This is a genomic window from Facklamia sp. P12945 (assembly GCF_050409485.1).
Lineage (GTDB): Bacteria > Bacillota > Bacilli > Lactobacillales > Aerococcaceae > Facklamia.
Map to the genome: position 1 here is coordinate 57,672 of NZ_JBNUPJ010000004.1, position 44,187 is coordinate 101,858.

General features: G+C 35.2%; 35 protein-coding genes (1 of these 35 cut by a window edge). 4 read left to right on the top strand and 31 right to left on the bottom strand.

Going from position 1 to position 44,187, the window contains the following annotated elements; translation table 11 throughout:
* The 19 genes from malQ to ACQV2X_RS02355 form a co-directional block, all read right to left on the bottom strand.
* Positions 1-1,079 carry the 5' portion of a 4-alpha-glucanotransferase gene (gene malQ, locus ACQV2X_RS02265; protein WP_428894201.1) on the bottom strand. The gene continues 403 nt to the left of window position 1, outside the view, so the window shows 1,079 of its 1,482 coding nt (coding positions 1-1,079); its start codon is at positions 1,077-1,079; its stop codon lies off the left edge, out of view.
* A gap of 192 nt (positions 1,080-1,271) precedes the next feature.
* Positions 1,272-1,790, bottom strand: coding sequence for a DNA-deoxyinosine glycosylase (locus tag ACQV2X_RS02270; RefSeq protein ID WP_428873487.1), 519 nt, complete (start codon positions 1,788-1,790; stop codon positions 1,272-1,274).
* Positions 1,791-2,189: 399 nt separating this feature from the next.
* On the bottom strand, positions 2,190-3,875 hold the full coding sequence (locus tag ACQV2X_RS02275; protein WP_428882298.1) for a cache domain-containing sensor histidine kinase: 1,686 nt from the start codon (positions 3,873-3,875) through the stop codon (positions 2,190-2,192).
* On the bottom strand, positions 3,872-4,618 hold the full coding sequence (locus ACQV2X_RS02280; RefSeq protein WP_428875019.1) for a response regulator transcription factor: 747 nt from the start codon (positions 4,616-4,618) through the stop codon (positions 3,872-3,874). The genes ACQV2X_RS02275 and ACQV2X_RS02280 overlap by 4 nt, the downstream gene beginning before the upstream one ends.
* A 6-nt stretch (positions 4,619-4,624) precedes the next feature.
* On the bottom strand, positions 4,625-5,740 hold the full coding sequence (msrB, locus tag ACQV2X_RS02285) for a peptide-methionine (R)-S-oxide reductase MsrB (RefSeq protein WP_428894202.1): 1,116 nt from the start codon (positions 5,738-5,740) through the stop codon (positions 4,625-4,627).
* 1 nt (position 5,741) lies between these two features.
* Positions 5,742-6,326, bottom strand: a complete 585-nt coding sequence (locus ACQV2X_RS02290) for a TlpA family protein disulfide reductase (protein WP_428875018.1) — start codon at positions 6,324-6,326, stop codon at positions 5,742-5,744.
* An 11-nt stretch (positions 6,327-6,337) separates the two neighbouring features.
* Entirely contained in the window at positions 6,338-7,054 is a 717-nt protein-coding gene (locus tag ACQV2X_RS02295; protein ID WP_428873480.1) for a cytochrome c biogenesis CcdA family protein, read from the bottom strand.
* Positions 7,055-7,265: 211 nt separating this feature from the next.
* Positions 7,266-8,948: a recombinase family protein gene (locus ACQV2X_RS02300; protein WP_428873478.1), complete on the bottom strand. Its 1,683-nt coding sequence runs from the start codon at positions 8,946-8,948 to the stop codon at positions 7,266-7,268.
* 54 nt (positions 8,949-9,002) lie between these two features.
* On the bottom strand, positions 9,003-9,176 hold the full coding sequence (locus ACQV2X_RS02305) for a hypothetical protein (protein ID WP_428873476.1): 174 nt from the start codon (positions 9,174-9,176) through the stop codon (positions 9,003-9,005).
* Between the two features lie 524 nt (positions 9,177-9,700).
* Positions 9,701-10,543, bottom strand: a complete 843-nt coding sequence (locus ACQV2X_RS02310) for an ATP-binding protein (protein WP_428884997.1) — start codon at positions 10,541-10,543, stop codon at positions 9,701-9,703.
* 215 nt (positions 10,544-10,758) lie between these two features.
* Positions 10,759-11,469 carry a phage replisome organizer N-terminal domain-containing protein gene (locus ACQV2X_RS02315; protein ID WP_428894203.1) on the bottom strand — a complete coding sequence of 237 codons (711 nt, stop codon included), beginning with the start codon at positions 11,467-11,469 and terminating at the stop codon, positions 10,759-10,761.
* A gap of 112 nt (positions 11,470-11,581) precedes the next feature.
* Positions 11,582-13,219 carry a MobQ family relaxase gene (gene mobQ / locus ACQV2X_RS02320; protein WP_428873471.1) on the bottom strand — a complete coding sequence of 546 codons (1,638 nt, stop codon included), beginning with the start codon at positions 13,217-13,219 and terminating at the stop codon, positions 11,582-11,584.
* A 408-nt stretch (positions 13,220-13,627) separates the two neighbouring features.
* Positions 13,628-13,894: a DUF3847 domain-containing protein gene (locus tag ACQV2X_RS02325; RefSeq protein WP_428873470.1), complete on the bottom strand. Its 267-nt coding sequence runs from the start codon at positions 13,892-13,894 to the stop codon at positions 13,628-13,630.
* Positions 13,895-13,963: 69 nt separating this feature from the next.
* Positions 13,964-16,363, bottom strand: a complete 2,400-nt coding sequence (locus ACQV2X_RS02330; protein WP_428894204.1) for an N-6 DNA methylase — start codon at positions 16,361-16,363, stop codon at positions 13,964-13,966.
* A gap of 80 nt (positions 16,364-16,443) precedes the next feature.
* Positions 16,444-17,028 (bottom strand): GNAT family N-acetyltransferase, encoded by a 585-nt coding sequence (locus ACQV2X_RS02335; protein WP_428873467.1) that lies wholly within the window; start codon positions 17,026-17,028, stop codon positions 16,444-16,446.
* A 68-nt stretch (positions 17,029-17,096) separates the two neighbouring features.
* Positions 17,097-18,560, bottom strand: coding sequence for an N-6 DNA methylase (locus ACQV2X_RS02340; protein ID WP_428873466.1), 1,464 nt, complete (start codon positions 18,558-18,560; stop codon positions 17,097-17,099).
* Complete coding sequence (locus ACQV2X_RS02345) at positions 18,550-18,801, bottom strand: helix-turn-helix domain-containing protein (RefSeq protein WP_428894211.1); 252 nt, start codon at positions 18,799-18,801, stop codon at positions 18,550-18,552. The genes ACQV2X_RS02340 and ACQV2X_RS02345 overlap by 11 nt, the downstream gene beginning before the upstream one ends.
* A gap of 90 nt (positions 18,802-18,891) precedes the next feature.
* Entirely contained in the window at positions 18,892-20,532 is a 1,641-nt protein-coding gene (gene rlmD / locus ACQV2X_RS02350; protein WP_428894205.1) for a 23S rRNA (uracil(1939)-C(5))-methyltransferase RlmD, read from the bottom strand.
* 76 nt (positions 20,533-20,608) lie between these two features.
* Positions 20,609-21,406, bottom strand: a complete 798-nt coding sequence (locus tag ACQV2X_RS02355) for a hypothetical protein (RefSeq protein WP_428873461.1) — start codon at positions 21,404-21,406, stop codon at positions 20,609-20,611.
* A 187-nt stretch (positions 21,407-21,593) separates the two neighbouring features.
* Between ACQV2X_RS02355 and ACQV2X_RS02360 the strand changes: the two genes are divergently transcribed.
* Positions 21,594-22,607 (top strand): glycosyltransferase, encoded by a 1,014-nt coding sequence (locus ACQV2X_RS02360; RefSeq protein WP_428875015.1) that lies wholly within the window; start codon positions 21,594-21,596, stop codon positions 22,605-22,607.
* A 19-nt stretch (positions 22,608-22,626) separates the two neighbouring features.
* On the opposite strand, the gene ACQV2X_RS02365 is transcribed toward ACQV2X_RS02360, so the two are convergent.
* From ACQV2X_RS02365 to ACQV2X_RS02380, 4 genes are all read right to left on the bottom strand, one after another.
* The gene (locus tag ACQV2X_RS02365) at positions 22,627-22,983 is read right to left on the bottom strand and encodes a hypothetical protein (RefSeq protein ID WP_428873458.1); all 357 of its coding nucleotides are present in this window, start codon (positions 22,981-22,983) and stop codon (positions 22,627-22,629) included.
* Positions 22,984-22,995: 12 nt separating this feature from the next.
* A complete protein-coding gene (locus ACQV2X_RS02370) occupies positions 22,996-23,844 on the bottom strand; it encodes an HAD-IIB family hydrolase (protein ID WP_428875014.1) in 849 nt (282 codons plus the stop codon).
* 119 nt (positions 23,845-23,963) lie between these two features.
* The gene (locus ACQV2X_RS02375; protein WP_428873456.1) at positions 23,964-25,478 is read right to left on the bottom strand and encodes a helicase HerA-like domain-containing protein; all 1,515 of its coding nucleotides are present in this window, start codon (positions 25,476-25,478) and stop codon (positions 23,964-23,966) included.
* 136 nt (positions 25,479-25,614) lie between these two features.
* Positions 25,615-28,374 (bottom strand): SpaA isopeptide-forming pilin-related protein, encoded by a 2,760-nt coding sequence (locus ACQV2X_RS02380; protein WP_428875013.1) that lies wholly within the window; start codon positions 28,372-28,374, stop codon positions 25,615-25,617.
* 415 nt (positions 28,375-28,789) lie between these two features.
* Here ACQV2X_RS02380 and ACQV2X_RS02385 point away from each other — a divergent pair, with 415 nt between their 5' ends.
* Positions 28,790-31,495 (top strand): cation-translocating P-type ATPase, encoded by a 2,706-nt coding sequence (locus tag ACQV2X_RS02385; RefSeq protein WP_428873454.1) that lies wholly within the window; start codon positions 28,790-28,792, stop codon positions 31,493-31,495.
* A gap of 615 nt (positions 31,496-32,110) precedes the next feature.
* Here ACQV2X_RS02385 and ACQV2X_RS02390 read toward each other — a convergent pair.
* The 3 genes from ACQV2X_RS02390 to ACQV2X_RS02400 form a co-directional block, all read right to left on the bottom strand.
* Positions 32,111-33,367 carry a glutamate-5-semialdehyde dehydrogenase gene (locus tag ACQV2X_RS02390; protein ID WP_428885001.1) on the bottom strand — a complete coding sequence of 419 codons (1,257 nt, stop codon included), beginning with the start codon at positions 33,365-33,367 and terminating at the stop codon, positions 32,111-32,113.
* A 1-nt stretch (position 33,368) separates the two neighbouring features.
* Positions 33,369-34,178 carry a glutamate 5-kinase gene (proB, locus tag ACQV2X_RS02395; protein WP_428885002.1) on the bottom strand — a complete coding sequence of 270 codons (810 nt, stop codon included), beginning with the start codon at positions 34,176-34,178 and terminating at the stop codon, positions 33,369-33,371.
* A 105-nt stretch (positions 34,179-34,283) separates the two neighbouring features.
* Positions 34,284-35,342 carry a DUF308 domain-containing protein gene (locus ACQV2X_RS02400; protein ID WP_428894206.1) on the bottom strand — a complete coding sequence of 353 codons (1,059 nt, stop codon included), beginning with the start codon at positions 35,340-35,342 and terminating at the stop codon, positions 34,284-34,286.
* Positions 35,343-35,780: 438 nt separating this feature from the next.
* Between ACQV2X_RS02400 and gdhA the strand changes: the two genes are divergently transcribed.
* Positions 35,781-37,127, top strand: a complete 1,347-nt coding sequence (gdhA, locus tag ACQV2X_RS02405) for an NADP-specific glutamate dehydrogenase (protein ID WP_428894207.1) — start codon at positions 35,781-35,783, stop codon at positions 37,125-37,127.
* A gap of 64 nt (positions 37,128-37,191) precedes the next feature.
* Here gdhA and ACQV2X_RS02410 read toward each other — a convergent pair whose 3' ends face one another.
* From ACQV2X_RS02410 to ACQV2X_RS02425, 4 genes are all read right to left on the bottom strand, one after another.
* Entirely contained in the window at positions 37,192-38,586 is a 1,395-nt protein-coding gene (locus tag ACQV2X_RS02410) for an MATE family efflux transporter (RefSeq protein WP_428875008.1), read from the bottom strand.
* 75 nt (positions 38,587-38,661) lie between these two features.
* Positions 38,662-39,831 carry an NAD(P)-dependent malic enzyme gene (locus ACQV2X_RS02415; protein ID WP_428874473.1) on the bottom strand — a complete coding sequence of 390 codons (1,170 nt, stop codon included), beginning with the start codon at positions 39,829-39,831 and terminating at the stop codon, positions 38,662-38,664.
* Between the two features lie 17 nt (positions 39,832-39,848).
* Entirely contained in the window at positions 39,849-41,213 is a 1,365-nt protein-coding gene (gene fumC / locus ACQV2X_RS02420) for a class II fumarate hydratase (protein WP_428874472.1), read from the bottom strand.
* 92 nt (positions 41,214-41,305) lie between these two features.
* A complete protein-coding gene (locus ACQV2X_RS02425; protein ID WP_428874471.1) occupies positions 41,306-42,244 on the bottom strand; it encodes a LysR family transcriptional regulator in 939 nt (312 codons plus the stop codon).
* Positions 42,245-42,359: 115 nt separating this feature from the next.
* Between ACQV2X_RS02425 and ACQV2X_RS02430 the strand changes: the two genes are divergently transcribed.
* On the top strand, positions 42,360-43,775 hold the full coding sequence (locus ACQV2X_RS02430) for an aspartate ammonia-lyase (protein ID WP_428891814.1): 1,416 nt from the start codon (positions 42,360-42,362) through the stop codon (positions 43,773-43,775).
* A gap of 86 nt (positions 43,776-43,861) precedes the next feature.
* On the opposite strand, the gene ACQV2X_RS02435 is transcribed toward ACQV2X_RS02430, so the two are convergent.
* Entirely contained in the window at positions 43,862-43,996 is a 135-nt protein-coding gene (locus tag ACQV2X_RS02435; protein WP_428894208.1) for a hypothetical protein, read from the bottom strand.
* Positions 43,997-44,187: the final 191 nt, after the last annotated feature.

Genomic DNA, 44,187 nt, shown 5'->3' on the forward strand with positions numbered 1-44,187 from the left:
CCAGGAAAACCGGTCGCTTCTCGCATAGCAATCACGTCAGCTGTCATAAAACCTAAATCTTCAGCGATAATATTTAAGTCTCCTAACGCTTCATTGACAGCAGCAAACAAATCATAACCTGGTCCTTTAGACCATGCTCCTTCAGCGGATGTTTTAGCCGAAAGCGGAACTTGCCAAAAAGACTCAAACCCTCTAAAATGGTCGATTCGCACCCAGTCGTAAAGTTTAAAACTCTCTTTAAAACGTTGGACCCACCATTTATAATTTTGTTGACGATGATATTCCCAGTCATAAATTGGATTGCCCCAAAGTTGTCCATCGGTGGAAAAGTTGTCAGGTGGCGTTCCTGCTACTAGAGTCGGATTGCCCTCTCTATCGACTTTGAATAATTCTGGATGGGTCCACATTTCTACGCTATCTCTCGAGACATAGATCGGCATATCTCCAATAATCTCAATCCCTTTTTGATTGGCATAGGCTTTTAAGGATTGCCATTGTTGGTAAAAAAAGAATTGGGTTATTCGATAATAATCAAGTCGTTCAGCTAAATCTAAACGATAGCTAGCTATAGCATCAGCCTCCCGTTTTCTTGCTGGTTCATCCCACTCATACCAAGCTTTAAGATCAAACGTTTCTTTAATCGCCATATATTCAGCAAAAGGATTTAACCAATCCTGATTTTCTTGTATAAATTGTTGGTAGCTATCACTTAGATTCTTGTTTTTAAAACGTTGAACGGCACTTTCCAAGATAGTTTGGCGACTTTTAAAGATTAAAGCATAGTCCACTGACTTTCTATCTTGGCCGAAGTCGATTCCTTCTATATCTTCTAACGTTAATAAATCTTCTTTTTGCAGTATGTCTAAATCAATAAAATAAGGATTTCCGGCATAAGCTGAAAAAGATTGATAAGGTGAATCTCCATAAGAAGTCGTTGTTAGAGGTAATATTTGCCAGTATTTTTGTTTAGTATCCGATAGAAAATCAACAAAATCATAAGCTGCTTGCCCAAAGGACCCAATTCCATAATCGTTGGGTAGCGAAGATATATGCATTAAAACCCCACTTGAACGTTCCATCTTTTCCTCCTTTGATTTAATCATTTGTTTATATTGCTTGTTCTTTTACATTCAGTCCTTCCCCACTCATCTATTAGTAATAGTCAACCATGACATATACCATTATCTTGAGTCTGCTCTACTTTATTTTTTCTCCCATCCTTAATAGAGTATGCTCATTATACCCATTCTGGCCCATTTTTCACTAATCCTTTATTCATCTAGATAGGTGATTATTTTTTTCCATTCTAAAAACAAATCATCTAAACGAAATCGCGCATTGGCTGGACTGGTAGAAGATAATTTAATTCCCCTAATACCCATATCTTTTGCATGATATTTTTGATAATACTTATAAGAAGTAGTTCCATTACAGAAAACTTGCTGAATAGATGCTTTGTCAAAAATCATTTTTAAATTAGAAGGAATTACATTTTTAATGCTAGCGTCACTCGAACCGACAATATCGCATTGATATATCGAATCATAAACGGCAATTTTATGATTCATTAAAAATTTTCTTCTTTCTTCTATATTGGAACTTAATGCTTCATTAAATAGTTTTTCCATTAAAGGCCAAAAACGGTTTTGTGGATGTCCATAGAAAAAACCATACTCTCTCGTTTTCACTGAAGGGAATGAGCCTAAGATTAAGATTTTAGAGTCCTTTTTATAGAATGGCTTCAAGGGATGAATAATTGTTTGATAATCCTTTTTGCTGTCTTTAGTCATTGAATAATTCCTCCTCTCGATGACTTTATGATCCATCTAACTTGCTGTCTATCATTTCTAGCTCACATTTTCTCACTTAATCAAAAAGGCTTTCCTTTAGCAAAAAGGCACAAGACTTATTGTTGAATTACTTTCAGATCTTCTCCCTTCTACTTACTTGAGTAAGCTCAGGGTTTATTTTTTTGATGAAATACATAATAGCTTCTAACTAATCCTATTTTTGACTTTTAATGCGTCAATAAATTGCTATCTTTTCTTATTTACATTTTAAATGATTGATTGTTTGATAACAAATTTTACGGTTAGGACTGTCAAGTCAAAAAGAACCAGGAACGTTTTACAGTGTCGCTGGTTCAATTCTTTTAACGGTCTTGTAGAAATTTAGGATAGAAATATTTTTTAGATTTTTATCTTTAATGTTACCCTAGTTAATTGATCATCACTGGTATAGCTTAGGCCATAAGCTTCTCCGTAGAGGATTTTCAGTCTTTGATCCACATTAGCCATACCTATACCGCCTAGTTTAGGCTTTGGTTTGTTTGAATGCTCTTTACCTTTAAATCCTATCCCATCATCTTCCACTTGAATCATTAAAGCGTTCGCTCCAATCCTGGAAGTAATTTGGATATGCGACTGGCCTTTTTTAGTTTTAATACCATGATAAATAGCATTTTCAACAATCGGTTGAATAATTAACTTAGGTACTAAAATTTCACCTGTATTTGCTCCAAGCGAAATATCGTAATCAAATTTATCATCATACCTAATCTTTTGGATGTTCATATAATTTTTAACCTGCTCTACTTCTCTCTTCAATTCAATAACGTCCTCATCCACACTCAAGGTGGTCCGTAATAAACTACCTAAAGATTGAATAACTTCGACAGCTTGATCTTTTTCTCCTAGTTCAACCAGCCATAAAATAGTATCCAAAGTGTTATAGATAAAATGTGGGTTAATTTGACTTTGAAGGGCTTTTAATTCATAAGTACGCTTAGCTTTTTCCTTTTCTTCAATTGCCTCTGTCAATTTTTTTACCCGATTTAATAACAAATTATACTCCAAGGTCAGTTCTCTGATTTCTAGAGAAGCTTGTTGGTTTACCGGGATATTCGAAAATTCTTGATTCACTTTTTTCATCTCATCAATTAAGTCCACAATAGGATTGGTGACTTTTTTTGATACGAAAATCGAAAGAAAAATACTTGAAAGTAGAATTAAAAAAGCCCAGATAAGCATTTCGGTAATCAGCTTTCTATTTAGAATGTAAATTTCTTCAGGACTTCTAACTTGCGTCAATTGCCAATTTGTATTCGGAACATAGATTGATGAAATAATGTAATCTTCTTTGTTAAAAGCACTCGAATCTTCAATAATAGCAAGGTAATTGGCCTTTTCTTTTAGCGAATCACCATTCATCTGTTCAGAATCAAAAATCAGCTGCTTATTTTCATCTACAATAAAGGCAAAACCATTTTCCCCTAAATTTACCGTAGAAATATAATCTTCAATAAACTTATAGGAGACATCTATGATAGAAAGTCCTTGAAATTGTCTATTAGCATCTTCGATTTTATGACTCAAGGAAATGACTCGTTCACTTTTATTCATGGTAAAGCCCGAATGATTTTCACGAGTAATTTGAGCCATGTTATTCGACTTTAAAGCTGTTTGGTACCAGTCTTCATTCAACACCGACGCTTTACTTTCCATTACACTTCCGGTTTGAGTAATTAACTGACCGGATTGAGTAATTATCATAATATTTTTTATAATGTTATCGCTCGATTTTATTAAATCAAGCGTGCTTTTTAAAGCACGCTCATCAATTGCTTGCTCCTGATCACTATTTAATTCGGGGGTCATGGCTAATAAACTATTTAAACTTTTCATCTTCTCAAGATAAGAAGCAATATATAAACTAGCCGTCTTCAACTGCTGACTGTTTTCCATTTCGATATTTTGCTTAATAATTTTAACTGAAGACCTATAATTAGCATAAGATAATATTAAAACGATCATCATTGAAATACTGAAAAAGTATACACTGATTTTTCGGTCAAATCGGTTGCGCATTGTTTTCATTTTTTTGCCTGCCTAAACTGTTTGGGGGTGATTTGATAATATTTTTTGAATTTAGTGATAAAATAATTGACATCTTCGATTCCGATCTCATGCGCAATCTCATAGTTCTTTTTATCGCTTGATAGTAAAAGTAGCTTTGCTTTCTCCATACGTCGTTTATTGATATAGTCCTGAAAGCTCATTCCATAGTAATCTTTGATCAAAACAGACAAATAATTACTATTATAGCCGATTGCTTCCGCCATCTGACTAAGCGACAAATCAGCTTGAAATATATGTTTATCCAAATAGTCTTCAATCAAATCTGAGCGTTTAACCCTATCGACTTCTTCAGGAACTAATGCCTGAATTTCATCTTTTTGACGTTTTTCTTTTATCTTAGTAATCGCTGTTTGTAAGATGAACTCAATGTCTTTTTTGGATACTGGTTTCAAAATATAATCATCCACTTTAGCTCGAATAGCCTTTTGCATGTATTCAAAATAATCGTAACCTGTTAAGATAATAATATAAATTTGGGGATAATTAGCCTTGACAGATTCAGCCACACTCAAGCCATCCAGCTTAGGCATATTAATATCTAGAAGCAAAATATCAGGTTGAAAGTCTTCTACCACATTTAAAGTTTCTTCACCATCTTCTGCTTCATAAACGTCTGAAATGCCTAAATCTTCTAATGGAATTAATTGTTTAATACCCCTGCGAATGATTGATTCATCATCAGCTATCAATAATTTCAACATAATAACCTACTTCACAAAATTTATTAAGGATTCATAGCCTGCAGCTTTCATTTCTTCTAATGGGATAAAATCAATTGAAGCACTATTAATACAGTACCTCAAACCGCCTAATTCTTCAGGCCCATCTTCAAACACATGACCTAAATGTGAATCGCCTGCACGGCTTCTAACCTCGATTCTACTCATATTATAACTTAAATCTTCATTATATGTTACAACTTCCTTAGCGATGGGGCGAGAAAAAGATGGCCAGCCACAGCCAGAATCAAACTTATCTTTTGAACTAAAGAGAGGTTCACCCGTAGCTACATCGACATAAATTCCCGCTGCTTCATTATCCCAATATTCGTTAGAAAAAGAAGACTCTGTATCATTTTTTTGCGTTACTTTATATTGTATGGCTGTTAATTTATCTTTGAGCTCTTGATCACTTGGCTTTGGATATAGAGCCGGATCAATTAAAGGTTCATTAGCCTTATTCAAATCAATATGACAATAGCCATTGGGGTTTTTCTCTAAATAATCTTGATGATATTCTTCAGCTGGATAGAAATCTTTCAATTCTTCTACTTCTACTTGAATGGTTTTACGATATTTGGCCTGTTCTTTATCTAAGCGAGCTTGAATGATCGCTTGATCAGTAGTTTCAGTAAAATAAATACCTGTGCGGTATTGAACACCGCGATCATTTCCTTGACGGTTCTTACTCGTTGGATCAACTACTTTTAGATAATAATCTAACAGTCCATCTAAAGAAATGCGCTCCGGATCATAGGTCACCTCAACCGTTTCGGCATGGCCCGATCCTTTAATCACTTCTTCATAACTTACTTCCCTCTTGTTTCCATTCGCATAGCCACTGATTACATCTGCAACACCGTAGACTCTTTCCATATAGGCTTCAACACCCCAGAAACAGCCACCGGCTAAATAAATTTTTTTCAAATCAGCAGAAGAATAATCGATGTCTTTGTTAGGGTTCACTTTGCTTTTAGCTTTCTCTTGATCCAATATGGCGTCAATTTTAGCTAATTTACTGTCATTCACTTTATTGTTAGAACTCACTTGTGAACAAGCGACTAAAAATAGGGCAAACGCCAATAAAACGAATATCTTTTTCATCTTAATTCTCCTTTGCTAAGGCTTCAAACAATTGAGTTAATGTTTCTTTGCGAATTTCACCTGGAATAATCTTTACTGGCACCCCTTGACTATCAATCAAGGCATTAGTTGGCATTGAACGTACTCCATAATTAGCAAAGGTCTGGCCCTCTTCATCTAAAAGTACTTTCATATTATTGTATTCTAGCGAATTAAACCACTCCATAAAATCTTCTTTGTTTTTCTCCCCGTTATAACCAGGAGAAACAATCGTTACAACTTCAAAGTCATTTTCTTGACCAGCTAAAGTATTTAAATCTTCTAAGCCAGCTAAACAAACCGGACACCAGGATGCCCAAAACTTGACATAAACTGGCTTGCCTTTTTGTTCTGCTAAAGAATAATCTTTTCCCTTTAAATCTTTTAAGGTGAAATCATAAGCACTTTCTCTTTTTGAAGATATGCTTGAATCCTCTGAAACTTTATTTGTCTTTTTAAGCTCTTGGGCTGAATTGTTCGATTCGCCATCTGTAGTCTCTTGGTTGGAAGCTAAGGCACAACCACTTGCGATTGAAGCGACAGCTAGTAATAATATAAATTTTTTCATTTCATTTCCTCCTAATTGAATAAGTTATTAAAATAAGCGACTAAGTTGGGAAGTTGATTGGTCATTAGGACGATTCCCATTATCATTACCAAGAAGCCACCTGTTCGTTTGATGGTTACCAGATGTTTTTTGAAAAAGCTAACACGGTCTAACATATAAGTGGATAGAATCGCCATAATCAAAAAGGGAATCATTAGCCCTAATGAGTAAATTAACATCAAGAAGGCTCCGTAAAATTGAGTGTCTCCGCTGGCGGAAGTGACTAAAACAGCTCCTAATATTGGTCCTACACAAGGTGTCCAGCCAAGACTAAAGGAAACACCCATCAGATAGGTTCCTAAGGCTTTTTTCTGTTTTACATTCACTTGTATTCCACGCATACGATCCAGTTTTTTAAAGTGGATGATATCCATTTGGTGGACACCCAGTAAAAAAACTAAAAAGCCTGCAAAGATTAAAATGGAAGAATTATTTAGGGCTTGGCCTAACCATCCTGCGCCAAAACCTAAAATAATAAAACTGGTTGAAAGTCCTAATACGAAGGACATGGTTTTAATAATGCCTCCCTTATTGATTTCGAACTTGCCAATTTTTAATTTTTGATATTCTCCTGCTTCATCCGTCATAAAACCAATATAGACTGGAATTAAGGGGAAGGTACAGGGTGCAAAAAATGACAATAATCCGGCAACAAACACGGAACTGAGTAAAATGTTTTCTCCTATCATAATGTTTTCCTTTCAAAAATGTATTTTTTCTTTATAGCTTAATTATAGAAGTAAGACGAAAGGATTATAATCGAAGATCGTTTTAAAAAACTTTAATTTGATTGTATTATTTATTATTTAATACAATTTATACTTTTCATATAAAAAAGAGCTATTCCAATTCCTTATTGAAGAAAATTGGAACAGCTCTTAATTTCATTGGTTTAAAATCTTATTTATTGAGTTTTGTTAATAAAGCTACCGTCTCCACATGTGTTCCATTTTCCAAACCTATTAATGTATCTTCCTCAATGATTGGAAGCTTAAAAGTAATAGATTTTAACCATTGTCCATTTGGTTGCTTATCTTGATATATTTCAATCTCTTCAATAAGAACTTCCATAAGTTTTCTTCGTTCTTCATCATTCATAAGATCATACAATTTATCAAAATAAATCAATATCTTATATATATTATCCCCTGTTAATTTTTCAGCTTCAATATTTCTTCTTTTCGCTTTTAAATCTATAAGACTTCTCTCTATCACTTCAATTTTGTCATATGCTTTATATAATCTATTTTCGAAATCCTCTTTGATCCGACTATAATACTTATCCTCAACATCTAAGTTATCTAAATCTTCTAAGATTTTTGATTTTAACAAGTTACTTTTTCTCAGCTCGTTTTCGTAATTTTCTATCTCATTATCTATATTACTTGTATCAACCTTCATGTTAATTTTTTCTTGCATTAGACGAGCAAATTTTGGGTTACTTACCAACTTGGTAATCACTTCAGCTACTGCCCCATCTAATATTTCTTTTCGAATTTGTTTATTGAAGGTACATTTATGACCACGAACTTTTTTTCTATGCTTACATCCATAATAAAAAAAGTCTTTATACTTTGATCCATCTTTTTTATACTTAACGCTTTTATTGCCTAATAAGCCAACACCACAAATAGGACACTTGATTAAGCCAGATAGCAAATGAGTGGTTGTTCCTCTTGGCTTATGTAAATATTCATATTTCTTAGCTTGGCTTGCGACCTTAATCTGAGCTGCTTCCCATACTTCATTACTGATAATTGCCTCGTGAATACCATCAGCTACTAAATAATCATCTTGTTCTACCAATTGATATTCATTACGTGTCCCATGCTTCTTTTCTGTTCTTCGTCTACCATAAGCAATTTTGCCATTATAGATAGGATTTTTTAGAATACGAGTGATTAGACTTGCACTAAAGAGTGGATTCTTTCCATTTTGTCTGGGAATCTTCTTTATGCCCTGGTTGTCTAAATATCTCGCTATGCTGTTTGCTCCCATAGTGGTATTGACATACTTATCAAATATAACACGGATAGCATAAGCCTCTTCTTCGTTTATCTGTAGCTCACCATCAACAAGCTGATATCCATATGGAGCAAACCCACCATTCCATTTGCCTTCTCTTGCCTTTTGCAATCTACCTTCCATAGATTGAGCTCTTATATTTTCCCTTTCAATTTCAGCAACAGCAGAAAGAATAGAAATCATGAGCTTGCCAGCATCTTTTGATGAATCAATTCCATCTTCAACACAAATTAAATTTACACCAAAGTCTTGCATGACCTGTAAAGTTGATAGAACGTCAGCTGCATTTCTTGCAAATCTAGACAGCTTATAAACTAGGACAAAGGAAACGCAATCTTTACCAGACTTAATATCTTGCATCATTTGTGTGAAAGCAACACGCCCTTCAATAGATTTTCCTGATTTGCCAGCATCTTCATACTCACCGACTATCTCATAGTCATTAAAGTCAGCATATGCTTTCATCTTAGCTTTTTGAGCCTCTAAAGAATATCCATCTATTTGCAAGGTGGTTGAAACTCTCGTGTAAATATAAACTTTTTTCTTCTCTTTTCTCATACAAAACCCTCGCTTTCTTAAAATAGTTTGGACATTTATCTCACGACTATTATATCATTTAAATCCTTTTTCCTGCGATAGTTTTGTAAAATTTATATCTTTTATTTCATCTTCATTATCAGAAGTAATTGGAATAGGATTAGGCAAATTATTAACATCCAAATCTTCAGCATATTTTCCAATTAAATCCGCTAATAAGTTAGCTAATCCATTCCATTGATACTCCAATCTCTCACCTCCTTTCTTGTTTGCGAATTATTTAGTTTTATGACATAAACGAGTGCAATGGAATTGCTACATAGGCATCTCACCTCTGCCCCTGTTCTAGATGGGCCAGCGTCAACTGTAGAAGTATCATTATCACCACTTAATTCATCGCTTAAGGTTTCCACGCCTTAATTAAACTCATTTATTTATCGCTTGCTTCCTTCTATCCTTAGAATTTTCTAGTATTCATTTAAACCGATTACTAAGCAGGAAGGTCTAGGCGTATCTAAGCTCATGCTCCTTAAATGGATAACGTCTCGTTGTGGTCTATTCAGTTGTCAAAGATCAAATAGAGTAAATGTCCCTCTACTTTATAAAGTGAAAAAATGACCCTATTGGACCGCTTTTCTCGAAGATTGACACTCTTTTGAGACTACATTGAGACTTTTAAGCTTGTTATTTCGTTCTAAAAATAGAATGTGACATTCTTACTACCTTCTTGATAATAAAAAAGCGACTAGAATTTTTTACTTTTCTAGTCGCTCTTAGTTGTCTATTAATTTTTTTGCTTTTGCTATCTTGTCTTTTCGTTTTTCTTTTCGTCTGTCCTTACCATCTACTTTTAAGGGTACTCCCATTTCTAGTATTCTTGAATAAATTCTTGCCAGCATTAGGTTTTCTTGTTCCCTCTCCAGTTCTCTATAATCTATATTGGTTGTGATAATGGTCGGTTTACTTTTCTGATACCTTGCATTTATCACATTATAGACTTGTTCTAGAGCATACTCTGTATCTCTTTCTATGCCAAAATCATCAAGAACTAGTAGGGTCTTACTTGCTAGGCTATTTATATATTCATTTCTATCAAGGTTAAATCCACCCTTTTGTAAATCATTTAGTATTTGAGAAAAATTCATAACCTTACATTCATAAAGGTGTTTTTCAATGATATCATTAACTATGGAACAAGTAAGATAGGTTTTTCCACTTCCCACTCCCCCATAGATGATTAAACCGATATTATCCTTTTTCATTTCTTCAAATTTCTCTACATAGTTTCTCGCCTTTCTGATTAGGTCTTTATCTATGACTTCATCAGAGTTTCTAAAGGTATACTGACTTTGACTTCTTTCTACAAAACATCTTCTTTTAATTTCTTCCACCTTTAAGGCTCTTTGTCTTTCTTTTTCAAGTTTTTCTCTTTCCCTATCACATTTACAGGCTCTTCTAAATATCATCTTTTTATTTATAAAGTCTATTACTTCTCCATCTACTTGTTCATTACAAGACTTACAGTAAACATGCCCCTCTTTTTCATAATCCCTATCAAGATTGTACTTAAAATTAACTCCTTTGATTTTTATGGTGTTATTATTTTTATCTGTCATTTTCTCCTCCTAAAAAAATAAGGGGGTAACAATTCGTTACTCCCTTTGTGGTAATAAAAAAGCGACTAGAATTTTTTACTTTTCTAATCGCCTTGTACTTCTTATTGATTTTCATTTCTTAAATTGTGTAAGCTAATTTAAAGGCTTTTTTTATTCTTCCCTATAGAATTAATCATCTTTTCTATTAACTCATCTAAAAATCCCTGTCCACCCTCTTATATGCTAGGACTATCATCATAGTTAGATGTAGTTTTTCTTTTATCTGATTTATTTATAAGTTTATTCTTATCTTCTTCATACCAGTTAAGGATTGTTACATAGTGGTTTTTATAGTCTTTACCACTACTTTCCATATACCTTGATAATTTATCTACCATGATTTTAGTGTGGTCTTTTAACTCTTCCTCTAGTTTTTTATATTCTTCTCCTGATAACTTAACATTTTTAAATTGACCATAAAAGGGGGTGGAGGACATTTGGTCTTTTTCTATCCCCTCTATTCTCTTATCTCTATACTCTGGTGGACAATTGTCCGTTAAAGCTATTAGTTTCTTTTTGTTTTCAAGCCTTGCTCTTCTCTTTCTTTCCCCCTCTGTTGATGATTTCCCTATAAATAATTCTATATCTGCCATATATAAAATGTTATCAGGTAATTGGTCTATTAATTCGAGTTCTAAAAATATATTAATTGCTCTTTCTATTGTTCCTGTTTGGTGACGAGTTATAGTAGCAATCATTTCTGTTGTATAAGGTATATTATCTCTAAATATTAACTTTCCATTGTTTTTAAGGCTCATTAGATATAGTTTTAGTAGAATGTTTGAATACATAACTCCGTCTTTCATGCTTTCAAGTAAAATTATAGTTTCACTTGTAAAAAAATCTTCCTTTAGTTTTAGATAGTAGTATTTTTTATTATCGCTCATTTCTCCTCCTTAAATTCATAAGGACTGAACAATTTATTCAGTCCTCTATTTCCTAATTATTTTTTTATGTTGTTCCTATTTAGGACTTCATCTTTTATTTTCTAAACGGTGCTTATCTTTCTTCATTTTTTTGGTATTTCTCCCTTGCTTTCTGTCTGTATCCATCATCTTTTTCTTGTTGTTTTTCAAATTTTTTTATCTGTTCAATGATACTTGGCTTTTCTCCCCTCTTTACTGACTTGTCTATTTCAATGGATAGGTCAATGCCATAATCATCATTAACTATTTTTACTGCATACTTAATGTGATTAATCTTTGAAAAATCATCTTTAATATTTTCTTTTGTTTGATTTAATCTTTCAATTTCTATCTCTAAATCATTAACTTGCTTTTTCCACTCTTTAGGTTTTATGGCTGATGAACCTGTTTGCTTTTCTAAATAGGTTCTCACTCTTTTATATTTATCTATTTTTGCTTGATTTTGCTTGTAGTAGCTATCTTTAAATACCTTTTTATTATCCCATGTCTGATATACTCCCTTTGTGTTTTTAATAATATCAGCATAGACTAAGCACTTATTCAGCTTGTCTATTTCTTCTGTCTTATCCTTTATTTCCTTTGATACTTTTCTATTTTTAGCCTGTAAGCTATCTATTTTCCCTTGTAAATCTGCTATGGTTTCTAAATTGTTATCGTGAAGATATACTCTCGCACTAGCAAATCGTTTAAGGTCGGCTAAACCTTTCTTTTCTCTCCAATAACTATTTAGGTATTTTCTTTTATCCACTTGAATATCATGGTAAATTGAGATGTATTCATAGAGATTAAAGAGTTCTGCCTTGTTCTCTAACTCATCTTTTTTATCTTGTTTATATTCATCATACTTTGATTGAAGTTTTCCGATTAAACTTCCTAACCATGAATTGATTTCAGATAATCTATTCTTAATTTCCTTGACTAAGCTGTTATGTTTTTTAATCTCTCGGTTGATATTCCCTTTTTCTGTTTCTATGCCTTGTATTTCTAAGGCAGAAGCACTTGCTCCCATATGAATGGTGGGTATTTCATCTCGTCCTTGTCTTTCATAGGAACGATGGTCTACTCTTTTTTGAAGATTATTTTCTTCAAGATACTTATTACATAAATCTGCAAAGTTTGCCCTCCACTTTTCAGCATTGCCCCGATTATTCCAATCAGTGAGTTCTATTTTTCTTGTTTTTTGTTTACCACTTTTTGTAAGGACTGGCTCCCCTTTTTCATCAAAGACATATTCTTTTTTGCTTTTCTGCCCCCATGATCCATCTTCATTTAGTGGTCTGACTGTTGTCATAATATGAGCGTGAATATTCTGATTTCCCTCATCACTTTCATCATGAATAGCAAGGTCTGCTATCATTCCTTGTGATACAAAATTACTTTCAATAAATTCTGCTATAAGTTTTTTATTTTCTTCAATACTTAATTCTTTGGGTAAGGCTATAATAAAACTTCTCGCCAGTTGAGCATTGATTGCTTTTTCATTTAGTTCCACACTATTCCATAAAGTTGCCCTGTCTTTAAATTCTTCTTTTGCATTTTCAGGTAAAAATATTTCCTTGTAGATTAAGTCTTTTTTGTTATGGTAGTCATGGGTTACTCCGTCCCATTCATTGGTTATTTTCTCTCTTGATATATAGGCTGAACTAGAAACTGCTGACTTCCCCTTTCCTCTACTTACCATAGAAATATTAAAATGAAAACTCTCTGCCATCTTCTAACTTCCTTTCTTGTTTTTGGTGTCGGTCTTAATAAATTTTTTTGAACCTCCAATTAGTGAATGAGCGTTTTGAAATGATAAAATAAAAAAAGCCGACGATACTAAACTTACTTTCTTATTTCAGTATGTCGGCTTAATGATTACCATTCATTTCAAATTTTTATTGTCAAGGGCGAGCGGTAGCGAGTTTATTTTACCCTTGACTATAAAAAAGCAAATGGATATTTTTATGAAATTGTATTTTAGAAAAATTTGATAAAGGCTTTAGCCTTTTATTGCTCCCTGCAAGGGCCAAGCACCGCAGGTCGCAAGGACACCCTTTAGGGTGTATAATTGCGCCCTTAGAAAATCTAAGGGATTGATTATGTTATTTTCTCTTTCAAAACTTCTTCCTTTTTCCTATCAATCCATATTCAGAAAAACTTTATCTAATATTTCAATAATTTCATCATTGCTTTTTTCTTCTGCTTTCTCAATATAGCTTTCTAAGATTGCCCCTCTTTCTATTAGTCTTTTTGTCCTTTTCTTCCTTTCTCTCTGACTAATCTGTCTTTTGATTTTCTTCTCTTGGTTCTTTAATTGCTCAAGTTCAAATTCACATTTTTCTTTTTCTTCTAATAAATTTTCTATCTCATATTTTACTTGATTTAATCTTTTTGTATTTTTCATTTCTTCATCTCCTCTTAAAATTAGACATAAAAAAAGCGACTAGAGTTTTATTTCTAATCGCTTTCTCTGCTACTGTAAATATGAATTAAGAACTTTACTTATTTCACTATTTAAGTCAATTTGATTTTTTTCTAAGTTTTTAATTTCTTTTTCTAGTTTAATAACTTTTCCCATTTCTTCATTTTGTTTCTTTATGTTTGGAACATTTATAGTTATACTTTTAACTCTATCTATTGATGCTCTATGACTTCTTGAAAACCCTACTGATTTTCCAGCTTTTTCTAAAACATAAGTCATATATCTAGGATTTATTTTACTATCATCAATAGTCATATATCCACAATGATCAGTTGGATAAAATTCATATCCTTTTTCAAAAATATTTACCATCCAATCTCCATCTATCCCCCACACAATATAGTCAGTTTCAAAACTTTCAATTAATGCTTTATCTATATTACCCATAGGTTCAAATACATTGGCACTGTATACTGGTATACCTTTTTCTGTTAATTCACTTTGTAGAACTCTCTTTCCAATAGACAGGCTGAACACGTTGGTATCACTTAGTTTGTACCCCCCCCCATCATTTTTTATGACTTCAAGATCTTCAAATATTTTCTGAATTTGAGATTGATAATCTTCTATTTTCATACGAGTAGTTTCATATTTTTCTTCTATTTTTTCACATTCTGATATTATTTCTTTTTGTACTTCTATAGGTGGTACTGGGATTTTTATATTTTCAAAATCTGATGAAATATTTTTTATATTCCCACCTAATGCAATACTTTTTATTTGTTGATCAATTTTATTTGATGATAAAACCAAAAATAAATATTTAGGGAGTATTTCTTCTATCGATCCTAATCTTATTATTCCCATAAATCCACCAGCATATTTTTTAAGGTTTTCATATATAAATGCCATTTTTCCAATATGTTTCAAGCTCCCACTAGAAAAACAGATGAAAATATCATTTTTTAACAGTTGTTTTTCTGCAGGTAATTCGTAGTCATCTTCAATATAAATTTCTTTTTTTATATCTAAAATATTATGCAACGTTATATTATCAGCAGTTAAAACAATATTACTAGTAATATTTAAACTTTCTTTATTCTTAGGATATGTTACTCCTCTAATTATACTCAATTCATTTATCTCTTTTATTTTCTTTACAGTATATTTACTTTTAATCTTTATGACTTCTCTTTTAATCAGGCTTATACCCTTATCAAACTTTTCCCTTTCAAAGTCAAGCATATTCCTTGTTTGAATAATATTTATAAATTCCTCTAGAGAATCATCAATATCTACTATGTTATTATTAAATGCATTTCTAATAATAGGAGCTATATGTTTATCACTGTTTCTATCTTTAGGGTCATATAATCTCCCTCCTAGATTTCTAATTCGTATTCCCTCACTCCCCTTACGATTAGACCATTGATAGCCTAAAAAATCATACTGTCCTGTTGCCGTTGTCGGAGATTTTACTACCACTGTTTCCTGCTCTCTTACAAGAGCAAAATAGAATATTTTTTCTTTTTCAACTTCCTTAATATTGCTATAAAAAATATTGTTTACATTTTCTTTTTGTTCTGATTCTGATTGATTTTTAAATGAACTACGACCTTGTAAATTTCTTAATTCTGTAGAGCTTTTAAAGTCATCTACATACATTTTAAAATAATTATTTTCCAATAAATCAGTATAATCTCTAGCTTCTTCTATAAATTCAAGATATAAATTCTTTTCTACCCCTATATGCTCAAGATAATCTTCTAATATTTCGTTGTCCATCCATTCAGCTGTTTTCTCATTGTTGAAAACAGCCTGGACTGTATCTTCTATGATTTTAAAATATTTTGGTGGCTCGTTATATTTTTGTAAAAATAAAATGACCGTGTTTGTATTTGTAGCAGCAAAAGTTTTATCTGCAAATTGAGAAATAGCTTTTATCTTGAAGTTTTTTAAAATCTCATCTCTTGCACCTACATAACTGTTTGATGTATTGCTCAAAATAGGAGATGGGAGTATAACAGCAGCTATACCATTAGGTTTTAAAAGCTGAGATATCCTTTCAACGAATAAAACCTCAATTTCACTACCCTCATTTGATATAGATTCTGTTAGTTCAAAATCATTTTCTTTTAAATTTAAATGTGACTTAAATGCCCTTACAGAATAGGGAGGATTAGCAACTAAGATATCAAAGCTGTTATTTTCAATTCCTTTGCTTTTATGATTATCTAAACCATCTCCAAAAATGATATTTCCACTACCTGCACCATTCATAAAAAGAGAGATTTTAGAAACTCTTGCTAATCTATAATCTTTTTCTATACCATAGATATTTTCAGCTATCCAATTATTATTGGTATTTTCTTTTATCTGATTGATTAGGTCAATCCCCTCTGTTAAAAAGTGACCACTTCCACCTGCAAAATCATATAGCGATATCAACATTTATAGATGCTGATTTTTTGTTAATTTAGGTGGATTGTTAACCATACAAACTAAAAATATCATACAGAATCACGTTTCTTTTAAACATTAGTTTTATTCTTATTATCCCATTCATTTTTTAGTATTACGGTTAAAATTGCCTCTTCTTCAGTTTCATACCTAGTCTTAAAGGTATGCTCTAAGAGGTAAGTAAAACCTAATTTTTCATTTACTCGCTTTGATTGATTATTCTTCTTAAAGAATCCACAAAAAACTGCATCTAATCCGATATCCTCAAAACAATATTTCAAAACCGCTAAACCGGCTTCTGGCATGTATCCCTTCCCCCAAAAATCTTTACTTAGAACATATCCAATTTCTCTACATTTTAAATTTTTGAATTCTTGGCCAGCTAGTCTTTCATCGTACTTATCTATACCAAAAGAACCGATAACTTTTCCAGATATTTTGTCTTGTATTGCAAAAGTCTTTTTATCACTCATGAACATATCTAAAATTTTCTCAGACTCTTCAATTGATTGATGATGAATCCATCCTGCCATCTCACCAACACCAGGAACCTTTGCATACTCATAAAAATCATTTAGATCCTTTTTCTCAAAGGGTCTTAAAATAAGAGATTTGGTTTCTAACCTTACCCCTGTAATATCAATATCTTGATTCATACTTACTCCTTTTATCCTTCAACTTTCCAAAATCATATATTTTCACAATTGGGGAATTTAGAAGTGTTTTATTTTTGTAAAGGGTTTGAAGCCCTGTCCCTATCGTTACTATTTGCCGTTGTCATAATTATGACACGAAAACCACAAGCGTAATCTATTATTTTAGGATAGCCATCTTCCTTTGAAAGACTTTTTAAGTTATTTATTGGCAAGCTTTCCCAAATAAATCTTGTAATTGGAATAGGTGTAAAGAACTGTCCCTCATTTTGCTTAAAGCCTTGATTTAATAGTTGTTCAAACAAATCTCCTAAAAATTGATGTTTAGATGAGTATACAATCCTGTAATGTTCAAATAGTTTAACCACTTCTACTAGAATTTTACCATTTTGTCTAAAAAGCTCCTCATTGTGTACATCTTTAAAAGCAAAATCACTATTAGAATAGAATTTTAACTTTCTAAATGTTTCTTTTAAATCTTCTATAGCATTTTTCCTATTCTGTCCTTTGTAGGTTGAAAATAAATTTAAAGGATATTCTGATGATACATAAAATATTTCTTCTTTCATAAATTTATCCATCCCCTCTTTATAAAGCCTTTGAAGTCTATCTAAGAGGGTCTCATAAGTATCTGTTCCGAATTTATATTGAAAGTCAACTATATCATCTTCTTCTTTATTTATTTCATCTACAAGTTTACAAATAAACAGTGCCGTTAATTTATTAAAAGCATTTTCCTTATCTGATACATTATTGTGCCTTAATATCTCTTCAAATTTATTTACAATTTTATCTCTTGGATTAAACTCTTTTAAGTCTTTTTTTCTAAGTGGTTTTTCTCCAATGTTATAGGCAATTGTATCCTCAGAAAAAATTAAGTCTCCATATGTTTTCTGATCATAGGTTTCTACCCATGTTTCAAAAGTCTTTTCTTTAGAATTTGCATTTTCATATAGGTCTATACTTTTGTCTTTTTTTGCTTTTTCTAAGATATCTTCTGTATCAAATACTGGAATTGTCTTTATTTGATGGTTTAGCTTTCCATCTTTAAAGCTTGAAGCATATAGCATTAGCCATTTTGTAGATTTTTCTTGTTGTAAATATGAAAATAGTTGTCCACCATCTGATTTTAATGTTTTAAGCTCTTTATCAAATTCATCTCCATAGGTTTTGCACTCAATTATAAAGAGCATATCATTGCCAGTAGCGTTCATAACACATATGTCAGCACGACCACTTTTTTGTAAATGACCTAATGACCATCTTTTTTCAATTTCTATGTGTGACGGTTTATATCCTTTTTCTAATAGCCTATGAATACATTCTAAAACGACAAAATTCTCATTGCTAGAAAAATTTGTAGTCTGCCTTTCATTTACTATCATCCCCTTTTCCGTAGGATAAATTATTTTTTCATTTGAAAAGTCTACAAGAATATCACAGTTAGTTTCTTCAAAATGATAAGAATAGTTACCGTCAACTTCTTCATAACCTAAAAAAATTAATAATTCTTTCAGGTTGTCTTTAGTTATCATTTTTTTCTTCCTCCTTGAATTCAATTACTTCATTAGGAGAAAGTTTCATCTTCCTACATATCTGTTCTAAGTTTCTCATGGATATGTAGTCATTTTTCCCTAACTTTGCTAATAAATTTCCTGAAATACCTACATATTCTTGAAATTCAACTTTTCCCATTTCTCTTTTGGCTAGTTCTATCCATAAAGGTCTATAAGATACTCCTATTTTATCTCTCCTTATATCTGATTTAATATATATTCATTTTAATTATTATTTTAGACACTATGCCTAGTATATCATTTATCTTGCCCTTTTGAAATACTAGCTTGTCTTTCTAATATCCTTACATTAAATCATTTTAAAATACTCTAAAGCTTCCCTTATCGCTTCTTCCTTCTCAGGTGGACAATTAGGGACTATAGGATTTTCTTTCTTTGAGACGTTATAGTTTTTACCAACTTCAAGTCCGCATTTTTTCTTTACTTGTGATATATATAGATTAGATACTTTCATGTTGTGTTTCTTTAATACATAATTTTTAATTTCTTCATAGGTAGCCTTACTTTCAGAAGCCGTTACATCTAACTCATCCATATCTAATTTTACTTTAATATGTTGGTTGATATCTAGTTTGGACAATAACGCCACCGTCTCCACATGATTAGTGAATGGGAAAAGATCAACCGGTTGAATACTTTTGACTTGATAGCCCGCTTGAGCAAGTAGTTGACAATCACGCGCTTGGGTAGCTGGATTACAAGAAACATAGACAATCTTAGGTGGATCTTGTTCCACTAAGCTTTCAATAAACTGAGGATCCAATCCCTTGCGCGGTGGATCCACTGTCACCACATCAAAACGAATGGCTTCTTGATTCCATCTTGCTAGCCAATCTTCTGCTAAACCCGCTTCAAAATGCACATTATCTATCTGATTGATTTCGGCATTTTTCTCAGCCATTTCGACGGCTTCAACCACTACTTCCATGGCATAGACCGCTTGAGCATGTTTGGCAAGCGCTAAGGATAAGGTGCCTATGCCACAATAAGCGTCCAATACAGTCTCACTGCCATCTAGTTCTGCTGCTGCAATAGCCAGCTGATATAAACGCTCAGCTTGAGGAGTATTAATTTGATAGAAAGATTGTGGTGATATTCGGAAAGTCATCTCTAACATCTGATCTTCAAAATACTCTTTTCCCCATAAACAATAAGTCTCTTTTCCCATAATAACATTTGTTTTGGCGGGATTAATATTTTGAATAATTGATACCAGCTGAGGAATTTTTTTAATCATCTCTTGCATTAATTCTTCAAGTTGAGGAATTTTTTTAGCTTTAGAAACTAAAATGACCATTAATTGACCACTATAATGGCCTTTTCTTACAATTAAATGACGCATGCAGCCTTTGTGAGCTTGCTCATCATAAGCCGGAATGTGGTACTTTCTTAAAAGGTCCCGAACCATTAGAATCGCTTGATCAATAGCGGGATCTTGAATATGGTAGTCTTCAACTGGAATGAGGTCGTGACTATTTTTTCGAAAGAATCCCGTTTCTAACTTACTTTTAACCATCCGAACTGGAATTTGAGCCTTATTACGGTATCCCCATGGATCATCCATACCCATAGTCGGTTGAATGGTCAAATCTTTAAAATGCCCAATACGTTCAAAAGCATCTCTCACAACCTTTTCTTTAAATGCTAACTGTGCCTCGTAAGACAAATGTTGTAAGGTCATCGTTCCCGTTTGACGCCCGATATCATCGGTTATGGCTACTCGGTCAGGACTTTTATTTACTACTTTTTCTAACTTTCCAAAGCCATATTTTTTTCCGATTTTTATGACTTTAAATTCAATGTCTTCTTGTGGTAAGGCTCCTTCAATAAAGAATGGAAAGCCCTCAATTTTAGCGACACCCAACCCTTCATGAGTTAAATCTTCTACTCTTGCTTGTAAGAGTTGGTTTTTTTCAAAATTATTTGCCATGTATTGCTCCTCTGTTATTTACCTTAGGTTTTGGTTAAAAAGTTTGGGTCTTGAAGTGAAAGGACTAAATAGAGGATTAACTCTCTTTTAACTTAGCAATTTCTAACTCCAATTGTTTTATTTTTTGCTTAAATTGACTTCGTCTCTGCATCAGACTTTGTCGCATTTTCTCGCCTAATTCATCATTTAGAACGTAATCGCGAATGAGATAGGGAAAATCAGATCGTCTTAAGGCCAATTGATTCCTCTTTTCATATAAAGAGACTAACAAGGCATTCCTCACATCGACTAGTTGGCTTAATTTTAATGGAGACGCTTGAGCATAATCTTCATTTAAATGATCTAAAATCAATTGAAGAATCTCTTTATTATCTCTTTTATAGGCAGTCAAGGCTTTTTGATAAAGTACCTCTTGGTGTTTTGTTTGTAAAGGATATAGAAGAGGGTGGACATTAGAAACTATTTGACGGTACATTCCCCGCATCAAGCGCGCCTCTTCTTCTGTTAAAGTATCTTCGTAGATAGAGTGTTCTGCTGATTGTATCTTTTCTTCCGTTTCAATAATTAACTGCTGATAAACAGATAAATCTTTTTCTAACTGTTGCAGTTTTAGCTTTTGATTCTTTTCCTTATAAAGACGTATTATTCTATACTTTCTTTCTAAGAAGACAGCTTGAAAATGAGCTTTTAATAAATTGAGCCATTCTTTCCCAAAATTTAAATAAAAGTGCTTTTCTAAATAAAAACAATCCTTATAAATTAATTCATCATACTCAAATACAGCTTGCGATAAATCCACTTGCAACCTCTCAATTTCTTTTTCAAGTAACGAGCGTCCAGGCAGTAAGAAAATTTGACCAAAATGTCCTGTCATTAAAAAGCCCCCTCTCAAAGTCGCTTTGCCCATCTATTGGATTATACATCAAATCATTGGTAAAGACTAAATTGCTTTAACAAGACTTAGTAAAACTTGTTAAAATAGGGCCTGTTCGATAAAATAAGTATTACATTCATTAAAAATAAGTTTTTTAAGATTTTTAAAAGAGAAAGTAGGTAAGTAGATGCGCGTTTTACTTTATTCAGGCAATCTCGAGCAAATCAAACGCTCAGGCTTAGGCAAAGCCATTCATCATCAGCAAAAAGCATTGGAATATATGGGAATCGATTATACCATGAATCCCAAGGACTCTTTTGACCTATTACATATTAATACCTACTTCCCTAAATCCTATCTTTTAGCAGCCAAATGTCGCCGCAAGAATATTCCAGTCATTTATCATGCCCACTCGACTAAAGAGGACTTTGAGAACTCCTTCCGTTTCTCAAATTTTCTAGCACCTAGTTTTAAACAATGGCTGCTAACTTGTTACCGTTTGGGTGATATTCTCATCACCCCTACTCCATATTCTAAGAGCCTGCTTGAAAATTACGGTCTCGATCAACCGATTTATTCTGTTTCTAACGGGATAGACCTATCTAGATTTCAACCTCTAGACACTGAGAAACTTAAGAAAGTTTTCCGTCAAAAGTACGACTATCAGCCTGATGATTTTGTTGTAATGGGGATTGGACTATACTTAAAACGCAAAGGGATTCTTGACTTTGTTGAATTAGCCAAACGGATGCCTCACATTCAATTTATTTGGTTTGGCTATCTTGACTTGCGCTATGTACCGGATGAAATAAAAAAGGCTGTCTCTACGAAATTACCTAACTTAAAATTTGCTGGTTATGTACCTAATGAAGATATACGGGCCGGTTTGTTAGCGAGCAATCTTTATATTTTCCCGACTTTTGAAGAAACTGAAGGTATTCCTGCAATTGAAGCTTGCGCCATGAAAACAGATTTTATTGTGCGTGATATCCCTGTATTTGATGGTTGGCTGGAAGACGGTGTGAATGTTCATAAAGCTATAGACCTTAAAGCCTTTCAAGAAAAAATTCAACTAGCCTATGAAGGCAAACTCCCTTCATTAGTAGAAAAAGCCTATGAAATTGCCATCGAACGCGACCTTCCTCAAATTGGTCGACAGCTATTTTCAATTTATCAAGAAGCTCTGAAAATGAAGGTATAATAATAAACCCCACCGTTGATTAAACCATTGGTGGGGAATTTTTGTCTATATTTTCAAATTTGATTAAAAACTTATCCAGTTGATCTTTATCTCTTGCTTTTTGCGCTTGAGAAATATTAGAAGGATTAAGATAGAAACGAAAAACTTCTTGATCCTCAGCATTTTTAATTTGAATAGCCTCGCCTTCATCAGGATTATCCTTTATACGAGAAACCTGAGGATATTTTGCTCGCCAATATTCAATGGCTTCTTCGGCTACTGCTTGTCTTAAAACTTTATACATTTCTGCTTGATGAGCCGGAATTAAGAAAGCGTCAATTTGAGCCATCTCGTCCATTCTGTTCTTGATGTTTTTCTTTTGCGTTCTCTTTACCATTTAATCAACCTACTATTCTTTAATTGTACGGTATTTTTCTAAAAAGTCTAATTCAAATGATTGTATATAATCTTCTAGCACACAAATAACTGATTGGTCATTATTATTTCCGATTTTATAGCGACATTGCATAGCCAAGTCTTTATCGGCATTATCCATTGCTATACTGTAGTGGACTTGAGCCATCATGCTTTCATCATTCAAAGAATCACCAAAGGCCATCGATTCCTCAGCTTTAATATTGTATTTGTTTTGTAAATAAAGCAAGGCGCTGCCTTTACCACCCTCTTTATTATATACATCTACCCATCCATCTCCTGAAGTAACTGCAGTAACTTCTTGATAACGCTCGTTGATTATACGAGCTAAGACTTTGTTGCGGTCAAGTGTATCTTGTGTCGCAATCGCAATTTTTGTTACAACAGAATCTTCAGGCAGTTCAGAAAATTGAGGAATGTAGTTTACATCTTTAGCGTAGCGTGAAATGAAATCAAATAATGGACCCTTAGTGTCTCTAAAATAAGCCGCATCGCCTAATCCTAAAACGGGAGAATAGGCTTGAAATTCATCTAAAAAGTCGATAATTTGGGTAAAACCTTCATATGGAATGCCAATCTTCTTTAAGGTCTGATCATTCTTGACAATGTAATTACCATTATCACAAGCAAAATATAAGTCCGGCCAGACAGACTCTTCAAAGTAATCTGCAATTTTCTGATAAGAATTACCAGTAGCAATTGCCACGATCACTCCTGCTTCTCTTAACCGTTTCAGAACGCGGTTAAAGCGATCCCGATCATAAGTCTTGTCAGTCCTGAGGAGTGTTTCATCAAGGTCAATAGTGATGAGTTTTAATGTCATAGAAATTAATGCTCCTTTTTAATTATTGCTAGAATAAAGTGTTAAACATTTATCATATTGCATCCCTACTGATTATAACATTTTTTTAAGAATCATCATCCTTTATTAATCGCTAAAGTCTACTTTTTGAACATACCAGATATCGAACGTGTGATAACTCGGCCTATCTCGCGACCAACCTGACTCATCATATTTTTAGTAAAGCGGTCAAAATTTGAATCCGTCCGTCTTGAAGCTGTTTTGCCTGACTTCTTAAGCTGTTTAGCTAATTCTGCTTCCAGCTCTTTAATGCGTTGGTTGGTTGAGAGGTCCTCTGCTTTGCCATCAATCGATTCAATCATTTCTTCTTGTGTTTCTTGCATAGCTTGATTTAATTGTTCGTGAGCAGACTCACGATTAATTGTTTCACTATATTTATCTAAGAGTTGTGAGTGGTTAATCGTCTTCAAAATAGTTTGAGGGTCAACAAGGCCCAACTTACTCATCGGAGGATAAATCATAACTCGTTCAGCAACATTTGGTGTGCCTTTTGAATCTAGAGTAGAAACAACAGCCTCTCCGGTGGCTAACGCTTGGAGCACTTTTTCCAAATCAACAGCTGAAGATTCTGCTTGTCGGAAAGTTTGGCTCACTGCTTTGACCACTTTAAGTTCCTTTGGTGTAAATGCTCTTAAGCCATGTTGAATTCGATTGCCTAATTGTGAAGACACACTGTCTGGAAGGTCCATAGGGTTTTGAGTGACAAAAAAGATGCCTACCCCCTTGGAGCGAATTAAGCGAACCATCAATTCTATCTTTTCAACCAGCACCTTCGGAGTTCCATCAAACAAAACATGGGCTTCATCAAAAAAGAAAACCATTTTAGGTTTAGCTAAATCGCCCACTTCCGGAAGACTGTCAAAGAGCTCTCCTAGGAGTGCTAACAAGACCATGGCATAAAGTGTGGGAGTTTGATAGAGCTTGCTGGCATTCAAAATGTTTATAATGCCTTTTCCTGATTCATCTACCCTTAATAAATCTTCAATCTCTAGACTAGGCTCAGCAAAAAAAGCATCAGCTCCTTGCTGTTCTAAAACTACAATACTGCGCAAAATAACACCAATGGATGCTTTGGAAATATTCCCATAACTACCGCTTAATTCTTTGGCATGTTCGCCTACGAAATTTAGCATTGCTCTTAAATCTGTTAAGTCAATCAATAAAAGCCCTTTTTCGTCTGCTACCGAAAAAACCACATTCAAAATACTAGTTTGTGTCTCATTTAAACCTAATAGGTTGGCTAATAAAATGGGTCCCATTTCTGAAACAGTAACTCTCAGTGGCAGCCCTGATTGCCCATGGGCATCCCACAGTTCGATAGGAAAAGCTTGATTATCATAATTTTCATAGTGAGTGGCTTGTAATCTTTCAATAAATGCTTGAGAACTACCCATCTCAGCCAAAGATATCAAATCGCCTTTAATATCTGATAAAAACACAGGTATGCCAGCTAAACTTAGCTGTTCAGCTATAACTTTTAAGGTAACCGTTTTACCCGTTCCGGTCGCTCCCGCTATAAGACCATGTCGATTTAACTTGTCTAAGCTTAATCCAACCGCTTGTGAGCCGTATCCAAACATAAGTTGTGTATCCATGTTAAGCCTCCTCTACTATTCACACTCTCAATTTTAGCATACTCTTATTTACTCATCACCCAATTATCTAACATTTATTAGATTTGTTAGACACAAAAAACAACCCCTAAAAATATTAGGGATTGTTTTCAAAAATCTATTTGTCTTTAAATTGATTTCTTTTTCTTAGAGCAATCAGTAGTGCTCCCCCAACTACTAAAATGCCTGCGACTAAGTAAATCACTTTTGAAGTTGTTTCACCAGCTGTTGGTAAATTGCCTTTTTCAGCTTCTTTACGATCGGTTGACTTTTTAACAACAACTGCTTTCCCATCCTCTTGAGTTTGAGTGGTTGTTGATTGATCAGTTTTGGCGTCTTTGTATACTAAGGCTACAATACCAAGGCCTTTGCTTTCAACAGTGGCTGTTTCTCGGTTAAGGCGTACTTTTAATCCTTCAACTTGTTGGCCCATAACTTTCATGGCTAAAAGTTGACTATTAATTGGACGGGTAGGAAGTTTGATTATTGTTGGATTTTCCAATTTTATTTCACTACCGTTTTGATTAAAAGCTTTGATTTCATAAGCTACAAAATCTTTACCTTTCAATTCAGAAGGGAGATTAGCGGCATTTAAATCAACTTTTTGAATAAGAACCTTCTCCACATTTTTAGCGTCTGCCTTGGTTAAGAGGACTTGTCCTCCATTTTCTAAGTCCTTAAAGACCATTTCAGGAACGGTCGCTTCTTCGGTAACAGTCGTTTCCTCAACAGTTGTGGTAGTTGACTCTTGTGTAGTTGATGCTAGTGTCGTAGTTGTTGGCTCTATTGATGTAATCACTTCTTCAGTTGTGGTTGTCGGCTCTGGCGTAGTTGAAGGCTCATCAGTCGTAACATTTTCTTCCAACTGATAAGCTAGTTCAACTTTTTGGTTTGCAACCACTTCAATCGTTTCTGGAGAGAATTGATCTGCACGGTAAACTTCAGGAATAGAAACAAACTGGACTTCATAACTGCCTACAGGCACTTCTTCAATTAAAGCTATTCCATTCTTGTTAGTTTCAACAGTCAACTCGCCAATTTGCATTTGCACATTTGCAACAGCTTGACCTTGACTATTGCTGACAGCTATTGAAACTTGACCCACCTCAGCTTCTTTTTGAATAGTCACAGCTTGTAACTCTGGCGCTTCATTTTCTACAGCTACATCTATTAGATTGCCTTGGGCTACATATCCTTCAGGGGTTTGACTGACTTGGTATTGGTAGTTACCTAGAGCAAGATCACTAGCTGAGGCTAGTCCTTGACTATCAGTCGTTATTTCCTGTTCTTGGCCATCTTCAGTATTGATTAAGCGTATGCTCACACCTTCTACCGCTTCAGCCTTTTGATCTTGAACTTTAATCGTCAAAACCGCTTTGGGATCCTGTGTCGTCGTAGTTGGCTCTTCTGTAGTAGGTTCAGCAGTTGTAGTCGGTTCCATTGTTGTAGTCGGCTCTTCTATTTCAAATGTTAAATCAGTAGGCTGATTAACTGAAACTTCAACCCTTTGAACATTGGACTCTAAATCAGCATTTCCTGAAGTCGTCACCAAGGTAACATCGTAATCACCCACTGGCAATGAATCAATAAAGATAGAGCCATTGTCATCAGTCGTATAAACTTGGTCTAACACTTGAACTTCAGCTTGGGGAATTGCTTGACCTTGAGTATCGGTAACTAAGATATTCAGTTGACCAACTTGGTCTAACTTGGTAATACCAATTACTTGACGATTTTCTTCATTAGCAGAAACTTGTGTTTCTAATAATGTTCCTTGAGCTGAATGTGTTTCCGGTGTTTCGATTACTTGATATTGGTAATTGCCAGTGGGAATATCAGAAGCTTGAGCGACACCTAATTGGTCGGATACTAATTCTTGTTTAAATTGAGGATCATCCCGTTTGGTCAATTCAATCTTAACTCCTTCAACCGGTGCTTCCTCTTGATCATATACTTCGATTTGTAAATCAGCTTTAGCTTCTACAGTTGTTTGAGAAGTTGTTGAATCTTCGATAACACCTGACAATATCAAAGGAAAGTCGTAAGTTTGACCTGAGTAAATCTCAACATTTTCTTCAATTTCATATCCTGACATTGCTTCTGGTAATCGACCAAAATTCATTACATAGTTACCAGTAGGAACTTCTTGAAATTGAGCGATCCCTTGTTCATCGGTTAAAACTTCCTGCCCATTGATCACTATTCCTACATTCGGAACGACATTACCCACACTGTCCTTAAGAATTACATTAACGTTTCCTAATTCGTCAGCAACTTCTGTTTGACTGTTTTCTTCACTATTATCAGCTTCTTGACTACTGTCTGCAGTTGGTGATTCAATCTTTGGTACTTGAGGGTTTTGAACTTGATCACCGACTAAATAAATGTTAAAAATCGGAGGTGTTTCTAAATAATTGCCGTCAATTGTAAAGGCATAATCATATACTATCGTTTGATCGGCCAACTCAACAATTTCTCCTGAATCCTCAGCAATTTCATCAGCCTTCTCTTGTTTTTCTTGAACGATTTGAACTTGATAAGGTCGAACTGATTGTCCTCCCCTTTGAAACTTCCCGTCATCATATAAACGGAAGATATATTCACCAGCAGTCAATTCAATTGGTTGCTGTTCAGTATTGTCACTACGATAAGAATAAACAACCTCTTGACTTGCTATATCAATAATATCATAGGAAATCTCTTTTTGAGCTTGGGGGACATTCTCATCTACTTGTAAAAAAATATTAAAAGTAGGCTCTACAAAATTTTCTTGTGCTTGCGTTTCAACTTGAGCTAAAACTTCTTGGGTTTGAAATATTGGTACTGCCAATAGGTTGCTCACTAGAACAAATGATAAAATATTTTTTCTCTTAAACATCTTGATAACCTCCTTAAATACTATGTTTCGTCTACAATTATACTTTACCATAAATCAAGAGCCAACGACCTTAGAATGCTTAATTATCAAAATTTATAAAGGTTTTTACTAAATTTCATCAATCTTTCTTCAAATTTGACAACTACTCCTGATTTAAAACTTTGACTATCTTTACAAAAAAATTTGCATAAAAATGTGCTATTGATTATAATTTAGCTAGATGTTCATAAGGGAGTAACTTAAGATAGATGATATCTTGGCTGTATCAACAACGTTAAGTAGTTTTACTACTGGTACAGTCTGAAATAGTGAGACTTATGCCATTGAGCGCAGCTTTGTGTTGCCCAAGTGGCATGAGTCTTTTTTCTATTCGAAGTCAATCTTATAAACACGTTAAATTAAAGGGGGAAAGTGGATGTCTAGCAAAGATTTTGTTGCTTATACTAAATCAAATCAAGAGATTATAAGCGAATTAGATACCGATATTAAGAGCGGATTAAGTCAAACAGAAGTAAAAAAGCGTTTGGAGCAATACGGTGAAAACACCTTGAAAGAAGAAGAAACAAGGTCTCTTCTACAAAAATTTGTGGACCAATTTAAAGATTTTATGATCATTGTTCTGTTAGTTGCTTCTGTCATATCTGCATTTGTTGGATATATGGAGGGAGAAGGACCAACTGATTCAATTATTATTCTGATTGTTGTCCTATTAAATGCAGTGCTTGGAGTTTTCCAAGAGGCTAAGGCCGAAGATGCCATTAACGCCTTGCGTGATATGTCTTCACCTGAAGCCAACGTATTACGCGATGGAGAATATATGAAAATCAAATCAACTGAACTTGTTCCTGGTGATGTAGTTAGTTTAGAAGCTGGTGACATCGTTCCTGCGGACATACGCTTAGTTGAAACCAATTCCTTAAAAGTCGAAGAAGCGGCACTAACTGGCGAATCTGTTCCAGTTGAAAAACATGCCGAAGCGGTTATTGAAAAAGAAGCTGGGATTGGTGATCGATCCAATATGGCTTTCTCTTCAACCAATATTACCTATGGGCGCGCTTTAGGAATCGTCACTCACACAGGGATGGATACAGAAGTTGGACATATTGCAGCCATGTTGTCTTCGACGGAAAAGCAGCTCACTCCACTTCAAAAAGACCAAGAAAAATTGGGTAAAACACTTACCTATTTAATTATCGCAATCGCTATCATAACTTTTATTGTTGGTGTCTTTCTCAAAGGATTCTCGCCAATTCAAATGTTATTAGTTTCTATTTCATTGGCAGTTGCCGCTATTCCAGAAGGCTTACCTGCTATTTCAACCATTATTCTATCTTTAGGCACGCGAACCATGGCTGCCAGAAATGCCTTGGTAAGAACTCTTCCTGCTGTTGAAACTTTAGGATCAACTATGGTTATTTGTTCAGACAAAACCGGTACTTTAACACTGAATCAAATGACTGTTGAAAAGGTTTATTATGATGGTCAATTGCATTATGCTCAAGATCCACTTGATAATAATGGTAAATTTATTTGCTCTTTCGCTTTCCCTAATGACTCTAAAGTCGATGCTCAAGGAAATGTCAACGGTGACCCTACTGAAACAGCCCTCATTCAATACGCCTTAGACCATGGGATGGATCTCAAAGGACAATTAAGACAATTCCCTCGAGTAGAGGAAATTCCTTTTGATTCAGGCCGTAAATTAATGTCAACCATTCATGAGACCGATGATGGCCGTTATCTAGTCTTTGTTAAAGGAGCTCCTGATCAATTAATTAAGCGCTCAAGCTCTATTCAAAAAGCCCAAGAAGTTACTGCAATGACTGAGGCTGATCGAGAAGAAATTATAGAAGTCAATGCTAAATTAGGTCGGCAAGCATTAAGAGTTTTAGCAGGTGCCTATAAAATAATTGATGAGATTCCCGCTGAAGTTACAACGGAAACCTTAGAAAAGGACCTAGTTTTCACTGGTTTAGTCGGTATGATTGACCCAGAAAGAACAGAAGCCAAAGCTTCTATTGAAAAAGCGCGTATGGCTGGTATTCGTACTGTCATGATCACAGGAGACCACGCAATGACTGCTCAGGCCATTGCTGAACGTTTAACTATCTTAGACCCAAATGACAGCGAAAATGAACGTCACGTAATGACCGGAGCCCAATTAGATGAAATTACAGACGATCAGTTAGCTAAAGAAGTTGGAAATTACTCAGTTTATGCTAGGGTTTCACCAGAGCATAAAGTGCGTATTATCCGTGCTTGGCAAGCCAATGATGCCGTTGTCTCAATGACCGGTGATGGAGTTAATGATGCGCCATCTCTTAAACAAGCAGATATTGGTGTCGGTATGGGTATCACTGGTACAGAAGTCTCTAAGGGTGCTTCAGACATGGTCTTAGCTGATGATAATTTCCAAACCATAGTTGTAGCAGTCGAAGAAGGACGAAAAGTATTTGCTAATATCCAAAAAGCTGTTCAGTTCTTACTTTCTGCTAACCTTGGAGAGGTGATCACTTTATTTACAGCCACTTTATTCGGTTGGGTGATTTTAGAACCAATTCATATCCTGTGGATTAACTTAGTAACGGATGTCTTCCCTGCTATCGCATTAGGTATGGAGAAAGCAGAGTCTGATGTAATGTCACACCGTCCACGTACTAAAAAAGATTCTTTCTTATCCTTTGGGGTGGCACCCTCTATCCTTTATCAAGGGATTCTAGAAGCTTTAATTACGCTATTCGTATATTGGTATGCTGCTGAAGGCCCAATGCAAACATCCTTAATAGGAGAGGAACGACACGTTCTTGCTGAGACTATGGCCTTCATTACACTTGGTTTAATCCAACTATTCCATTCATATAACGTCAAATCCGTTTTCGCTTCCCTATTCAGCCGTAATCCTTTTGACAACAAGTGGCTAAACTTAGCCTTCTTAGTATCCGGAGCAATGCTTTTAGGTGTTGTATTAATTCCTGGTATCAGTCAATTCTTTGATGTTCATGCTTTAACAGCTGGACAATGGGGAATTGTTGTCGCAGCCGCCCTCTCAATTGTGGTGGTGGTAGAAATTGTTAAATTTATTATGCGTTTAAGTGGGTTCGCTGACAAATATAATCAATAAGCCTATCAAAAAAGCTGGGACAAAAGGACCTCTCAGCCACCTCAATATTTACAGCGAGCCTAGATTGGAAAGTAACTTTCCAATCTAGGCTCGCTGCTTTGGGTATTTACGTAGATTATTGGCCATAAATATCCGCTCGACATCGGTCTTAGAAAAGCTATTACGACCGTTAAATATCGCTTGATGAGTGGTGTGTTTTTCTTCACGAGGAATAAAATCCTGGCAATTTTTCGGTGATACTTTTGAGACGACGGCGTTCTTTTTGCGTTCATCCGCTCCGGCAACAGTTTGCGATTCAATCGCTCAGTTAAGCGTTTCAATTTCTTCACTTAAGAGCTGCTGAATCTCAGATTGAATCTGTTTGACTACCTCATGAATCCGCCTAAACATTATGATTTTCAGGGAATAAACAATCCATTTCCAGTAGCAAGCAAGTTTGATTCATAGTATACTGTTGCTAGATAGAAAGCCCCTCCTGAATGGCTTTGTGATTACTACGATTACAGCAGGAAACGCTTTCTTTGTTTATATTGTTAAAGAAAAAGTCCGATTAACGATTATATCGTTGACCGGACTTTCTTTAATTATTCAAGGCTTTTGTCCCAGCCCCTTGTTTTATTCTCTAATTTGACCAGAACCTTCAATGAGGTATTTGTAAGTAGTCAGAGCCTCTAATCCCATAGGCCCTCTGGCATGAAGTTTTTGAGTTGAGATACCAATTTCTCCTCCGAATCCGAAGACTTCACCATCCGTAAAACGCGTCGAAGCATTTACATAAACAGCTGCCGAATCGACATCATTCATAAAATCTTGCGCCACTGAATAGTCTTGCGTAATAATAGCTTCGGAGTGTCCAGTTGAAAAACGGCTGATATGGTCAATCGCTTGGTCATAATTTTTTACAATTTTTATTGCCACTACTAAATCTAAGAACTCTGTCTCATAATCTTCCTCACTAACCTGTACGGAATATGGCAATAAGTCACGTGTTTGCTCATCTCCTAAGATTTGAACATTGGCATCAAACAAGGCATTTCCTATTTGTGGTAAGTAAGCCTTAGCGAAAGCCTCATCAACAATGATTGTCTCAACAGCATTACATACAGAAGGACGTTGTGTTTTAGCATTGACAACAATCGTCTGAGCCATTTTAAAGTCTGCTTTTTCATGTATATAAATATGGACATTGCCTACTCCCGTTTCTATAACAGGAACAGTGGCATTTTTCACCACATTTTGAATTAAACCTGCTCCTCCTCTTGGTATTAAGCAGTCAACATAATGATTCATTTGCATGAGTTGAGTAACTAACTGTCGATCAGGGTCTGTAATTAACTGAACACAGTACCTAGATAAGCCAGCCATTTCAAGGCCTGCTTGAATGGCTTCAACGATTGCTCGGTTGGTGGCGATGGCTTCTTTACCTCCTCGTAAAATAACAGCATTTCCTGCTTTTAGACATAAACCAGAAGCATTCGCTGTCACATCGGGACGTGATTCATAAATAATGCCAATTACACCTAGTGGGACAGGTCTTTGACTAATGCGCAAGCCCAATTCATTCACCCATTGCTTGCGTGTGTTAGCTAATGGATCTGCTAACTGAGCTATTTTTCGAATACCTGCTACCATTGATGCAAAACGCTTTTCATCTAGGGTTAATCGCTCGATCATGGCAGCTACCATGCCATCCGCACGCGCGTTCTCTACATCTTGAATATTTTGCTCTAAAATACTTTCTTGCTTTTCTTCTAAAGATTGAGCCATAGCTAATAAAGCTTGGTTTCTCGCTTGACTGCTTAACTTACGTAATTTTTCAAAGCTTTCTTTTGCTCTTTTTCCAATGGTTAATAATTCGATCGATGTTGCCATTTTATTTATCCCCTTTCCGATGGAAAAAAGTTCCAATACTTTTACCTTTTAGAATATCAAAAATTATCGAAGGATCGGCTCCTGAGGTAATGACTAAGGATGAATCGGTAGTAAAGATGACCTCGGCTGCATTCAATTTAGTAGCCATACCTCCAGTTGAAAATTCTGAGCCTTTTCCCATTGCCATTTGCTGAATTTCTTGTGTGATTTCAGTCACTTGATCAATTAACTGAGCATGAGGGTTTTGTTGTGGGTTTGAGTCATATAAACCATCAATATCTGAAAGAATAATTAAAAGGTCAGCATCTGTAATTTTAGCTACAATAGCAGATAAGGTGTCATTATCACCAAACTTGGTTTGATGATTTAACTCCTCAACTGCTACCGCATCGTTTTCATTAATAACGGGGACAATTTTTCGTCTTAATAAGGTATCCATGGCTACTTGAACATTTTGTAGCGATTGAGGATAATCAACTACATCTCGTGTTAAAAGAATTTGGCCGACATTCACGCCATAATATTTAAAGAAGCGAGAATAGTGTCCCATTAATAACGTCTGACCGACAGCTGAAGCTGCTTGTTGGTCTGCAATGGTAGTTGGATAGTTGGCTTCATTTAAGTCCATACTCCCTACACCAATAGCTCCCGAGGAAACAATGACAACTTCTTTACCTTCTTGGATCAAACTAGCACAGACATAAGCTAAGCGATCTAATTTAGTGAAATTAATCCCTTCATCGGACAATATTGTGTTTGTTCCTAACTTAATAATAATTCGTTTTGCATTTTTTAAATCACTACGTTTCATTCTCTACCCTCTTTTACAATTCAATAGCCTTATTATAGGAAAGTTTCATGTCTGGGTAAAGTATCCATACTATTCTCTTTGAAAAGTGAAAATCCCTTTACAATTTTAATTTCCCTTTTTAGCCGCTGATAATTCTAGCTTTGATAAATAATTTCCTAAAGCTCGATTGTAAACTCTTCGCTCTAAAATAATTGATTTTTCTTTCTGGTATTCTCTTTCCAAGAAATCATAATAAGTCCCTGGCGTTTGGATTCCAACCAAAGGGGAAAGAGCCAACCCTATTTCCTTAATAATATCATCAGAAAATAAAACACAATTTGTCCAAAAAACAAAATATGTTTGAAATTGCCCTTCTTTGAATTTATAAAATTTTGTATATTTAGTTTGACGCATCAATTTTCCTACAAAAGAATTTAGGACTGTCTTGGATTGAGGATGCCAATTAATTGTTTTTTCTTTAATGCCATTCAACTTTTCCTCTAACTGCTGGGCTTGTTGTTTAGAAAGCGCGATATCATATTCTACAATCGTCAGACGATTTTTTAATGAAAAGGATAGATATTCTGAACGATCAATTAAGGCCAAGACACCTTCTCCACTTGTATCCAACAAATTTCTAGTGTCATCATCTTGATTGCCATAAAAATAAACAGTATATTTATATGCAATGTTCATATGACCCACCCTATCAAATGTTGATTTTCCAACAGGTATTTGGATAGTAATTAAATTGTCTTCTTGCTTTGGCAAGTCATTTTCATTAGCCAAAAGTGACGCTCTATAATCGGATTCAATATCTTGGGTCGTGTCTATCAGTATTTCATCTACTTTTCTAATTAACTTCTGAGGAAACAAAGCTGAAAAGAGCACTGGCAAGGGTAGGCGTAGACTTCTTCGCCAAATATGCTGCTTTTCAAGATCAAGTAGGTTAAAGCCCCCATCATATAGATAGCTGATTCCAAGAAAAATAAGGTAGATACCCAAACGAAGCAAAGCAGGATAACCCTGATTCATTATTAAAATACTATCAATAGCAAATATAAAATTCGCAATTGCAAAAGCTAAACGTTGATAACGCTCAAAGGCCTTATCTTTAAACATTAGGTAATAAGAAAAGAAATTTAAGAGAGCCAATAATAACTGATAAATTCCTACGCAACGCACCGTCCATAAATAAAAATTGGGCGAATTAGTCAAGAGTCCGCATGCAAAAATAATCTGCCCTAGACTTATTATTGGTGGTGAAAACCTCACTTTTGATGAGTTATTAAATATACGACCCAATAGATACGCCAGAAAATCTACCCCTCCAATTATTAAGATGATTATAGCTAGACCATTTAAAAGTATATTTGCAATTTTTAGCTTAAACAGCAAGAGAGCTATGCCCAGCGCTGATAAAATTAGACCCTCTAAAATATATGAATAATTTTTCTTATTTATTATTCTCATCCCTTTTTTCTCTTTTCAATTACTTTTATATTTTAGCATAGACGCTAAATAAATTTACTTACCTTATATTGATCTCAAACATGATGGTTGCTCTTAAACTTTTGTTCTATATGTTATACTTATTTCAAAATATAAGTTAGGAGCTCAATTATGTTTAAAAACCCCTATGTGAAATATGTTTATGATGATCTTCAAGCAAAATTCAGTGAACAAGTCGAGTATCTGCAGGCAGTTAAAGCGTTTTTATCCGCCATCGAGCCCCTAGTTGAACAAGATGAAAGTCTAGAAAAAGAAGCGATACTTGAGCGTATGGTTACACCGGAAATAATCATTAAATTCCGAGTCCCTTGGCAAGATGACCAAGGTCAAGTCCATGTAAACTGGGGGTATCGTATCCAGCATTCTTCTTTACTTGGCCCCTACAAAGGAGGCTTACGTTTTGATACACAAGTTAATGAGAGTGTAATGAAATTTTTGGCTTTCGAACAGACTTTGAAAAATGCCCTGACTGGTCTACCTATGGGAGGTGGTAAAGGAGGAAGTGATTTTTCAACACGTGGTAAATCTGATCAAGAGATTATGCGCTTTTGTCAATCCTATATGACTGAACTAGCTAAACATATTAATGAAAAAATAGATGTTCCTGCCGGTGATATCGGCGTTGGAAAGCGTGAAATTGGTTATATGTATGGCCAATATAAACGCCTTAAGGGGGTTGAGCTAGGAAGCTTGACTGGAAAACCTATCTTGGCTAATGGATCACTTGGTCGAGAAGAAGCCACTGGGTACGGTCTCATCTATTTCCTTCAAGCCATGTTAAATGAAGAGAAGGAACAAATATCACAAAAACGCTTTATGATCTCAGGGCTTGGAAATGTTGGTTTAAATGCTATCAAAAAGGTTATGCAATTAGGTGGAATGGTATTAGCTGTATCCAACAGTCAAGGATCACTTTATGATCCAAGAGGCATCAATATTAATCACTTAGAAGATATTCTTGCGCACCATAAGAAAGACCTATCTATTTACACTCAAGAGTTCCCTCATGCTTCTTATTCACAAGACTCAATCTGGTCGCGTCAAATTGCAGCAGATATTGCCCTACCTTGTGCCACACAAAATGAAATAAATGCTCATCAAGCCAGAAACTTAATCGCTAATGGTGTGCGTTTTTTAGCTGAAGGTGCCAATATGCCATGCATGTCGGAAGCTATTGAGGTGTTCAACCAGAGTAAAGATTTTATTTGGGCTCCAGCTAAAGCAGCTAATGCGGGAGGAGTGGTTGTTTCTGGTTTAGAAATGTCACAAAACGCAATGCGTCTCCAGTGGTCTTTTGAAGATGTCGATCACAAACTACAAGCAATTATGTCTGATATCTTTGCTAACTGTAAAGAAACTTGTTTAAAGTTTGATTTGGGTAAGAATTATGCAACTGCAGCAGATATAGCCTCTTATCAAAAAATTGTTCAACTCATTCAGATGCATGGCCTGATATAATTAAAAATTAAAAGTGTAGGTGAAAATTTCACCTACACTTTTAATTTTTGCTTAAGTTTTTAGACTAACCTATCTGCCTTTGTACCAAGGTCTTCCAATCTTTTTTACGATAGATATAGAAGCCCCATACTACAATCAACATATTAGAAACCAGCATAGAAATCCAAATACCTGTCGATCCTAAGTCTGTAAAGTAACGCAGGTACATGACAATTGGTACACGGATAAACCATAAACGTCCCAAGGTCATTAACATAGAATATTTGGTTTGACCACAGCCTTGGAAAAAACCATTGAGGGCAGCAAATAAACCCATAAAGAAAATAATGAAAGCTGTATAAGCTAGGTACTCTTTGGCTTGCATCCAGAGGTCGCTATCTGCTGATTCTTTAATGAAGATACTTAAAATCGGTTGTTGGAAAAGAATCATCAAAGCAGAAGAGATTACCGACATAAACAAAATGAAAATAATAGCTCGTTTAAAAATTTGATTGGCGCGAGTATAGAGTTTGGCTCCCATATTTTGACCAACGATTGAAGTAAGTGCCATCCCTACTCCCATTTGCGGTTGCATCACAATATCTGAAATACGATTAACCATAGAAAAAGCTGCCAGTGTATTTGTTCCGTATGAGGTAATCAAAGCGTTCATAACCGTAAATCCTAATGAAGACCCCCCATAACCTAAGAAAGATGGTAAAGCCAATTTCATAATATGTTGACTGGTTGGCCAATCAAAGCGAATCCCCTTCAATTGAGGTTGAATTCTAGATTGTTGGCTAACTACATAAATAGCTAGCACAATTAATACAATCTTAGATACAACAGTAGCCCAAGCAGCACCTGCTATTCCCCAACCTAAACCAGGAATATTAAGTATTGGGACTTTGTCATAAATAAATATAGGATCTAATATAATATTGATTGTCATCGAAATAGCAGAAATAGCCGTCATAATTTTGGTGTTCCCTTGAGCATTTAAGATGGCCTGGTAGGTGAAGTAAGCAAAATCAAAGGCAAGACCAATAAAACTTATTTTAAAATAAATAATTGATTTGTCTAAAAAACTTCCGCTTCCGCCCATAACTGACAGCATCCAAGGAGTTGCTAGATAACCTAAGAAAGCAAGAACAATACCCAGACTTAATGTCAACAGCAAGGTATTATCTACATATACTTGAACTCGTTCATACTGTTTGGACCCTAAAAAGTTTGATAAAAGAGCTGTGGCTGCTACTCCTATTCCCATGCCTAGTGAAATAAAAAAAAAGTTTAAAGGCCACGAAAAAGCAGAGGCTGCAAAATCCTCAGCGGAAAGTTGAGCCAAAAATAAACCGTCTGCCACAGTATAAAAGGTACGTACCAAATTATTAATCATTAAGGGGGCCGAAATTGTTAAGATAACTTTCCACATAGGGCCATGCGTTAGAAAATCCCTGTTATTAATCTTTTGCTTCAATCTTAAACACTCCTATAAGTAAAAGAGTCAATCAGCAGGGTGCTAACCGACTCCTTTGATTTATTAAACGAACCCCTAAATTCTAGCGACACCTTCTTCAACTGCACAATCTGCTACAGCCTTAGCTACAGCATCTGCCACTCCATCCGCTAGGGGTGAGACAATGATATTGTCCGGGCGTAAGTCTTCTTCAGCTACCATTTCTGCAATTGCGATAGCTGCTCTTTCCTTCATTTTATCAGTAATTTCTTTTGCACGCACTGATAAAGCTCCTTTAAATATTCCTGGAAAAGCTAAAACATTATTAATTTGATTTGGGTAATCTGATCTGCCCGTTCCAACTACTTTAGCACCTGCTGCGATTGCATCTTCAGGCATAATTTCAGGAACCGGATTTGCCATAGCAAAAATTAATGGTTCATTCATAGATTTTACCATTTCTTTACTCACAACATCTGGGGCAGAAACGCCAATTAAGACATCTGCTCCTTTCAATGCATCCGCTAGTTCACCTTGCATTTTACTAGAATTTGTCAATTTTGCAATAGCTGCTTTTGCTGGATCTAAATCTGGATTCCCATCACAAATAATCCCTTTACGATCTACCATAATGATTTCGCCAAAATTCATTTGAATTAATAATTTGGCAATGGCAATTCCTGCCGCTCCTGCACCGTTAATAACCATTTTCAATTTACCCATAGGTTTTTTGGTTAGTTTAATAGCATTAATCAAAGCTGCTGCTGTTACAATAGCTGTACCGTGTTGATCGTCGTGGAAAACAGGAATGTCAGTGCGTTCTTTTAGCTTAGCTTCAATCTCAAAACAAGTGGGTGCTGAGATATCTTCAAGATTAATCCCGCCAAAACTTTTAGAAATCATAGCGATTGTATCAACGATTTCATCAACGTTTTTGCTATCCACACATATTGGGAAAGCGTCCACATCGGCAAAGCGTTTGAATAGGGCACATTTGCCTTCCATGACTGGCATACCAGCTGCTGGACCAATATCTCCCAAACCTAAAACCGCTGTCCCATTTGTTACAACTGCTACTAGATTGTTACGACGCGTTAATTTAAAAGATTCTTCATAATCTTTAGCTATCACACGACAAGGTTCAGCTACTCCTGGAGAGTAAGCTAAAGATAAATCTTCAGCTGTGTCGATATTCACACGACTATTTACTTCAATTTTACCAGCTACATCATAATGTAATTTTAAAGATTTTTCAAAAATATCCATTTTAACTTCCTTTCTAATTAGACCATTGTAGACGGATCAACTAAACGATCAAACTCTTCTGCTTCTAGATAGCCTAGAGCTAAGCAGGCTTCTTTAAGTGTAGTGTCTTCTTTGAAAGCTTTTTTAGCAATCTCAGCCGCTTTCTCATAACCGATATGTGTATTTAACTTAGTCACAAGCATAAGCGATTGATCAACTAGTTCTTTCATACGACCTTCATTCACTTCAATTCCTACTAAACACTTATGATCAAATGAAGCAATCGCATCAGATAACAATTGAACGGATTGAATAAAGTTATAAATCATCACTGGCATATAGACATTCAATTCAAAGTTCCCTTGTGAATTAGCCAAGCTCATTAAACTATCATTAGCCATCACTTGAGCTGCCACCATTGTTAATGCTTCACATTGAGTGGGATTCACTTTTCCAGGCATGATAGAAGAGCCCGGTTCATTGGTTGGTAAAGTAATCTCCCCAATACCACTGCGTGGTCCGGAAGCTAGCCAACGGACGTCATTAGCGATTTTCATCATATCGCTTGCCAAGGCTGCTAGTGCCCCATGTGTAAAGACTAATTCGTCTTTGCTCGCTAGAGAATGAAATTTATTTGATGAAGTAACTATTGGTAAATCCGTTATTTCAGCTAAGACTTGTGCTACTTTTTCAGCATAACCTTCTGGTGTGTTGAGGCCTGTTCCGACTGCTGTTCCCCCTAATGCCACTTCATAAAGAGGTTGTAAACTTAAGTCAATCATCCTTTTGGATTGTTTAATCGATGACAACCACCCGCTGACTTCTTGTCCAAAGGTAACGGGTGTAGCATCCTGTAAGTGGGTTCTTCCATTTTTAACAACATGGCGGTACTTTTCTTCCATCATGCTTAAAGTATCCATGATATGATCTAGTACTGGAAACAATTGCGAATGGATTTTTACTAATGCGGCCAAATGCATGGCTGTTGGAAAAACATCATTCGAAGACTGAGACTTATTAACATGATCATTTGGATGAAGTAATTGTTTACCTACAAGCTCGTTTCCACGATTGGCAACTACTTCATTGACATTCATATTAGATTGAGTGCCTGAGCCTGTTTGCCAAACAATTAATGGGAAATGTTCATCTAAATCGCCTGCTAAAATTTCGTTACAAACCTGCTGAATCAGTTCTGAGCGTTCTTGATCGAGTACGCCTAAAGCCTGGTTGGCAGTTGCGGCCGCTTTTTTAACTAAAGCAATGGCGCAAATAACATCCCGAGGCATTTTTTCACTACCAATCTCAAAATTTTGATAAGATCGCTGCGTCACTGCCCCCCAATACCTATCTGCTGGAACCTGAATTTCTCCAAGCGAATCATGCTCAATTCTAACTTTCACAAGCCTTCCTCCTTTTAAAATATATAACATTTAGCTTATATCACCAATTATACACTCTAAGTTCTAAAATGAAACCCTTTACAAAAAATATTTTACTTTTCCCTCAAAATATCTAAAAAAGCAGTGACGGCTTTTGATTGATAGCGGTCTCTCTTCCAATAGAAATTAACCGGTCGTTTAGCATTTTCACTCTCTAAACGATAGTATTTAACTTGGTCAGTATGACTAATATGTTGGATCAAGGCTTCTCCAATGAAGGAAACGGCGATACCTGATGAAGAAATATTATACGCCGTTAATTGCTGCTCTACTTCAAAAGCGATATTAGGAATAAAGTGAGCTTCTTGACAAATTGTTCTTGCTCTAGCTCCAGTATCATTGGTTACTTTCAAAAAAGCAAAGGGTGCATCCTTAAATTCCTTCAAATATTTTAGCGGAAGACTGAGAGAATCTGAAGCATGCGCTTTAATTACTTCTAGACTTAGCTGATAATCCTGTAATAAGTCATTCACTTCAAACTTTTCGGGAACCGCTAAGAGTAAAGATTCCGTTACAAACTGATAATGATCATAGTAACGACTATCTAAAAAAGTGTTATCAAGTAGTAAATCAATTTCTCCTTCGTGCAATAAAGCGATTAGTTTACTTGATGTTTCTTCAAATAAATCAATTTGAATTTCAGGATAAATCTCATTAAACTTAGCCATTAACTTGGGTAAAATCATTGAAGCAAAGAGGCTTGTTCCCCCAATAGCAATGCGTCCATACTGTAAATTATCGACCTTCGAAATATATTGCTGAAAATCTTCTTCTATTCGTTGGATTTCCTTGGCATTACGAATATACTCCACCCCAAATTCGGTTAATTTGATCGGTATAGTGGATCGATCAAAGATATCATGACCCAAACGTTTCTCAATCCGCTTAACATTTGCACTTAGTGAGGGTTGAGAGACAAATAGACGTTCTGATGCTTTTGAAAAGGATTGCTCTTCAAAAACGGTCATAACATATTCTTTTCCATGAAACATTACCGCACCCCTTTATAAAATTTATGTTATATCCAGTATAACTCAATCCATGTTGAAGTTAAAGCCCTTTCATTATATAATGAACAAGAAATACTAATACTTTAGGAGGCATTCCATGAAAAACCCTGAAAACAAGGAATTTAGAGAAGAATATGATTCGATTGGTTCTCATCAAGTGCCGGAAACTGCCTATTATGGTGTTCAGTCTATCCGAGCAAAAGAAAATTTCCCTATTACTGGACAATTACTAGATCCTATTTTTATCCAAAGCCTGGCTTATATTAAGAAAGCTTCCGCCATGACAAATGGTAAGCTGGGACTTATCAGTGAAGAAATTATGCAAGCAATCATTAAAGCTTGTGAGGAAGTTCTTACAGGCGAATTAGACCAAGAATTTATTGTAGACCCTATCCAAGGTGGCGCAGGGACTTCTATGAATATGAATATTAACGAAGTTGTTGCGAATCGCGCCAATGAAATCCTAGGCAAAGAAAAAGGTAAATATAATCCTGTTCACCCTAATGACCATGTGAATTATGGCCAATCTACCAATGATGTTATCCCAACTGCAGGTAAATTGACGATTTATCAACTATCTCAAGGCCTTCTTAAAGAAATAGAGCGTTTAGAAAAAACACTTACTAAAAAGTCCTCAGAATTTAACGATGTCATCAAAATGGGCCGTACTCAAATGCAAGATGCCATCCCAATTCGTTTAGGACAAGAATTTAAAGCCTATGCCAGCGCAGTGCGTCGCTCTCATCAAAGACTTACTCAAGTAATTGAAGAGATGTTAGTAGTAAACATGGGAGCAACTGCTATTGGGACTGGTTTGAATGCGGATGTGGAATATGTCGAACAAATTGTTCCTACTCTAGCTGAAATTACCGACCTTTCATTACAACAAAGCGAAGACTTAGTAGATGGCACACAGCACATTGATTCGTTTTCAGCTGTTTCAGGTGTTCTAAGAACATTCGCTCTTAGTCTTTCAAAAATTGCTAACGACTTACGTTTGATGTCTTCAGGACCAAAAACAGGTTTTAACGAAATTAACCTACCTAAAAAGCAAAACGGCTCTTCTATTATGCCAGGTAAGGTAAACCCTGTTATTCCTGAAGTAGTGAGTCAAATTGCTTATCGAGTTGTTGGTAATGACACTACAATCGCCATGTCAGTCGAGGCTGGACAATTGGAATTGAATGCCTTTGAACCTGTCATTTTCTATTCACTCTTTGAGTCAATTAAAATTCTTCAAAATGGCATTGCGACCTTTATTGATAATTGTATTGCCGACATCACTGCTAATCCTGAACGTTGTCAAGAACTTGTTGATCAAAGTGTCGGAACGATTACTGCCCTAGTACCTCATATTGGCTATCAGAAGGCTGCCGAAATTGCCAAACGGGCACTCAATAACAATGAACGTGTTAGAGATATCATCTTATCTGAAGAGATACTAGATGAAGAAGAATTAGAAAGTATTTTATCTCCAGAAAAAATGACAAGTCCTGGAATTAGTCATAAATAAACATTCTTTATCGTTCGCAAACTCATAGCTGACCTTATTCCCTAGACTAACAAGTTTGAAGGAATAATGAAGATATTGGATTGAATTTATTCACGCATAGATTTCAAGTCCATCAAGTCCTTAACAGTTTCAGTGCCTTTTTCCATAGAAGGGTGCGCCATATAAAAAGCCATGTATGAACGATTCATACATGGCTTTTTATATGAGAATCCTTGCTCCATCTTTAAGCTCACCCGCTTAATTTTTGGTTCTATAATAAATAGGGTTGATGGAAGAAAAATTCTTCCTTCCATCCTATTTTTTGGTACATAAAAACACAAAAGTCCGATCTATTAAAAGTGGTAACTAAAATAGAAGGGACTCTGTGCCAGGACTCATGATATACGAACATTACTCACTATAAAAGACCCTA

Excerpts from the sequence above, each read along its gene's own strand:
- ACQV2X_RS02270 (WP_428873487.1), bottom strand. The coding sequence starts at position 1,790 with ATGACTAAAGACAGCAAAAAGGATTATCAAACAATTATTCATCCCTTG.
- ACQV2X_RS02275 (WP_428882298.1), bottom strand. The coding sequence starts at position 3,875 with ATGAAAACAATGCGCAACCGATTTGACCGAAAAATCAGTGTATACTTT.
- ACQV2X_RS02280 (WP_428875019.1), bottom strand. The coding sequence starts at position 4,618 with ATGTTGAAATTATTGATAGCTGATGATGAATCAATCATTCGCAGGGGT.
- msrB (WP_428894202.1), bottom strand. The coding sequence starts at position 5,740 with ATGAAAAAGATATTCGTTTTATTGGCGTTTGCCCTATTTTTAGTCGCT.
- ACQV2X_RS02290 (WP_428875018.1), bottom strand. The coding sequence starts at position 6,326 with ATGAAAAAATTTATATTATTACTAGCTGTCGCTTCAATCGCAAGTGGT.
- ACQV2X_RS02295 (WP_428873480.1), bottom strand. The coding sequence starts at position 7,054 with ATGATAGGAGAAAACATTTTACTCAGTTCCGTGTTTGTTGCCGGATTA.
- ACQV2X_RS02300 (WP_428873478.1), bottom strand. The coding sequence starts at position 8,948 with ATGAGAAAAGAGAAGAAAAAAGTTTATATTTACACGAGAGTTTCAACC.
- ACQV2X_RS02310 (WP_428884997.1), bottom strand. The coding sequence starts at position 10,543 with ATGACAGATAAAAATAATAACACCATAAAAATCAAAGGAGTTAATTTT.
- ACQV2X_RS02315 (WP_428894203.1), bottom strand. The coding sequence starts at position 11,469 with ATGAGCGATAATAAAAAATACTACTATCTAAAACTAAAGGAAGATTTT.
- mobQ (WP_428873471.1), bottom strand. The coding sequence starts at position 13,219 with ATGGCAGAGAGTTTTCATTTTAATATTTCTATGGTAAGTAGAGGAAAG.
- ACQV2X_RS02325 (WP_428873470.1), bottom strand. The coding sequence starts at position 13,894 with ATGAAAAATACAAAAAGATTAAATCAAGTAAAATATGAGATAGAAAAT.
- ACQV2X_RS02330 (WP_428894204.1), bottom strand. The coding sequence starts at position 16,363 with ATGTTGATATCGCTATATGATTTTGCAGGTGGAAGTGGTCACTTTTTA.
- ACQV2X_RS02335 (WP_428873467.1), bottom strand. The coding sequence starts at position 17,028 with ATGAATCAAGATATTGATATTACAGGGGTAAGGTTAGAAACCAAATCT.
- ACQV2X_RS02340 (WP_428873466.1), bottom strand. The coding sequence starts at position 18,560 with ATGATAACTAAAGACAACCTGAAAGAATTATTAATTTTTTTAGGTTAT.
- rlmD (WP_428894205.1), bottom strand. The coding sequence starts at position 20,532 with ATGGCAAATAATTTTGAAAAAAACCAACTCTTACAAGCAAGAGTAGAA.
- ACQV2X_RS02355 (WP_428873461.1), bottom strand. The coding sequence starts at position 21,406 with ATGACAGGACATTTTGGTCAAATTTTCTTACTGCCTGGACGCTCGTTA.
- ACQV2X_RS02360 (WP_428875015.1), top strand. The coding sequence starts at position 21,594 with ATGCGCGTTTTACTTTATTCAGGCAATCTCGAGCAAATCAAACGCTCA.
- ACQV2X_RS02365 (WP_428873458.1), bottom strand. The coding sequence starts at position 22,983 with ATGGTAAAGAGAACGCAAAAGAAAAACATCAAGAACAGAATGGACGAG.
- ACQV2X_RS02370 (WP_428875014.1), bottom strand. The coding sequence starts at position 23,844 with ATGACATTAAAACTCATCACTATTGACCTTGATGAAACACTCCTCAGG.
- ACQV2X_RS02375 (WP_428873456.1), bottom strand. The coding sequence starts at position 25,478 with ATGGATACACAACTTATGTTTGGATACGGCTCACAAGCGGTTGGATTA.
- ACQV2X_RS02380 (WP_428875013.1), bottom strand. The coding sequence starts at position 28,374 with ATGTTTAAGAGAAAAAATATTTTATCATTTGTTCTAGTGAGCAACCTA.
- ACQV2X_RS02385 (WP_428873454.1), top strand. The coding sequence starts at position 28,790 with ATGTCTAGCAAAGATTTTGTTGCTTATACTAAATCAAATCAAGAGATT.
- ACQV2X_RS02390 (WP_428885001.1), bottom strand. The coding sequence starts at position 33,367 with ATGGCAACATCGATCGAATTATTAACCATTGGAAAAAGAGCAAAAGAA.
- proB (WP_428885002.1), bottom strand. The coding sequence starts at position 34,178 with ATGAAACGTAGTGATTTAAAAAATGCAAAACGAATTATTATTAAGTTA.
- gdhA (WP_428894207.1), top strand. The coding sequence starts at position 35,781 with ATGTTTAAAAACCCCTATGTGAAATATGTTTATGATGATCTTCAAGCA.
- ACQV2X_RS02415 (WP_428874473.1), bottom strand. The coding sequence starts at position 39,831 with ATGGATATTTTTGAAAAATCTTTAAAATTACATTATGATGTAGCTGGT.
- ACQV2X_RS02425 (WP_428874471.1), bottom strand. The coding sequence starts at position 42,244 with ATGTTTCATGGAAAAGAATATGTTATGACCGTTTTTGAAGAGCAATCC.
- ACQV2X_RS02430 (WP_428891814.1), top strand. The coding sequence starts at position 42,360 with ATGAAAAACCCTGAAAACAAGGAATTTAGAGAAGAATATGATTCGATT.
- ACQV2X_RS02435 (WP_428894208.1), bottom strand. The coding sequence starts at position 43,996 with ATGGAGCAAGGATTCTCATATAAAAAGCCATGTATGAATCGTTCATAC.